At 70.0% G+C, this 56667-nt stretch carries 50 protein-coding genes, 2 tRNA genes and 1 pseudogene (1 of these 53 only partly in view); 30 read left to right on the top strand and 23 right to left on the bottom strand.

Annotation, left to right across the window (positions count from 1 at the left end):
- Positions 1-468 precede the first annotated feature (468 nt).
- From EDD29_RS35860 to EDD29_RS35845, 4 genes are all read right to left on the bottom strand, one after another.
- Positions 469-544, bottom strand: a tRNA-His gene (locus tag EDD29_RS35860).
- A gap of 58 nt (positions 545-602) precedes the next feature.
- Complete coding sequence (orn, locus tag EDD29_RS35855) at positions 603-1217, bottom strand: oligoribonuclease (RefSeq protein WP_123668661.1); 615 nt, start codon at positions 1215-1217, stop codon at positions 603-605.
- 268 nt (positions 1218-1485) lie between these two features.
- Positions 1486-2439 carry a DUF2510 domain-containing protein gene (locus EDD29_RS35850; RefSeq protein WP_123668660.1) on the bottom strand — a complete coding sequence of 318 codons (954 nt, stop codon included), beginning with the start codon at positions 2437-2439 and terminating at the stop codon, positions 1486-1488.
- A 35-nt stretch (positions 2440-2474) separates the two neighbouring features.
- Complete coding sequence (locus EDD29_RS35845; protein ID WP_211360113.1) at positions 2475-3119, bottom strand: hypothetical protein; 645 nt, start codon at positions 3117-3119, stop codon at positions 2475-2477.
- Positions 3120-3309: 190 nt separating this feature from the next.
- Here EDD29_RS35845 and EDD29_RS35840 point away from each other — a divergent pair, with 190 nt between their 5' ends.
- On the top strand, positions 3310-4335 hold the full coding sequence (locus tag EDD29_RS35840) for a phosphotransferase family protein (RefSeq protein WP_123668659.1): 1026 nt from the start codon (positions 3310-3312) through the stop codon (positions 4333-4335).
- A 10-nt stretch (positions 4336-4345) separates the two neighbouring features.
- On the opposite strand, the gene EDD29_RS35835 is transcribed toward EDD29_RS35840, so the two are convergent.
- Both EDD29_RS35835 and EDD29_RS35830 read right to left on the bottom strand, forming a co-directional pair.
- Entirely contained in the window at positions 4346-5857 is a 1512-nt protein-coding gene (locus EDD29_RS35835) for a sigma-70 family RNA polymerase sigma factor (protein WP_123668658.1), read from the bottom strand.
- 174 nt (positions 5858-6031) lie between these two features.
- On the bottom strand, positions 6032-8239 hold the full coding sequence (locus EDD29_RS35830; RefSeq protein ID WP_123668657.1) for a substrate-binding and VWA domain-containing protein: 2208 nt from the start codon (positions 8237-8239) through the stop codon (positions 6032-6034).
- Between the two features lie 292 nt (positions 8240-8531).
- Here EDD29_RS35830 and EDD29_RS35825 point away from each other — a divergent pair, with 292 nt between their 5' ends.
- Positions 8532-9497, top strand: a complete 966-nt coding sequence (locus tag EDD29_RS35825; protein ID WP_211360112.1) for an endonuclease/exonuclease/phosphatase family protein — start codon at positions 8532-8534, stop codon at positions 9495-9497.
- Positions 9498-9537: 40 nt separating this feature from the next.
- Positions 9538-10443 (top strand): TrmH family RNA methyltransferase, encoded by a 906-nt coding sequence (locus EDD29_RS35820; RefSeq protein ID WP_123668656.1) that lies wholly within the window; start codon positions 9538-9540, stop codon positions 10441-10443.
- Here the strand turns inward: EDD29_RS35820 and EDD29_RS35815 are convergent.
- Positions 10440-11174 carry a phospholipase D-like domain-containing protein gene (locus tag EDD29_RS35815; protein WP_211360111.1) on the bottom strand — a complete coding sequence of 245 codons (735 nt, stop codon included), beginning with the start codon at positions 11172-11174 and terminating at the stop codon, positions 10440-10442. The two genes, EDD29_RS35820 and EDD29_RS35815, sit on opposite strands and share 4 nt — an antisense overlap.
- Before the next feature lie 155 nt (positions 11175-11329).
- Between EDD29_RS35815 and EDD29_RS35810 the strand changes: the two genes are divergently transcribed.
- The 4 genes from EDD29_RS35810 to EDD29_RS35795 all read left to right on the top strand — a co-directional run bounded on the left by EDD29_RS35810 (position 11330) and on the right by EDD29_RS35795 (position 13308).
- Positions 11330-11758 carry an ATP-binding protein gene (locus tag EDD29_RS35810; RefSeq protein ID WP_170201707.1) on the top strand — a complete coding sequence of 143 codons (429 nt, stop codon included), beginning with the start codon at positions 11330-11332 and terminating at the stop codon, positions 11756-11758.
- Complete coding sequence (locus EDD29_RS35805; protein WP_123668654.1) at positions 11755-12168, top strand: hypothetical protein; 414 nt, start codon at positions 11755-11757, stop codon at positions 12166-12168. Before EDD29_RS35810 ends, EDD29_RS35805 begins: the two co-directional genes overlap by 4 nt.
- A gap of 76 nt (positions 12169-12244) precedes the next feature.
- Positions 12245-12709: a GntR family transcriptional regulator gene (locus EDD29_RS35800; protein ID WP_123668653.1), complete on the top strand. Its 465-nt coding sequence runs from the start codon at positions 12245-12247 to the stop codon at positions 12707-12709.
- Between the two features lie 44 nt (positions 12710-12753).
- Complete coding sequence (locus tag EDD29_RS35795; protein ID WP_123668652.1) at positions 12754-13308, top strand: HD domain-containing protein; 555 nt, start codon at positions 12754-12756, stop codon at positions 13306-13308.
- Positions 13309-13344: 36 nt separating this feature from the next.
- Here the strand turns inward: EDD29_RS35795 and EDD29_RS45055 are convergent, their stop codons facing one another.
- The 3 genes from EDD29_RS45055 to EDD29_RS35785 form a co-directional block, all read right to left on the bottom strand.
- Positions 13345-13944 (bottom strand): hypothetical protein, encoded by a 600-nt coding sequence (locus EDD29_RS45055; protein WP_148086209.1) that lies wholly within the window; start codon positions 13942-13944, stop codon positions 13345-13347.
- A 97-nt stretch (positions 13945-14041) separates the two neighbouring features.
- Complete coding sequence (locus EDD29_RS35790; RefSeq protein ID WP_123668651.1) at positions 14042-14518, bottom strand: NUDIX domain-containing protein; 477 nt, start codon at positions 14516-14518, stop codon at positions 14042-14044.
- A gap of 2 nt (positions 14519-14520) precedes the next feature.
- Positions 14521-15264, bottom strand: coding sequence for a helix-turn-helix domain-containing protein (locus tag EDD29_RS35785; RefSeq protein ID WP_123668650.1), 744 nt, complete (start codon positions 15262-15264; stop codon positions 14521-14523).
- Between the two features lie 251 nt (positions 15265-15515).
- Here EDD29_RS35785 and EDD29_RS35780 point away from each other — a divergent pair, with 251 nt between their 5' ends.
- The 7 genes from EDD29_RS35780 to EDD29_RS45045 all read left to right on the top strand — a co-directional run bounded on the left by EDD29_RS35780 (position 15516) and on the right by EDD29_RS45045 (position 22109).
- Positions 15516-15704, top strand: a complete 189-nt coding sequence (locus EDD29_RS35780; RefSeq protein WP_123668649.1) for a hypothetical protein — start codon at positions 15516-15518, stop codon at positions 15702-15704.
- Entirely contained in the window at positions 15704-15931 is a 228-nt protein-coding gene (locus tag EDD29_RS35775; RefSeq protein ID WP_123668648.1) for a hypothetical protein, read from the top strand. Before EDD29_RS35780 ends, EDD29_RS35775 begins: the two co-directional genes overlap by 1 nt.
- Before the next feature lie 4 nt (positions 15932-15935).
- Positions 15936-16130, top strand: coding sequence for a hypothetical protein (locus tag EDD29_RS35770; protein ID WP_123668647.1), 195 nt, complete (start codon positions 15936-15938; stop codon positions 16128-16130).
- A complete protein-coding gene (locus EDD29_RS35765) occupies positions 16127-16786 on the top strand; it encodes a DUF2637 domain-containing protein (protein ID WP_211360110.1) in 660 nt (219 codons plus the stop codon). The genes EDD29_RS35770 and EDD29_RS35765 overlap by 4 nt, the downstream gene beginning before the upstream one ends.
- Positions 16787-17017 carry a hypothetical protein gene (locus tag EDD29_RS35760; RefSeq protein WP_123668646.1) on the top strand — a complete coding sequence of 77 codons (231 nt, stop codon included), beginning with the start codon at positions 16787-16789 and terminating at the stop codon, positions 17015-17017.
- Entirely contained in the window at positions 17011-18933 is a 1923-nt protein-coding gene (locus EDD29_RS45050) for an FtsK/SpoIIIE domain-containing protein (protein ID WP_148086208.1), read from the top strand. Before EDD29_RS35760 ends, EDD29_RS45050 begins: the two co-directional genes overlap by 7 nt.
- A 404-nt stretch (positions 18934-19337) precedes the next feature.
- Positions 19338-22109 (top strand): NACHT domain-containing protein, encoded by a 2772-nt coding sequence (locus EDD29_RS45045; protein WP_148086207.1) that lies wholly within the window; start codon positions 19338-19340, stop codon positions 22107-22109.
- A gap of 185 nt (positions 22110-22294) precedes the next feature.
- Here the strand turns inward: EDD29_RS45045 and EDD29_RS47880 are convergent, their stop codons facing one another.
- On the bottom strand, positions 22295-23779 hold the full coding sequence (locus EDD29_RS47880) for a recombinase family protein (RefSeq protein WP_123668643.1): 1485 nt from the start codon (positions 23777-23779) through the stop codon (positions 22295-22297).
- A 38-nt stretch (positions 23780-23817) separates the two neighbouring features.
- On the opposite strand from EDD29_RS47880, the pseudogene EDD29_RS35740 reads away from it, so the two are divergent.
- A pseudogene (locus EDD29_RS35740) lies at positions 23818-24255 on the top strand (TrmH family RNA methyltransferase); the annotation flags it as partial.
- A gap of 45 nt (positions 24256-24300) precedes the next feature.
- Positions 24301-25629, top strand: coding sequence for an IS630 family transposase (locus tag EDD29_RS35735; RefSeq protein WP_246052464.1), 1329 nt, complete (start codon positions 24301-24303; stop codon positions 25627-25629).
- Positions 25630-25636: 7 nt separating this feature from the next.
- Here EDD29_RS35735 and EDD29_RS35730 read toward each other — a convergent pair whose 3' ends face one another.
- The gene (locus EDD29_RS35730; RefSeq protein ID WP_246053176.1) at positions 25637-26734 is read right to left on the bottom strand and encodes an IS630 family transposase; all 1098 of its coding nucleotides are present in this window, start codon (positions 26732-26734) and stop codon (positions 25637-25639) included.
- A gap of 425 nt (positions 26735-27159) precedes the next feature.
- A complete protein-coding gene (locus EDD29_RS35725) occupies positions 27160-27789 on the bottom strand; it encodes a TetR/AcrR family transcriptional regulator (protein ID WP_170201706.1) in 630 nt (209 codons plus the stop codon).
- A gap of 66 nt (positions 27790-27855) precedes the next feature.
- Between EDD29_RS35725 and EDD29_RS35720 the strand changes: the two genes are divergently transcribed.
- Together EDD29_RS35720 and EDD29_RS35715 are read left to right on the top strand one after the other, a co-directional pair.
- On the top strand, positions 27856-28800 hold the full coding sequence (locus EDD29_RS35720) for an oxygenase MpaB family protein (protein ID WP_211360109.1): 945 nt from the start codon (positions 27856-27858) through the stop codon (positions 28798-28800).
- Positions 28801-28908: 108 nt separating this feature from the next.
- On the top strand, positions 28909-29163 hold the full coding sequence (locus tag EDD29_RS35715; RefSeq protein WP_148086206.1) for a hypothetical protein: 255 nt from the start codon (positions 28909-28911) through the stop codon (positions 29161-29163).
- Between the two features lie 58 nt (positions 29164-29221).
- Here the strand turns inward: EDD29_RS35715 and EDD29_RS35710 are convergent, their stop codons facing one another.
- From EDD29_RS35710 to EDD29_RS35695, 4 genes are all read right to left on the bottom strand, one after another.
- Positions 29222-30205 carry a phosphatase PAP2 family protein gene (locus EDD29_RS35710; RefSeq protein WP_170201705.1) on the bottom strand — a complete coding sequence of 328 codons (984 nt, stop codon included), beginning with the start codon at positions 30203-30205 and terminating at the stop codon, positions 29222-29224.
- A 107-nt stretch (positions 30206-30312) separates the two neighbouring features.
- Positions 30313-31296, bottom strand: coding sequence for a hypothetical protein (locus EDD29_RS35705; RefSeq protein ID WP_123668638.1), 984 nt, complete (start codon positions 31294-31296; stop codon positions 30313-30315).
- A 115-nt stretch (positions 31297-31411) separates the two neighbouring features.
- Positions 31412-31780 carry a hypothetical protein gene (locus tag EDD29_RS35700; RefSeq protein ID WP_123668637.1) on the bottom strand — a complete coding sequence of 123 codons (369 nt, stop codon included), beginning with the start codon at positions 31778-31780 and terminating at the stop codon, positions 31412-31414.
- The gene (locus EDD29_RS35695; protein WP_123668636.1) at positions 31777-38766 is read right to left on the bottom strand and encodes an SseB family protein; all 6990 of its coding nucleotides are present in this window, start codon (positions 38764-38766) and stop codon (positions 31777-31779) included. Before EDD29_RS35695 ends, EDD29_RS35700 begins: the two co-directional genes overlap by 4 nt.
- Before the next feature lie 178 nt (positions 38767-38944).
- On the opposite strand from EDD29_RS35695, the gene EDD29_RS35690 reads away from it, so the two are divergent.
- Entirely contained in the window at positions 38945-39322 is a 378-nt protein-coding gene (locus EDD29_RS35690; RefSeq protein ID WP_170201704.1) for a hypothetical protein, read from the top strand.
- 55 nt (positions 39323-39377) lie between these two features.
- Here the strand turns inward: EDD29_RS35690 and EDD29_RS35685 are convergent, their stop codons facing one another.
- Both EDD29_RS35685 and EDD29_RS35680 read right to left on the bottom strand, forming a co-directional pair.
- Positions 39378-42209 carry a transglycosylase domain-containing protein gene (locus EDD29_RS35685; protein ID WP_246053175.1) on the bottom strand — a complete coding sequence of 944 codons (2832 nt, stop codon included), beginning with the start codon at positions 42207-42209 and terminating at the stop codon, positions 39378-39380.
- Positions 42210-42380: 171 nt separating this feature from the next.
- Positions 42381-43451 (bottom strand): FKBP-type peptidyl-prolyl cis-trans isomerase, encoded by a 1071-nt coding sequence (locus EDD29_RS35680; RefSeq protein WP_123668634.1) that lies wholly within the window; start codon positions 43449-43451, stop codon positions 42381-42383.
- A 259-nt stretch (positions 43452-43710) separates the two neighbouring features.
- Here EDD29_RS35680 and EDD29_RS35675 point away from each other — a divergent pair.
- From EDD29_RS35675 to EDD29_RS35660, 4 genes are all read left to right on the top strand, one after another.
- Positions 43711-43784 (top strand) — tRNA-Arg (locus tag EDD29_RS35675).
- A gap of 111 nt (positions 43785-43895) precedes the next feature.
- Entirely contained in the window at positions 43896-45356 is a 1461-nt protein-coding gene (locus tag EDD29_RS35670; RefSeq protein WP_211360108.1) for an AlkA N-terminal domain-containing protein, read from the top strand.
- On the top strand, positions 45353-45838 hold the full coding sequence (locus EDD29_RS35665; protein ID WP_123668633.1) for a methylated-DNA--[protein]-cysteine S-methyltransferase: 486 nt from the start codon (positions 45353-45355) through the stop codon (positions 45836-45838). The genes EDD29_RS35670 and EDD29_RS35665 overlap by 4 nt, the downstream gene beginning before the upstream one ends.
- 63 nt (positions 45839-45901) lie before the next feature.
- Complete coding sequence (locus tag EDD29_RS35660; RefSeq protein ID WP_123668632.1) at positions 45902-46834, top strand: NAD-dependent epimerase/dehydratase family protein; 933 nt, start codon at positions 45902-45904, stop codon at positions 46832-46834.
- Here EDD29_RS35660 and EDD29_RS35655 read toward each other — a convergent pair.
- Both EDD29_RS35655 and EDD29_RS35650 read right to left on the bottom strand, forming a co-directional pair.
- Positions 46780-47400 carry a GNAT family N-acetyltransferase gene (locus EDD29_RS35655; protein WP_123668631.1) on the bottom strand — a complete coding sequence of 207 codons (621 nt, stop codon included), beginning with the start codon at positions 47398-47400 and terminating at the stop codon, positions 46780-46782. The two genes, EDD29_RS35660 and EDD29_RS35655, sit on opposite strands and share 55 nt — an antisense overlap.
- Before the next feature lie 41 nt (positions 47401-47441).
- Positions 47442-48749, bottom strand: a complete 1308-nt coding sequence (locus EDD29_RS35650; RefSeq protein WP_123668630.1) for an FAD-binding oxidoreductase — start codon at positions 48747-48749, stop codon at positions 47442-47444.
- 33 nt (positions 48750-48782) lie between these two features.
- Between EDD29_RS35650 and EDD29_RS35645 the strand changes: the two genes are divergently transcribed.
- Genes EDD29_RS35645 through EDD29_RS35635 form a run of 3 tightly spaced genes read left to right on the top strand, consistent with a single transcriptional unit; the run spans position 48783 to position 51879 of the window.
- Entirely contained in the window at positions 48783-49772 is a 990-nt protein-coding gene (locus EDD29_RS35645; RefSeq protein WP_246053174.1) for a cobalamin biosynthesis protein, read from the top strand.
- On the top strand, positions 49769-51280 hold the full coding sequence (locus tag EDD29_RS35640; protein WP_425454997.1) for a cobyric acid synthase: 1512 nt from the start codon (positions 49769-49771) through the stop codon (positions 51278-51280). Before EDD29_RS35645 ends, EDD29_RS35640 begins: the two co-directional genes overlap by 4 nt.
- Positions 51281-51309: 29 nt before the next feature.
- Entirely contained in the window at positions 51310-51879 is a 570-nt protein-coding gene (locus EDD29_RS35635; protein ID WP_123668629.1) for a DUF1444 domain-containing protein, read from the top strand.
- Here the strand turns inward: EDD29_RS35635 and EDD29_RS35630 are convergent.
- A complete protein-coding gene (locus EDD29_RS35630) occupies positions 51842-52369 on the bottom strand; it encodes a hypothetical protein (RefSeq protein WP_123668628.1) in 528 nt (175 codons plus the stop codon). The genes EDD29_RS35635 and EDD29_RS35630 overlap by 38 nt on opposite strands.
- A 91-nt stretch (positions 52370-52460) precedes the next feature.
- Here EDD29_RS35630 and EDD29_RS35625 point away from each other — a divergent pair, with 91 nt between their 5' ends.
- The gene (locus EDD29_RS35625; protein ID WP_123668627.1) at positions 52461-53159 is read left to right on the top strand and encodes a DUF4328 domain-containing protein; all 699 of its coding nucleotides are present in this window, start codon (positions 52461-52463) and stop codon (positions 53157-53159) included.
- A 4-nt stretch (positions 53160-53163) separates the two neighbouring features.
- On the opposite strand, the gene EDD29_RS35620 is transcribed toward EDD29_RS35625, so the two are convergent.
- Positions 53164-53430, bottom strand: a complete 267-nt coding sequence (locus EDD29_RS35620) for a DUF6504 family protein (RefSeq protein ID WP_425454996.1) — start codon at positions 53428-53430, stop codon at positions 53164-53166.
- A 188-nt stretch (positions 53431-53618) separates the two neighbouring features.
- On the opposite strand from EDD29_RS35620, the gene EDD29_RS35615 reads away from it, so the two are divergent.
- The 3 genes in view from EDD29_RS35615 to EDD29_RS35605 are tightly spaced (at most 38 nt apart) and all read left to right on the top strand, a layout consistent with a single transcriptional unit that may run on beyond the window.
- The gene (locus EDD29_RS35615; protein WP_170201703.1) at positions 53619-54296 is read left to right on the top strand and encodes a TetR family transcriptional regulator; all 678 of its coding nucleotides are present in this window, start codon (positions 53619-53621) and stop codon (positions 54294-54296) included.
- Between the two features lie 19 nt (positions 54297-54315).
- The gene (locus EDD29_RS35610) at positions 54316-55278 is read left to right on the top strand and encodes a quinone oxidoreductase family protein (protein ID WP_123668624.1); all 963 of its coding nucleotides are present in this window, start codon (positions 54316-54318) and stop codon (positions 55276-55278) included.
- Positions 55279-55316: 38 nt separating this feature from the next.
- Positions 55317-56667 carry the 5' portion of a serine/threonine-protein kinase gene (locus EDD29_RS35605; RefSeq protein WP_123668623.1) on the top strand. Its footprint extends 368 nt past the window's final position, so only the first 1351 of its 1719 coding nucleotides appear in the window; it begins with the start codon at positions 55317-55319; the stop codon falls past the right edge of the window.

Genomic DNA, 56667 nt, shown 5'->3' with positions numbered 1-56667 from the left:
GCGGACCCGGACCTGAGGTTCGCCCAGGCCGGGGCACGCGGCGGCGGCGGCGCCCGACGACGACCTGCCCGTGGCGTCCTGGCTGGCGGTCCTGACCGGGCTGACGCCGCACGGGTTGAGGCACGGGCACGAGACCTGGCTGGCGACCGCGGGGACGCCGTACATCCTCGTCTCGGAGCGGATGGGCCACGAGGCCGGCGGGATGCGCGGGGCCTGCGGCCACATCCCCGAGTCGATGAGGGACGACTTGAAGGAGGTCCTCCAAGGGCTCTGGAAAGACCTCGTTGGCCGAGCGGAGGAAGATCTCCCCGACGTCGGCCCTGGGCGTGTTGGACGCCCTTCTGAAGATCGTCTAGGGGCTCCCCGCCCCCAATCCGCCCTCAGATTCCGACATACCGGGCACTGGGCGCTCTAGGCGGGCAACAGAAAAGGCCCGGTCATCGTCGCGATGACCAGGCCTTTTTCAGTTGGGGTGAGTGACCGGGCTTGAACCGGCGACACCCAGGATCACAACCTGGTGCTCTGCCAACTGAGCTACACCCACCATGTCGCTTCGGATTGAAGCGGCGAGGAAAAGTATAGCGGGTTTCCGGACGTGGTCGTCACCGGATATCGGGGGCCTCGGCGACGATCTTGGCGGAGAGGGCGCGGGAGGTCTCGGTGTCGGGGCCGGGCTGGGCGACGAAGACGGCGGCGCGGTAGTAGCGCAGTTCGCGGATCGACTCGGCGATGTCGGCGAGGGCGCGGTGGCCGCCCTTCTTCTCCGGGCTGGCGAAGTAGACGCGCGGGTACCAGCGGCGGGACAGCTCCTTGATGGAACTCACGTCGATCATCCGGTAGTGCAGGTGGGTGTCGAGCGCGGGCATGTCGCGGGCGAGGAAGGAGCGGTCGGTGGCGATCGAGTTGCCGCACAGCGGCGCCTTCTTGGCGTCCGGGATGTGGCGTTTGATGTAGTCCAGGACGAGGGTTTCGGCCTCGGCGAGGGTGATGCCGCCGGGGAGTTCCTTGAGCAGGCCCGAGGTGGTGTGCATGTCGCGCACGACCTTGTTCATCTGCGCGACCGATTCCTCCGGGGGCTTGATGACCAGGTCGACGCCCTCGTCGAGGATGTTCAGCTCGGAGTCCGTCACCAGGACGGCTATCTCGATGAGCGCGTCGCGGGTGAGGTCCAGCCCGGTCATCTCGCAGTCGATCCAGACCAGTTTGTCCGTGCTCATATGCCCTCTCACCTGCGGCGGCGTCAGGCGGTCCGACCTGGCACGCGCCTTGCCCACACCACCGCTTCGCTCCAACAACGACGGCCGCCGGCGCACGCCTGACGGCCACCGCACCGGAGACGCGGCTCACGGGCGGCATCCCCACACTACGCCCAGGCCGGAGGCCCCAGAGACGGTCATGGCCTTTCCCCGGGCCGTCGGGCGGGTCGGGGTCGGGGCCGATGAGGGCCGCCCCGCGTGCCGGGACGCGGGGCGGGACGCGCCGGACTCAGGATGCGGACTTGAGGCCGCTGATGATGGTGTCGACGTCGCTCTGGTTGGCGAAGCTGTCGGGGAGCGAGAGGTAGACGCCGGCCGGGCGGGAGCCGGGCCGGTCGACGAGGACGATGATCACCCGTTCCGTGGTGAAGTTCCACTTCTTGTCCGCCGCCTGGGGGAACTTGAGGACCGCCTCGTAGTACCAGGCCTTCTTGCCGCTGACGCTGCTCACCCGCGAGGCCGTCTCGGTGGTCTCGTGCTCGGGGTAGAAGTCGGGCTCGATCATCTCGAACCAGGCCTTGGCGGGAGCCTCGAGGTCGGCTCCCGCGCCGCCCGCGTACGTGACGGACTCGGGAAGGACGCCCCCGTAGACGGACGCGTAGTAGTCGCCGACGCCGTCGTAGGCCTTCTGGGCGATGGCGGTCTGCCCCGTGTGCAGGCCGTGGGAGTCGTCGCCTTCGGGGTCGGCGGGCTCGGTCCAGTCCCCGCCGAGCTTGGGCCAGGACAGGCCCGAGTCGCTGTCGTCGATGGTCCCGGTGACGGGGGACTTCGAGCCCTGGGAGGTGGGGGTGGGCAGGACGACGGGGGGCTCGGGGTCGTCGTCGGAGAGCACCGAGATGAGGACGGCGACCAGCGCGATGACGACGACGAGCACGCCCGCGCCGCCGAGGATCATGAGGAGGCCGCGGTTGTTCTGCCGCGGCGGTCCGGGCACGGGTTGTCCTGCGCCCCAGGGCGCGGGGGTTCCGGGGCCGCCTGAGGGCGGTTGCCAAGGCTGCGGGGTGCCTCCGGCCTGAGGCTGCCAAGGCGGTGGGGTGCCTCCGGCCTGAGGCTGCCAGGACGAGGGGGCGGAGGGTCCGGTCGGCTGGGTGGCCTGGGTCCACTGGGTGCCGTCGAACCAGCGTTGCAGGCCGGGGTTCCCGTAGGGGTCGGGGTACCAGCCTGGCGGAGTCTGGCCGTTCATGGCCGTGACCCTATGCCATAACAATCACAATCGTGTCAAACCCCACCAGCAGCCTCAAGATGCCGCGCACCGCGCCGCGCGGTCAGCATGCCGAGCTGCTCGGCGCTCAGCCGTGGGCGCGGCAGCTCGGCGGGGAAGGTGTCCGGACCGGTGAGCTTGCGGACGTCGATGCCGCCGGGCCAGGGCTGCTCGGCGCCGGGCACCTGGGAGTGGCCGAAGTGGCCGCCCCCGGCCCAGCTGCGGCGGCTGTTGGCGGGCTCGTATGAGGCGGGGACGCCGAGCGGCGGTCCCGCGGGCCAGCGTCTGCGCACGCCCCAGGAGTCGAGCCAGGCGAGCAGCAGGTCGAGGCCGACCATCGGGCCCTGGGTGAACGGCGACCGCGCCCTGCCGACGACGGAGATCTGGAGGCAGACCCGGCCCTGCCTGCCGAGGTCCGGGCCGAGGAGGAGGCCCGCGCGGGTGGCGGGGACGAGCTGGACGAGTTCGCCGCGCAGCGGGTTCCACACGACGTGGGCCTGGGTGCCCGCGGTGACGAGGCCCTGCGCGGCGGACTTGGCCGAGACGGCGGCCGGGTCGTGCTCGCTGGTGCTCCAGACGGCGCGGGGAGCACCGCCGTTCATCGGACCTCCGTCGGTGCCCAGGTGCAGTCGTCCGGCGCCGGTGATCCAGGCTTCGACCACGTGTCCCCCTATCGGCGGCGCCTGCCCATGGCACCGCATATGAAGTTGCGATAAATCCAGATGCCCATGACTTACGGCAATAGTCCAGTCAGGCAGTACCCGAGAAGAAAGTCCCCCACACGGGGAGAAAGTGCTCACTGTCCGGGGGCGGTGGCCGACGCTGGACCGAGCCGCGTTCTAATAGGGGCCCATGAGCCTCGAACCCGTACCCGGCCTGGATTTCCCCCGCCTCACGCGCTGGCTCGCCGACGCGCTCCCCGACGCGGGCGCGCTCACCGGCGCGAAGCTGATCGCCGGAGGCAGGTCCAACCTCACCTATCGCCTGGACTTCGCCGACAAGTCGGTCGCGCTGCGCCGTCAGCCCCTCGGCCACGTGCTCCCGACCGCGCACGACATGGTCCGCGAGCACAAGGTGCTGTCCGCGCTCACGGCGGCGGGCGGCGTGCCCGTCCCGGCCCCGCTCGGCCTGTGCACCGACAAGGAGGTCCTCGGCGCGGACTTCTATGTCATGGAGTGGGTGGACGGGCTGATCCTGCGCGTTCCGGAGGACGCCAGGGACGTCGCCCCCGAGCAACGCGCCGCGGTGTCCGACCGGCTCGCCGAGGCGCTCGCCGCCATCCACACCCTTGACGTGGACAAGGCGGGTCTCGGGGACTTCGGCCGCCCCGAGGGCTACATGGCGCGCCAGCTCAAGCGCTGGGGCCAGCAGTGGGAGCGCTCGAAGACAAGGGAGCTGCCCTCCTACGACCGGCTCGTGGAGCGCCTGGCGGCCGGGCTGCCCGACAACCCGCGCAGCGGTCTCGTGCACGGCGACTTCCGGCTCGACAACGCGCTGGTGCGGTTGACGCCCGAGCCCGCCGTGGCCGCGGTCGTCGACTGGGAGATGTCGACGCTCGGCGACCCGCTGGCCGACCTCGGCCTGACCCTCGTCTACTGGGCGGAGGCCGACGAGGCGCAGCTCCCGGTCGGCTCGACCATCACCGCGGAGCCCGGCTTCCCCACCCGCGCGCAGTTCACCGAGAAGTACGCGTCGCTGACGGGCTTCGACGTGAGCGACCTGGACTACTACGTGGCTTTCGGCTGCTTCAAGCTCGCCGTCATCCTCGAGGGCATCCACGCGAGGTTCGTCAAGGGCCAGACCGTCGGGGAGGGGTTCGACCAGATCGGCGCGGGCGTGCCGGTCCTGCTCGACCGCGCCCACGAGGTGCTGGGCTAGCCGCGCGCCGTCACGGGGCGGGGTCGGCGTCGTCGTCCCCGTCCCCCGGGTCGGGCGCGGCCGGGCACAGCCAGGCGACGGTCGCGACCCCCGCGGGGGAGAAGTCGATGTCGACCTCGCCTTCGACGCACTCCTCCGCACGCGTCACGGTGAAGGTGACGAGCCGCGTGGCGCCCGACTTCAGGACGCCCGAGCCGCCCCCGGTGATGGGACCGTAGCCCTCCGCGGACCACTCGACGGGCCCGCCCGCCGCCTTGATGGTGACGGAGCACTGGGTGGCCTCCGCGGCGATCGTGCACCCCGGCCCGACGACGAGCTCACCGGGTTCGACCTCGGTCTGCGTCGGCTTCGGAGAGCTCGAGGTCGGCTTCGGCGACGAAGGAGCGGGGGCGGCGCCGGTGGGCGAGGGGTCGGGCTCCTCGGTCTCTTCCGACGGCGTGGAAGTCGGCTTCTTGGACTTCGTCGGACGCTCAGAAGGATCCTCGTCGAGAACCTCGGCGGTCTCCGACGAACTGGGGACGACCGCGGTGTCGCCGACCTGAGGGGTGCTTGAGGCACTGAGATCGATGGTGAACAGCCCGAAGATCAGCGCGCCGACGGCCGCCGCGCCGACGGTAGGCCACACGAAGGCCGGGATGCGGTCGGTCTTCGCGGCCTTGCCGGGCCGGGCGGCGCGCAGCCCGTGGTCCACGACCGTGCGGTCGGTGCGCGGTGCGCGGTCCACCATGGTGCGGTCGGGGTCGGCCGGGGCGCGGTGCCCCTGGCGTCCGGTGGCCTCGACGGGCCAGCCGCGCGAGTCGAACGGCATCGCGCGCCGGGCGATGGCCGCGCGTTCGTCGTTCATCCCGGGGTCGAGCGCGCTCGCCAGGATGCGCGACTCGAGGTTCGGCGGCGCGACCGCGACCGGCAGGACCGCGAGGAGCCTGCCGAGCTGGACCCGGTCGTGCCCGACGAGCGCGGCGACGGCCTCGGCGAGATCGTCGCGCGAGCCCTCGGCCAGCGCGGCGGCCTCGGTCGGCGGAATCGCGAGGGCGCCCGCGAGCTCGGTGTCGGTGAGCCCGTGCCGGACGGTCAGGTCGACCGCCTCGCGCTGGCGTCCGGAGAGCGCGCTGAGGGCCTTGTGGGCGAGGGCGCGCGCGTCGTTGTGGCGCTGCCGCTCCTCGGCCGTGGCGAAGTCGTCGGGCGCCTCGGGCGCGGGCCTGCGGCGGGTGGGCCGGTCCGGGCCGCGCAGGATGCGCTGGCACTCCCGCCGCGCGAGCGCGTACAGCCATCCGCGCAGCCGCGCGTCGGCGGGCAGCTGCGCGATGTGCGCCTCCGCCGCCAGCAGCGTGTCGTGGACGACCCGGGCCGCGTAGGCCTCGTCCCGCAGGATCGCGTGACAGTAATCGAACAGCTGAGGTCCGTACCGGTCGTAGACGAGCGTGAGCGCGTCGGTCGAGCGGTTGCGCAGTGCCCGGATGAGCGGCTGGTCCTCGTACGGGGTGTCGGGCACGTGCTCGTGCTGACCCTGCCATGCGGCCAACTCAGGACCTCCAGCGAGGAGTCGGGTAGGGATCCGACAGAAAGGACGGCTCGCACTGTGTCACGGTTGACACGGGTACGTCCATTTATCTGACGGTGATTGCCTGATCTTGTGCCAAAAGGGGGCTCGACCCTTCCGGTCAAGCCCCCTTTTGGGGTGAAACGGGTGATTCTGTCAGCAGGTGGTCTCTGCTCCGGCGCACATCCGCTTGGACAGTGCCTGGAGGAAGATCTGCTGGATCTCCGCGGCGTTCTTCGGGATGTAGGCGTCGCCGCCCGTGATCTTCGTGATCTGCTTCATGATGGCCAGCTGCGCCTTGCCGGAGCCGATGCTGATCATGATGACCTGGACCGGCTTGCGGTCGTCGACCTCGGTCTTCAGCGTCTTCAGGAGCTGCTTGAGGTTGATTCCGCCATTCGGGTCGTCATTGCCCAGACCATCGGTGAACAGGACGATCGAGTTGATCCGGCCCGGCTGGTGGGTCTTCTTCATGTAGCGGTAGGCGCCCAGGACGGTGTCGTAGAGACCCGTGTTGTTCGCGGGCATCGCCTTGACCGACAGCAGGCCCTGCTTGATCCGGTCGAGCTGGGTCACCGAGCCGAATCGCTTGTTCAGCGGCGCGACCGGCACGACCTCCTTCCAGTCCTGCTTGCCCTGGAGAAGGTCGGCGAACATCCAGGTGCCGATCTGGCTGTCCTGCGGGAACTGGGTGAGGCCCTGCGAGGCGATCTGGAGGATCGTCTGCATCCGGGTCGCGCCGTTGCCGCCGGGGATCGGGTCGTTCATCGTGCCCGAGACGTCGATGACGGACAGCATGCGGATCGCCAGGGACAGCTTCGACCAGTCCTGGGTGATCTTGTAGATCTGCTCGGGGGTCGCCAGCGGAAGCTTCTGGATGCGGCCCGCCGACAGCCCGATCTTCGCGTTGAACGCCGCGGGCGCCTTGCGGTCCGGGGTGCGGAAGCCCAGCGCCTCGTAGTTCTTCAGCGCCTCGGGCGTCGCCAGCTGCTTGGCGAGCTCCTGTCCGGCCTCGGCCTTCTTGGAGTCCGTCGTGGTGATGGCGACCGGGTAGTCCAGGCTGACCATGCCCTCGTACGGGTAGACCGTGACGGCCGGTTCCTTCGGCTTCGAGGTGTTGTACTTGTACACCGAGTACTCGGGCGCGATCAGCAGCGGGAAGCGGCCCCGCGCGTCACGCTTGAAGTTCTTGAACAGCGCCTCGTTGCTCGCCACCGTGTGGTTGCGGATGGTCTGCGCGATACCGGTGAAGATGGTGTCGGCGGCCTTGTCGCTCTCCAGCAGCGTGCGCAGCATCGAGATGGCCGACATGCCGGTGCCGGTGCTCACCGGGTCGGGCACCCGCATGTCCAGCAGCTCCGGCGGGATCAGCTGGTTCTTGGTGACGCCGCCGCCCTTCACGCCGCCCGCGGCGGACAGCAGGTTGTCCCAGGACGGGTTCTCCATGATGCCCTCCTTCGACAGCTGCTTGGCGAGCGTCGCGGGGACGGCCACGACCACGGGGGACGTGGCGATGGAGACGGTGGTCGGCGTGACCAGCTTGCTGTCGGCGGCCTGGACGAGGCCCGTCCACAGGGACGAGTCCGGGATCCACACGTCAGGGCGCTCGACGGTGCCGGACGAGACGCCCTCACCGGTGAGGGTGGTGCGCACGGCGTTCGGGTCGGTGGCGACGATCTCGGCGGTGTAGCAGACGCCGCCGAACTCGGTGCCGGCGTCGTTGAACGCCTGCGCCGACTTCTCCACGCCGGGAGCGATCTCCTTGGCTACGGCGACCGTCAGCGTCGTCTTGGTGCCCGAGCAGCCTCCGGACTTCTGGTCGAACGCCCAGACGGCCACACCGAGGAGCATCGCAAGGCCGACCGCTCCGGCGAGCGGGCCTATGAGCGCGCTCTTCTTGCGCTTGCGCTTTCCGTGCTCTCCGGAGCCCGCGTACCCGAAGTCGGTACCGCTGCCGCCGCCCCCGCCGTAGCTGGAAGACGGCGAGCTGGAGGCGGGCGTCGAAGACGACTCACCGGGGCCGGTCGGGAACGGGCGGTCGAAGGAACTCCCCTGTACGGGCGCGCCGTAGTAGGAGTTGTCCGACGCGGAGCCCTGTCCCTGCCCGTAGCCGCGGCCGTTGGGGTCGGACGCGCCAGAGAAGCCGCCGGCGCCGTAAGCGGAGCCGGAAGCGCTGGAGCCGTACCTGTCCTGCGACCAAGACGAGTCGGTGGGCTGCGCGGGCCCGGGGCTCGCGGAGAGTCCGTTCGCGGACGACGAGCCACCCGTCCGAGGGCTGAACCAGTCGGTGCTCTCAGCGGACGGGTACTCCGAGGAGGAGCCGTATCCACCCTCGCCCGGGAGGTCTCCGGGGGGACGAGTCATGGTGCTCTCCGGGTTCTGTCATCGGGGCCCTGCCTGGTCAGCAACGCGCCAGGCGTCAGTCGGAGGCACTGTAGCGTTATCACTCATCCGGCACAAAGGGCTGAAAACAGGCGATCTATCGGTACAAGGTTGCATGTCCTGATTTATTTGGATTACTCGTCAGTAGCTTCAGGGTGCCGAATCCACGTGTCGTGACCGTTTCCCTACGCTGCGCCGAGTGAGCGATCTCTTCCCTCGGGGTGACGACTTCGTTCCGCCCCCGTTCGTTGAGGTTGTCGTGGACACTGAATCCGTGACCGAAACGTTGCCGAGGCGCAGGACCGGATACCGGATCGCTTGGGCGGCGGCCGCGCTCTGGGGAGCCTGGGCCATCGCCAGAGTGAGCGGCGCCGACCGCCTCCCGATCGTCGGGGGTTTCGGTCTTCCGTTGACGGCCCTCACGCCCTATGCGGCGGCCACTTCGATCGTTCCCCTCGGGCTCGCCCTCGCCGCGCGCAACCGGTGGGCCGCCGTCGTCGCGGCCGGCACCGCCGCGGCCTTCGCGCTGGTCCTGCTGCCCAGGGCCGTCGCCGTCACCCCGCCCGCCGCCGCCGGGCCGCAGGTGCGCGTCCTCACCGCCAACCTCATGTTCGGCCGCGCCGACCCCGCGGAGGTCGTCAAGCTCGTGGCCGAGCACGACGTCGACGTGCTGAGTGTGCAGGAATTCACACCCGACGCGCAGGCCGCGTTCCGCGAGAACGGCTTGGACAGGTACCTCCCCTACGAGGTGCTCGCCCCCCAATGGGGCGCCGAGGGCTCCGGCCTGTACTCCCGCCACCCGCTGACCGAACTCCCGCCCATCTCCGGCACCACGCTCCACCAACCGCGCGCCTCCCTCACCCTCGACGGCCGCACCGTCCACGTCACCGCGGTGCACCCCCTGCCGCCCATCGACCCCGCCGGCGTCGCCGACTGGCACCGGACCTACGAGAGCCTGCCCTCCGCGGACGCCGAGGGCGCCGTCCAGATCCTCGCCGGCGACTTCAACAGCACCCTCGACCACGCGGCCTTCCGCGGCCTCCTCGACCGCGGCTACGCCGACGCGGCGGACTCCCGCGGCTCGGGCTTCACCCCCACCTGGGGCGTCACCATGATGGGCCCGCCCCTCACCCTCGACCACGTGGTCGTCCCGACGTCCGTCGCGGTCCGCGACTACTCCGTGCACACCCTCGACGGCTCCGACCACCGGGCCGTCCTCGCCGTCCTGCGGCTGCCCTGACCGGCCCGTCCACCCCTCGCGGCCTGGGAGAATGCCCCCTATGGCGGAACTGGTGCACATCTCCGACGCGGCCGATCCCCGGCTCGCCGACTACGTCGGCCTCACCGACGGCCAACTGCGCAAAAGCCTCGAAAGCGAGCAGGGCCTCTTCATCGCCGAAGGGGCCAAGGTCATCCGCCGCGCCGTGGAGACCGGCCACCCGGCCCGCTCCCTCATGATGACGGAGAAGTGGCTCCCCTCCCTGGCCGACCTCCTCGCCACCCTCGACTGCCCCGTCTACCTCGTCTCCGACGCCGTCGCCGAATCCCTCACCGGCTTCGCCGTCCACCGAGGCGCCCTCGCCTCCATGTCCCGCCTCCCCCTCCCCACCCTCCCCACCTCCCTCACCCCCACCACCACCCCCGCCCCCCACCGCATCCTCATCCTGGAAGACCTGACCAACCACACGAACGTCGACGTCCCCGAACAACCCACTTCCGAGCCCAAGCGCATTTTGATCTTGGAAGATCTGACGAACCATACGAACGTCGGGGCAATTTTTAGGTGCGCCGCTGCTCTGGGCGTCGATCTGATCGTGTTGAGCCCGCGTTGTGCGGACCCTCTATATAGAAGGTCTGTGAAGGTGTCGATGGGGGCTGTGTTCGCTGTTCCGTACGTCCGGATGACGGACTGGCACAACGACCTCAGCGTGATCCGTGGGGCGGGCTTCCGTCTGTTGGCGTTGACGCCGGATCAGGATGCCGTGCCGTTCGACAAGGCGGAGATGGGGGAGAAGGTGGCCCTGATGCTCGGTTCCGAGGGCGACGGATTGTCGTCCCACTGGATCAAGGAGGCCGACGAGGCCGTCACGATCCCGATGAGCGCGTCGGCGATGGCCCTGGGCGTCGACTCGCTCAACGTGGTGGCCGCTACGGCGATCGCGTGCCACAGCCTGGTGACCCGCTAGAGCAGGGTCCTTTGCGCGCTCTCCCAGGTGCGTTCGAAGCTCTCCAGGTAGGTGGGCATCATGTCGCCGGCCGACGTCTGCCGCAGGTGCAGGACGGGTGCGCGGGCGGCGGCGATGCCGAAGATGTGCGGGTTGACGAGCATCTCGGCGTCACCGCGGTAGATGGAGCTGTAGAGCACGGTCCTGTGGAGGCGGACTTCAATGCCGTCCGCGCCTCTGAGGGGCCGGTAGCACGCGAGGGCGTTGCGGATCTTCGCCGACACGGCGTCCCCTACGCCTTCGGCCTCCCCCCGTTCGGTGACTTCAGGGCTGTCGGGATCGCCCAGAAGGATTCTGACGGACGCGCCTGCCGCCGCCCGTTCCCTGAGCGCCCGCACGATGCCCGCGTCCTCGGCCAGGAAGAGCCCTGAGTAGACGAGGACACCTATATCTCTCTGTGCAGACGCGAACAGGCGGTACCAGACGTCACGCGGGACAGCCCAGCGATGCGGGTAGGTCGCCAGGATCTCGGCGTCCCCGCCAGGAGGCGACGCCTGACCGTTGGCGAGTTCCGGCCACAGCTCGCGTTCGTCGACGCCCAGGATCTCGGCCAGCCCCACACGGTGACGCGGGTAGGGGAGTCGCCCGTCCAGCCATCGCCGCACCGTCTTCGGATCGACGTCCAGTTCTACGGCGATGTCGCGTTCGGTCAGCCGTGACTGTGCGATCGCCTGCCTGAGAGAGTCGCTCACCGGTGCCTCCGCACGATGGGGATGCGACGACGGTAACAGAAGACGTCCCCAGACGTCCCTAGGTGTCGATGGAGACATCCTCGCGAAAACGACAGGCTTCAACGCATCCGAAGGTGTGCGCACGCCTACCCATCGTTAGCGAACCGAGGTCAACCATGCTCGCCGTACCTCAGGCGACCCCCTACGGGGAGTTCCGTCTCGGCCTCCTGGCCGAAGAACCGGCCCTGGCCATCATGCGCAGGCTGACCAAGTGGGCCGTCCAGTCCTGGAACCTGACGCCCCTCCTGGACGACGCCGTGGTCGTCATCAACGAGCTCGCCACCAACGCCGTCCAGGCCGCCCCCGGCCACTGGATCGAGATGCGCCTCCGCCGCCAGCCCGAAGGCGTCCTCCTGGAGTGCTGGGACCCCGCCCCCGCGCTCCCGCCCGCCCCGAAGCTCTCCGACGAGGAGGACGAGGCCGGCCGCGGCCTGTTCATCGTCTCCTGCATGGCCACCCGCTACGGCGTCGAACAGCACTCCGAGCGCCACGGCAAAACGGTCTGGGCCCTCCTCAGCCCGCAGGCGGAGGAAGCAGCGGCGTGACGTCCCCGTCCGAGGCGGTCCGGCTCATCACCGCCCGCCTCACAGCCTTCGAAAGCACCCTTCTCAACCGGATCGGCACCGTTGAGCGAAAGCTGGAAACGCGCCTCGCGGCCATAGAGACCGTTCTGAGGGAGCACGCACCCGAACGGGACTTGGGATGCGGCCAGGGCCCCGACGGAGAACACGTCCTGACGAGCACCTGCCCACTCACCTGCCTGCAACCCCCGGTGCTCCCCGCCAGGCCGTACAACGCCCTCGTCTCCGGCTGCTGCTTCTCCGTCATCGGCGACGTCATCACGGCGTCGCAAGCCGGAGAACTGACCGAGCTGCGCAACATGGGCCCGATCAGCGCTGAACGCGTGGAATCCGTCCTCCGCACGGCTGGCCTTCTCCCAAGAGTCGAATCCTGATCCCGGGGCGTCCGCCGCCAACACCGCCGGACGCCCCACCCACTGAGACGATCGACACCGACCGAAGGAAGGCGACATGAGCCCAACCGCGTGGGGTGCATACTCCCAGATCGCAGACACCCTCAGAACCCGAATCACTGAGGGCACCTACGCCCCAGGCGCGAAGCTCCCCTCAGAATCCGCCCTCTGCACCGAGTTCACCGTCACCCGCAACACCATCCGCCGCGCCCTGACCGTCCTGGAGAACGAGGGCCTCCTCATCACCACCCCCGGCACCGGCCGCACAGTCCGCCACCTGAACACCCCCACCACACTCCCCATCCCCGCCTACCGCCGCATAGCCGACGCCCTACGCCGCCAGATCGCCGAAGGCGTCTTCCCCGAAGGCACCCTCCTCCCCAGCGAATCCGCCCTCATGACCACCCACCGCGTCTCCCGAGGCACCGCCCGCCAAGCCCTCTCCGACCTCCAGGGCGCCGGCCTCATCGAGTCCCACCACGGCAAGGGCCGCTACGTGCGCAGACGTCCCCAGACGCCCTGACCAAGTCCGTGGACGTCCGCCATCCCCGAACTACCGTCGAACCCATGAAGAACACAGCCGCCTGGGCCCGCGAAATAGCCCGTGACCTCCTGGAAGAGCCCCTCCCGCGCCGCTGGGCCCACACCCAGGGCGTAGCCGCCAAGGCCCGTACCCTGACCCCCATCCTCGGCAACAACGCCGACCTCCTAGAAGCCGCCGCCTGGCTCCACGACATCGGCTACAGCCCGAAAATCCAAGGAACCGGCTTCCACCCCCTAGACGGTGCTCGCCACCTTCGCGACGTCGATCACGCCTCTCACACCCTGTGCTGTCTCGTCGCCAATCACTCCTGCGCCCTGATTGAAGCGGCGGAGCGGGGAATGGCCCATGTGCTGTCCGAAGAGTTCCCCAGCACCGATCAGCCCCTTGCAGACGCCCTGATCTACTGCGACATGACGACTGCACCGGATGGAGTGGCGGTTGCATTTTCGGACCGATTGGCGGAGATCCGACAGCGATACGGGCCGCACGATTTGGTCACGCGATTCATCGATAAGGCGGAGCGCAGTCTGGATGAAGCTGTGCGCGCTGTTGAGCGTAAAGTATTCCTGCTGGTTTAGCCTTTTGAACCCGCAGGAGTGTCCAGGTGTAAGTTTCTAGCTGACCTCAACATCGCGTGTGAGGAAGCTCCATGGCCCGGCCTTTCGATCGGGCGCAGTTACCAGGACTCTGGGCACGACGGGATCGTCAAGATCGATGACGATGTAGCTGTTGTATCGGGGTAGTTTAACGTTGACTATCTGGTCGATGCTGAACTCTTTCACGGTGCGGGATCCCTCGGTGATGAGTGCAAAACCGATACCGTCCATGGGAACGGCTCGGCCTTGGTGGTAGATCTCGACATCGTCGAAGCTTCTTAGTGAGGCTGCAGAATATGAATTTGTTCCATGTTCCTTGGCTGCGCGGTCTGCTTGGACGCGGACGTTCCACGCGTTCGCCAGTCCAATTACCTTTCGGGATTCCTTGAGTCGCGAGTATTGAACTAGGAGGAGGGTAAAGAGTAGGGCTCCGGAAACTATCTTCCATGTTTGATCTGGGCTGGGGTCGGGATTGATTAGTGGGTAGAAGATAGCTAGGAAAACTAGTGCGAGGCCGGTTATGGCTCCAAGTTCGCCGCCAACGTCATATTCTTGAGCATCGACAAGCTGGTCGTCCCCTGGTCCGCTTGGAATCTTACTTCTTCGGTTTCTTTTCAAGTTTTTACTTTCTGCAATTCCGGATCTTTCATTCGGCTAGAATAAGGATTCTATATTTCTAGACGAGAACGCGCAGGATTCGATTTGAATGCGACAATTAGGTGATCATGGGGTTGCTTATTCCTGAAATAAACCTCTGGATACGGATCTTCATAGATCGATCCATCTGCAGAGTCCCCAAGCTTTCGGGGTCGCACCACGCGACTTCCCACGACTCATCGCTTGGTGTCGGTTCGCCTGAGGAGAGGCTGGCGGTGAGGACGATGGAGAACTCTTGGCGGACCTCGTCGTTGCTGGTGTAGTGGATGACGTGGCGGGGGTCGGAGTAGATGCCGACGAGGCCGGTGATCTCGCAGGTGATGCCGGTTTCTTCGAGGGTTTCGCGGATGGCGGCTTGGGCCACGGATTCGCCCAGATCGATGGCGCCGCCGGGGACGGCCCAGTTGCCGTTGTCGGTGCGGCGGATCATGAGGATGCGGCCGGCGTCGTCGGTGACGATGACGTTGACGGAGGGGACGAGGCTGTTGGCCTTGGGCGCGTTCGGGTCGTCGTAGTAGTCGATCCTGCGCGCCATGGTCAGCCTTCCGGTAGCGGGGTCGCGCCTTCCCAGACGCGTTCGAAGCTCTCAGCGTAGGTGTTGTAGAGGTCGCCGCCGGGGAGCTTGCGAAGGTGCCAGACGGGGGCCTGGGCGGCGGCGACGCCGTAGACGTGGGTGTTGACGAGCATCTGGTCGTCGGCCACGTAGAGGGAGTTGTAGAGCGTCGTGCTGTGGAGGCGGAACTCGATCCCGTCCAGGCGGCGCAGAGGCTTGTACATGACGATGGCGTTCCGGATCTTCATGCCCATGGCCTCGTCGATGCCCTCGTCTCCGCCGCGTTCGGCGACCTGGGGGCTGTCGGGGTCACCGAGCAGGATGCGGACGCGTGCGCTGGCTTCGGCCTTCTCGCGGAGGAGCCGATGAAGGCCGGTGTCCTCGGCGAGGAAGAGACCCGAGTAGACGAGGACGCCTATCTCACGTTCGGCGGTTCCGAAGAGGCGTCCCCAGGCGTCCCGAGGAACAGACCATCGGTGCGGGTAGATGGTGACGACTTCGCTGCCCGACGCCGACGTCACCTGGTCCTGGGAGAGCGCATCGGGCCAGAGGTAGGTCTCGTCGCTCCCGAGCTGCGAGGCCGCCGCGAAGCGGTGGCGACGGTAGGGAACGCGATCCTGCGTGATCCAGCGTTCGACCGTCTTCTCATCGACCCCGATCGACTCGGCGAGCGCTGCGACGGACAAGCCCTTCTGCAACAGGGCCGCTCGCAGCCTCTCGTTCGCCATGCGCTCCGACCGGTTCTGGAGGACGTCTCGGGACGCCCCCACCCTACGGAGGACGTCATGAACACGTCCAGTCATGTAGTGATCAAGTCCCCACCCTCAGGCGCATCCTCACTGGTGTAAGGCGAACCGGAATCGCCTGAACCCCCCCGAAACACACAGACCCGCGAGGACGCCTCAGGACGTTCTCCAGGTCTTGCACATGCTGAACATGTTCGTGTTCCTCGGGTGGTTCGGGCAGAGAGGAGCTTCAAGTGCACCTTCACAGCCTGGACGGATGGAACATGCGCTGCCCGTGCGGGGCGCGCAACGAACGGATCTACGGCCTTTGCCGCAAGTGCGCGGCCCGCGCCGTCTGGCGGCGGCGCAAGGCCCGGCGGAGCTGGCGCAGCCGCCTGGCCTCCCGCGTCGAGCGCACCTTCGAGCTCACCGGAGGCGCCTGATGCTCGTCGTCATAGGAACCTGCCTGCTGGCGCTCGCCGGCCTCGTCGCCTACGTGCTCGCCCTCCTCGGCGCGCGCAGCGAGAACAAGCCGACCGACCTTCCCGGCACCGCACCGAACTGGCGCGCCGCCTACGCACGCCGCGTCATGGGCGTCTACGTGCGCCGCCCCAAGCCTGCGCCCGAGCACACCGACCGACGCGACCTCACCACGACGGGACGGAGGTGATCCGATGGTCGTCTCCGTTCCCGCCGTCGTCCTCTTCGCCGTCCTCGTCTGGGTGCTGTGGCGCTACGCCGGACTCACCCTGTGGCGCATCGTTCTCGTCGCGCTCTTCGGTTTCCTCGTCGCCTCTACGGACATCGCCCCCGACATCACCGAAGTCCTCAATGCCGTCAATGGCTACATCTCCGGGATAGACCCGTGACCGGCACGGCCCTCGTGAAGCCACAGCATGAGGACGTGTCCGGCCGGGTCCAGGACGGGCCGGTACGAGACCGGTGGGTGACGGCCGGGATGCTCGTCTCCGCAGCGTCCGCGGCTGTCGCCAGCTTCTCCGGCCTCTACGGCCTGGCCGTCTTCGCCGGCTGGCCTCTCCGCCTCGCCTGGCTCCTGCCTCTGACCGTCGACGCCTACGCGATGACGTCCGCCCGCGTCTGGCTCGCTAGGACGACCGAGTCCGACGCCGCCCGAGGCTTCGCCCGCATCAATGCCCTCCTCGCCATCACGGCCAGCATCACCGGCAACTCCGTCTACCACGCCATCAGCACCGGGCTCCTGCCGATGTCCTGGCCGGTCGTCGTTCTCGTCGGCGCCGTCCCCGCGGCCGTCCTCGGATTGACCGCGCATCTTCACGCGCTGCGCGGCCATCCTGAGCCGTCCCCTCCGGTGCCTACGGCGCCGCACCAGGACGAGGAGACATCCCTCCTGGCAGCCGCAAGGGCGGCGGACGCCGCCTACCGAACCGAACACGGCCGACCCATCACCCGGGACGCCCTCCGCTCACGCCTCCGCATCAGCACGAGGAAAGCAACTGAACTCCGAAGACGACTATCCGCCGAGAACGAAGGAGGCGATGCCTGAGTGACCGACCTGCCCCGGAAGCTCCACGCACAGGAGGACCAGAACGACACCGACACCAACCGCGAGTTCGCCCGCCTTAACACGGAACTCCGCAGCCTGCGACTCTCCCGTGCCAACCTTGCAGCCGCCGCCCGCGCCGCCATCGCAGCCCTCCAAGACCACGAACCGGACCCGCTCTTCTACCTGCGCGACGAACTCACCGCCCAGGGCTTCGGAGACCCGACATGGTGAGGGCCAAGCAGATGCGCCGCCGCACCCGCCGAATGCGCCGCCAGGGCCTCCAACCCATCGTCCTCATCGAAGGTGGCGAAGCCCTCCCCGCAGCCACCGCGGCCGTTCTCGCACGCTGGCTCTGGCGCTACCGCTCCGAGCTGGCGCCCGTTGTCTTGGCCGCGCTCCTCGCAGCCTTGGCCGGCTACCTCCACGCCGCCCATCCCCATTCGTGGACGTGGCAATTGCCCATCGCCTGCATTCTCACGGCTATGACGCTCGGCTTCGGCGACAAGGCGGGCCTGAGCGTCCGTCTGGAGCGCGTCTACGCCGCCTTCGTGCTCTTCACATCCGGTCTCTGGCTCGCCGCCGCAACGACGTTCGGCATCACACACAGCCCGCTCCCGCAACTCCTGCTAGCAGGTGGCCCGCTCCTCTCCATCCCCTGGTGGACCCACCGCCGACTCCGCGCGAAGGTCCGCGTAGACCGCAAGCTGGCGGCCTGGCCCGAGGTCGCCCCTACCGTCGGGCTGAGCGGTTCCCGAGTCATGTCCGCGATAGTCGACCACTGGGGCTGGCGCGCCCGCTTCGCCTTGGCCCGCGGCCAGACCATCCAGGACGTCACCGCAAAGATCCCCGCCCTCGAATCCGCCCTCGGCACCCACCGCGGCGCCGTCCGCATCTACCCCACCCGAGACGACCGAGCCAACCGCTTCGAACTCCGCGTCCTCGACCGCGACCCCCACGCCGACGCCATCCCCTGGCCGGGCCCCTCCACCTCGACCATCACCGACCCGATCGACCTGGGCCCCTTCGAAGACGCCACCACCACAAGCGTCCTCTTCCTCCGCCGCCACGCCCTCCTAGGCGGCATCGCAGGATCAGGCAAGAGCGGCGCCCTCAACGTCATCATGGGCAACCTCACCGCCTGCCACGACGTCGTCATCTGGGCCATCGACCTCAAACGCGGCATGGAACTCCAGCCCTGGTCCTCCTGCATCGCCCGCCTGGCCACCACCCCCGACCAGGCCAAGTCCCTCCTCAAAGACGCCGTAGCCGTCCTAGAGGCCCGAGCCACCCACCTAGCCGCAACCGGCCTCAGAGTCTGGCACCCAACCCCCACGAAGCCAGCCCTCGTCATCGTCATTGACGAATACGCCGAGCTGGCCGAAGACGCCCCCGAATCCATCCCCAACGCCGACTCCATCGCCCGACGAGGCCGAGCCGTAGCCGTCACCCTCATTGCCGCCACCCAACGCCCCACCCAGAAGGCCATGGGCAAAGGCGCCGTCCGCTCCCAAATGGACATCCGCCTCAGCTTCCGAGTCCGCGAACGCCGAGACACAGACCTCATCCTCGGCCAAGGCATGCTCGCCGCCGGCTGGCACCCCCACACCCTCAACGCCCCCGGCAAGTTCCTCATCTCCGCCCCCGACCACACCACCCCCCGCCCCTCCCGCGCCTACCTCCTCACCGACCAAACCGTCACCCAAACCGCCCACCACCACACCCCCCTCCCCCCCCCACCTAGACGCCATCTCCCACCAAGCCATCGAAGCCTCCCAAGCCGGCCTCCCCCCAACTCCACCTCCAGCCCCCAACGTGCCGGTTCCCGAGGCCCAAGAAGCCACCGCCGAAGCAACCCTCTGGACCCTCCTCACAACAGCCCCAGAAGAGGGAACCCCCATCACCCTCCTGATCACCGCCACCGGCAAAAGCCGCCGCTGGGTCTACTACCGCCTCAACGACCACGCCCAAGCTGGCCGAGCCACTCAAGTAACCCGAGGCCGCTGGCGCGCGCACCCTCACCCCAAGTAATCGTGCATCCCCTCGTGCATGCACAACCTCAACGCGCGCCTGCACGTAAAGCACCATCCCCAGCCGCATGCACGTCAGTCCGACACCCTTTACAACCACGCAAGGTGACAAGGAGGTGATCACCAAACGTCGGACCGAGCCCCTGACACTCGCCGCTCCACCCCCACCGAAGAACTCTGCTGGAACGAGTTCTGGCAGGTAGCCGCGTATGTCATGGCCAACATCGAACGCCGACGCCAAGCCGCGAACGAATCAGACAAACGAGCAGGGTGAGAACATTCGTCACTACCTAGGCCAGACTACTTTGCGGCCAAGGCCAGCAGCGTGGGACAGGCATTGTGGTCTCTCCGATCAGTCCGGTCCCACGCGGCTGGCAATACGTGGATTTACCCCTCAAGAGTAGCTTGCATCGAATAGAGTTGCTCGGGGGAAGTACCACGCGCGTTGGATCGAACCTGAACCTTGGGCTCATGAAGACGCGCTTTTCAAGTCCATCTACGTTCGCTCTGGGGCAGTATCTGCGATGCAAGATTATCCTCTTGAAGAGTTGGGGCCGCGTGCGTTTGAGCAGCTGACTGTGGCATTGGCTCTCAAAGTGCTCGGGCCGGGAGTTGAGGCTTTCGGATCAGGCCCGGATGGCGGCCGAGAAGCAACTTATGACGGTCCAGTTTCTTGGTCGGCTACCACTGGACTCGGCACAGACTCCTGGAATGGCTATGTAGTCATTCAAGCCAAGCAGCGAGAGAATCCCGAAGGCCCGAAAAGCAATGCCCTCTGGCTTAAAAAGCAGATTATTGATGAGCTCGATCGTTGGATGAATGAAGAAAGCAAGAGATTGAGGTTCCCTAGATATATCATATTTATGACAAATGTAAGACTCTCTAGTGTTGCAGCCACCGGTGGCATCGACCAGCTCGAAGCAGATATCTGGAAAAAGATTCGTGGTAACGCTCAAGGTGTAGACACACCATACTCACGTGGTTTGCGAGGCTGGAAGATTTGGCATCGAGACCAGATCAATGGAATGCTAACTACCTACAATGGTGTGCGCCAAGCCTTCCCCGGAATGCTCACTGCCGGAGACGTTCTCAGCAGAATACGCCAGCTTCCGGGGGCTCTAAACCTAGAGGATCTTCATCCAGTACTCACTACGCATGCGCGCACTACGCTGACGAACGAGCGATGGGTTAATTTCAGTGAGGCCGGGGGTAGCGCACGGCAGTCCGTAGAAAATGTAATAATCGATCTCAATATTGAAGGCGATAGAGGCTACAGGAACACCATTCTCAAAGAGGTGTTCGCGCTAGGCGATACAATTCAGAAGTCGTCTATGTCAAACGGTGCGCCTCGCCATATCGTGATTACGGGACAGCCGGGGAACGGGAAAAGCACCATCAGTAGATTCATCGTTCAGGTGTACCGTTCTGTATTCATGTCCGAAGAAGGGCTCGGTAGGATAAGTGCTGCCGATGTCAGGCAAGGAACGTTCAACGCTCTGGAGCGAGTCGGGATCGATCCACCCAAGAATCGCCGATGGCCATTCCGCGTAAACTTGGCAGATTTTGCTGATGACCTGGGTCCGAGTAGTGACAAGTCACTTATGCGCTGGCTCAGTGAGAAGGTTTCCCTCCGCGCCGAGATTGACCTGAAGCCCATCGCACTTAAAAAGTGGCTTCGAAATTGGCCATGGCTCTTGATACTGGATGGACTTGACGAAGTAACCTCTCCTGAGGTTCGGCGTCGAATTTTGGATGAGATCCAGAATTTTATGGACGATGCGGATGTGGAAGACGCAGATCTTCTTATGGTAATCACGACTAGGCCTACAGGATATACTGAAAGGTTTGCTCCGGATCATTTTTCCCAACTAGATCTTCAATACCTTGATTTCGACTCAGCCGTCGAATACGGCCGCCTGGTGACCACGCTACGTTTGTCGGATGACCTGGACCGGCGCGATCAAATTCTCTCAAAGTTTGAGAAGCACGCAGCGGACTCAACCATGGTTCGTCTAATGAAGACACCTTTGCAAGTACTGATCATGACTTTTATTCTTGAGCGGCTCGGGAATCTACCAGGTGACCGCTATCAGCTCTTTTGGCGATACTATGAAACTGTATATGACCGTGAGTCTGCAAAGAATACTCAACTAGCCTCACTATTTGCTCAATATCGATCTGCGATTACAGAGCTCCACGAGACTGTCGGCCTAACTCTGCAGACTTATGCCGAAACGTCTACGGATGCTAGGGCGCTGTTGCCACTCGAAGAACTTCGTGAACTAGCTAAATCAAGACTTCTTGAAATCGGCCACGACGAAAATATCGGCGCTAGCCGGCTCGCGGATAAAATAGTAACCGCTGCGACTCGCAGACTGGTCTTGCTTAGCCCGTCCGAAGATGACACCGTCTCCTTCGAAATCCGAAGCCTGCAGGAATTGATGGCGGCGCGTGCGCTTAGCAATGGGACCGATGACGCAATTCGTCAACGCCTACGTCTTACGGCGCCGAGCCCTCACTGGCGCAACACCTGGGTCTTTACTGCAGGGCGCCTGTTCGCAGAAGGTCCTGACCACCGCCGCGATCTGGTAACTGAAATTGTTGAGAATGTCGACCGGGACACAAGCTGGCCAGGTTGGCTATGCCCGGTCGGCCCCGAACTAGCGGCAGACCTTATCGACGATGGGCTCGCTACAAGTACGCCAAAATGGCAGAGGCGAATAGTCGATGTCGCACTTAGGGTTCTTGATGGCTACGTGCCGCGTGACATTGCGGGGATGGCACGCGCACTATCTATAGCTGCACAATCAACAACTAATAATCTGATACATATAAGAGGGTCCCTTAAAAAAGCCGTTGCGGGCACTCCAATATCTGCGTTCGTGGCGCGCGCGATAATCGATCGCGGGGATTTCGGAGCTCCCATTTTTATCAAGTATGAGAACGCGAATCCGAAGGAGAACGTAGCTCAGGTCGATATCATCCCACTCCTCCAAGTGCTTCTAGGTGAAATCCAGGGAGACCCTCATGATATCGCCCTAGTCCAATCCGCACTCGATGAGTTGGCGGAAATAAGGGATTTGCGTGAATTTGATCCGAATCGGAAGGTTTATACCTTTCCAAGCCTGCTGCCTCTTACAGTCGAAGCCGTACATTCTGCAAATGCATCGCTGATGCTTTCGCTAATATTCAACGACCTTGACGTGAGTCTATGGAGAGCCCGAGATTTGCTTGCCGCTGCTATCTGGCCTCAGTTGTCGAGAGTTGAGGTGGGTCGGGTGCTACGAAATCTATAAATACTCTCTGAGGACCTCCGAATGGTGAACTAAAGCGGGATGTTTTTCGCGCGCTCGGCTCGTCATGAATTGGATGGTAATTTGATGTTCGGGGAATTCGGTGGCGGGGGAAGCTGCTCGCGACAAGCTAATGAAGAAACTGCGCGAGCTGTGCTCGGGACGAAGGTGAAGAGGTCTTGGAGCTTCTAGGCGTCGGACCAGCGGGGGATGATGGTGGCCTTGGTGGGGTTGGACCAGGGGCCGGGGGAGACTTCGATGCGGGTGATGACCTTGGAGAGGAGTTCTCGGCGTTCGGGTGGGGTGGCGTTGTCCCAGAGGTTGGCGAGGGTGGTGAAGATGGGGCGGTAGGCGGTGGCGGAGGTGCGGGCGGTGGACTTGGCCAGGGCGGCGGCGGATTCGGCGGTGGTTAGGGCCTCGTCTATGGCGGACTTTTCGTCTTGGTAGTCAGATTTGTCTACTAGGCCGTCGGTGTAGAGGCTTAGGAGGCGCTTGCGCTTGGTCTTGAGGCGGTGGATCTCGGCTTCGGCGGACTTGAGGTTGGTGATGGCCTGTTGGGAGGCCAGGGCGCGTTTGGTGTCGGCTTCGATGGTGTCGCCGCCCTTGGCTTGGGTGAGGACCCAGGAGCGGACTAGGGACTCTAGGCGGCGGTTGCTGGCTACGGCGCCGGGGCAGGTTCTGTTGGTCTGGGCGGCTAGGCAGCGCCAGACGTGGTAGTTCCGTTCGCCGTTGCGGGCGCTGATCATCGTTTTCTGGCACTGGCGGCAGACGACCAGGCCGGAGAGGGTGTGGGCGGGGACGCGGAGCCTCGGGGCTTTGAGGGCTGTCTCTTGGCGTTTGGCTCGGTAGGACTCCCAGAGGTCCAAGGGGATGAGGGGGTCATGGGAGCCGGGGCGCCAGATGTCGAAGGCGGCCATGGTGTTCTTGTTGTTGGCGGCTGCGGGGGGTTCGGAGCGTTCGCGGATGAGGCCGGCGGCGAAGCCGTTGTCCATGACTCGGGCTATCGAGGTGGGGGAGAAGAGGTTGCCTCGGGTGGAGCGGTGGCCGTTGGCGTTGAGGTCCAGGGCCAGGCGGCGCATGCCTTCGCCGGCCATGTAGCGCTCGTAGCAGGAGCGGAGGACGGGGGCCGTCACGGGGTCGGGGGTGTAGCCGTCTGCCTTGGAGTAGAGGTAGCCGAAGCGGGGGGCTGTGGTGTGGGGGAGGCCCAGGCGGCGTCGGCGGGCGTGGGCTTCCTTCCAGCTGTCGGAGATCTGGTTGGACTGGAGTTCGGCGATCATCAGCATCTGGTCTCGGCTGAACTTGCCGGCGCTGGTGGTGGTGTCGAAGTCCTCTGTGACGGCGATGACTCGGCCGCCTGCGGCTTCTACTTCGGCGAGGTAGAGGCGGGACTGGAGGAGGTTGCGGCCCCAGCGGGACCACTTCCAGAGGAGGACGGTGTTCCAGCGGCCGTCTCGGATGCCGGCGACGATGTGGTCTACGGAGCGGCGGGCGAACTCTCGGCCGGAGAGGTCCAGGTCTTCGACGCGTTCGACGATGGGGATGCCGTGGCGGGCGGCGTAGGTGTCCTGCTCGTGGGCCTGGAGTTCGGGGCTGAGCATGTCTTCGCGCTTGGTGGAGACGCGGGTGTAGGCGACTGCGATGGTGGGTTCGTCTGTGCGCTTGGGGGAGGGCATGACGTGGGCACCTGCCTCGGGGGGATGCAGTGTGTTGTTTGGTGCAGTCTACGAACGTCGGAGCAATCTTTAGGTGCGCCGCTGCTCTGGGCGTCGATCTGATCGTCCTGAGCCCTCGTTGCGCTGACCCTCTATATAGAAGGTCGGTGAAGGTGTCGATGGGGGCCGTGTTCGCGGTTCCGTACGTGCGCATGACCGACTGGCACAACGACCTCAGCGTGATCCGTGAGGCGGGCTTCCGCCTCCTGGCGCTGACGCCGGATCAGGACGCTGTGCCGTTCGACAAGGCGGAGATGGGGGAGAAGGTGGCCCTCATGCTCGGCTCCGAGGGTGACGGCCTGTCTTCGCACTGGATCAAGGAAGCGGACGAGGCCGTCACGATCCCGATGAGTGCGTCAGCGATGGCGTTGGGGGTGGACTCGCTGAACGTCGTCGCGGCTACGGCCATCGCGTGCCACAGCCTGGTGACGCGCTAGTGTCCTGCGCCTGAAATTCGTTGGTTAAGTATGTATCGTGTTGTTATGGCGAATCGGGGTCCTGCTGCGGTCGAGATCGAGCTGGGTGAGGTCGAGCGGGCGCGGTTGGTGGGTGTGTCAGTGGAGTCGTCGGCGTTGGCTCTTCGGGTGGGGATCGTGCTGGCGTGTGCTGAGCCCGGGGCGAGTAACGCGCGGGTGGCGCGTGATCTAGGGGTGTCGGTGACGACGGTGCGCAAGTGGCGGGCGGCGTTCGCGCGCGGTGGGGTGGAGGGGTTGCTGGATGCGCCTCGGGAGGGCCGGCCCAAGGCCGTGCTGAGGGTGGGTGATGATGAGCGGGTGGTGCTGGTGCGGTGGGCTCGGCGGGCGAAGTCCGCGCAGGTCCTGGCGATGCGAGCGAAGATCATATTGGCGTGTGCGGACGGGATGAGCAGCAAGGACGTCGCCGCCCGGTTGGGGGTGGACGCCTCCACCGTCTCCAAGTGGCGTGGCCGGTTCGTCCGGCTGGGGTTGGATGGGTTGATGGACGAGGAGCGGCCGGGCCGGCCTCCGTCGATCACTCTGGATCAGGTGGAGGAAGTGGTGGTGGCGACGTTGGAGGAGACGCCGAAGAACGCCACACACTGGTCGCGGGCGTCGATGGCCGAGCGCAGCGGCCTGTCGAAGTCGACGATCGGCCGGATCTGGCGTGATTTCGGGCTCAAGCCGCACCGGGCTGAGACGTTCAAGCTGTCGACCGACCCGCTGCTGGTCGAGAAGGTCGTCGACATCGTCGGCCTCTACCACGACCCGCCCGAGAAGGCGGTGGTCCTGTGCACGGACGAGAAGTCGCAGATCCAGGCGCTGGACCGGTCGCAACCTGTTCTGCCGATGATGCCGGGCATGCCCGAGCGCCGCACCCATGACTATGCCCGGCACGGCACCACCACCCTGTTCGCAGCCTTCGACATCGCCGACGGCACCGTCATCGGCCAGATGCACCGCCAGCACCGGGCCGCGGAGTTCAAGAAGTTCTTGATCACCATCGACAAGACCGTGCCCGCCGACCTGGACGTCCACCTCATCGTGGACAACTACGGCACCCACAAGACCCCGGCGATCAAAGCGTGGCTCGCCAAGCACCCACGTTTCCACATGCACTTCACCCCGACGGGGTCCTCCTGGATCAACCAGGTGGAACGCTGGTTCGGCTTCCTGGCCGACCAGAAGATCCGCCGTGGCGCCCACAAAAGCGTCCAGGCCCTGGAAGCCGACATCCGCGACTGGATCAACGACTGGAACAGCAACCCCCGGCCCTTCATCTGGACCAAGACCGCCGAAGAGATCCTCGAATCCCTCGCACGATTTTGCCGACGAATTTCAGGCGCAGGACACTAGTGGCGCGTCACGCAACCTTGCTGGGGTAACTGGTCCAGGAGCGGATCGGGGAGCTGGCGGCGAAGCTGGTCTTGGGGCGTGCGTGCTGGTTGTGCCAGCGGATGTAGGCGGCGATCGCGGTGTTCTGCTCTTCGTGGCTGCGGTGGTCGGTGCCGTTGAGGGCGAAGTAGCGCAGGGCGGCGAATTCGGATTCGATCCAGTTCAGCCAGGAGCCGTAGGTCGGCAGGAACACCAGGTCGACGTCGTTGGCGGTCGCCCATGTCCTGACCTCGGGGTGTTTGTGGGGCGAGTAGTTGTCGCAGATCACGTGCAGTCGCTCGCCGGGCCATCGTGCGCGCAGGGACTTGAGGAAGGACAGGAACTCGCGCCAGCGTTTCCGGTTGCGGATCCGGTAGTAGATCCTGCCGGTGGCCAGGTCGAGGGCGCCGAGCATGTGCCGGACCCCGTCGTTGCGGTTGAACGTCGCGCGCAGCCTGGCCGGATGCCCGGCCGGCCGCCAGGTCTTGCCCTTGCGGGGCATCAGGTTGAGCGGCCCGAACTCGTCCACGCAGATCACCCGCCCGCCCTCGGGCGGGGTGTCGTAGAGGGTCAGGACGGCGTGCATCTTGGTGATGAAATCCGGATCGTTGCTGCTCTTCCAGGTCGTGGTGGTCTGCCACGACACCCCGCCGGTCTTCAGGATCCGCCGCAGGTGCTCAACGCTGAGCGACGTGACCAGCCCGATGTTCTCCAGGTGGGCGGCGAGCTTGGCCAGGCTCCACGTGGAGAAGGCGGTGATGCCCCATTCGGCGGGGGTCGTCCGGGCGATCAGGCAGATGCGCTCACGCACCCACTCACCGATCCTCCTCGGACGGCCCCCGCTCCATTTTGGGTCCAGCGCATCGAACCCCCGCTCATTGAACGCGTGCACCACCGACCGGACATAGTCGTCGCTCACCTGCATCAACGACCTGATCGCCGATGCCGACTGGCCCTGAGCGGACATCAAGACAACGATCGCCCGCCGCAGCTTCACCGGGTCCTTCGCCGACCGGGTGATCCGCTGAAGCTTGCGGCCCTCCTCCATCGACAACGCACGCACGAACACCTCGGGCTTACGCGCCACGACCACCTCCCAGAACAGGCCTGGGACAAGGCTCCCGCGCCCACCCTCGGAGATCAAATAGCCCAGGAACGTTCAGGGACGAGCCACTAGGGCTGGGTCTTCTCGGCGCTCTCCCAGGTGCGTTCGAAGCTCTCCAGGTAGGTGCGCATCATGTCGCCGGTCGGTGTCCGGCGTAGGAGGGATGAAGCTGTAGGGGACGGTCCTGTGGAGGCGGATCTCCACGCCGTCCACGCCTGTGAGGAGCCGGTAGTGCGCGAGGGCGTTGCGGATCTTCGCCGCCACCGCGTCTCCGAGCCCTGAGCCTCCCCGGGTTCGGCTGCCTCAGGGCTTTCGGGATCGCCCGGAAGGATTCTGACGGACGTGCTGACGCACGGTCCTTGAGTGCCTGCTCTGAGTCGGAGTCCGGCGAACTGGCCGGTGCGACCTCACGGCGCGGGGACGGAACCGGTACCACCCTCGTGAAGACGTAGTGTGAGGGTTTTGATGAGGGTGGTGAGTTCGTTGAGGAAGGTGTCGCGGGGGATGGCGGGGCGGTCCAGGACGTAGCGGATGGTGATGTGCTGGAGGGCCTGGAGGGCCATCCAGAGGGTGGCCGGGTCGTGGGGGGTCGCGGGGGCGGCGAGGTGGCCGAAGGCCAGGTCGGTGGCCCGGCGTTCCAGCGTCTTGATCTCGTCGGAGCCGCCCAGGCGGGGCATCTGCTCGACGAGGACGCGGACCAGTTCGCGGTTCTGCTCGGTCGCGTCCAGGACGGCGGCCACGATGGGGCGGACGGTGTCTGTGCCGGGGTCGGCGCTCAAGGTCTCGAAGGTCTCGATCAGGTGGGCGCCGATCTGTTCGATCATGCGCTCCACGGTGGCCGCGATGACCGCGTCCTTGTGCGCGAAGTACTGGTAGAGGCTGCCGGGGCTGATCCCCGCCTCGGCCGCGATCCGGTGGGTGGAGGCGCCGTCGTAGCCGGATGTGGCGAGAATGCGAGCCGTGGCGTCCAGGATGTTCTCGACCATCCGCCGGGACCGCTCCTGACGTGGGATCTTGCGGGGGAACTGCCGTGCCACATCGAGCTCCGAGCCTGGAGAAACGCGAATGGTATGCGACTGGATGGTCGCATTATCGTCCTGGTCATGGCGAACATGGCGAAGGGCGACCGTCCGGGACTGTCCGATCGGCTGATGGACCGGGTGTTCCAGCCCGTCCGCGAGGAGTTCTTCAAGAACGTGCGGTTCGCCGAACCGGCCGGGGACGCCGGCTGGTTCGGGCCCGGCAGCGCCGTCTGGCACGTCCACTCGCATCTGCCGGCGGTCCAGATCGGGCTGGCCGCGGCGGCGATGATGGAGACGCTGCATCCGACGATGGCCTGGATGGGCTACGAGCACACCCGTGCGATCGAACGCGTCGACGGGGTGCCGACCGGAAGGTTCGACGAGAAGGGGATGGCCTCGCGGACCGGGCGGTCGGTCGCGTTCTTCCTCGGCGTGACGATGGGTCCCGCGGAGGTGGCCGAACAGGTCTGCCGGACCGTGCGGGCCATGCACGACGGGATCGCGGGGGTCCGGCCCGACGGCCATGCCTACCGGGCCTCCGATCCGGAGCTGCTGACCTGGAACTACGCGACCCAGGCGTGGGGGCTGGCCGCCGCGCACACCGCCTTCCATCCGAGGCCGTTGCGGGGGGAGGGGCTGGAGCGGTTCTTCGAGGAGTACGCGCGTGTGGGCGAGGCGCTCGGCGCGGTCGACCCGCCGCGGACCCGGGCCGGGGTGATGCGGCTGCTGGAGGACTCGGTGCCGCACCTCGGCGTGACCCTGCCGGCGGTGCGCCACTTGAATCCGCTGGCGCCGTGGCGGTACCCGGTGCACCAGCGGCCGGTCTACGCGCTGGTGCAGTGGGCCGTGCAGGATCTGCACCCGGAGTGGGCGCAGGAGCTGATGAACACGCCGCGTCATACCCCTTTGGGGCGTCTGGCCCGGCGCAAGGCGATGAAGGCGCTGGTGAACGCCCTGGGCGGGGCCAGGATCCGCGAGGTGCGGCAGTCCTGGGAGAGGGCCGCGTCCGTCCCGGCCGACGCGTAGGTCGGAGCCGTCCCGGCCGTGAGCGCCCGGAGGCGGAGTGCGGAGGGCGCTCGAAGAAAAGTTACGTAGGGTGACATATCGGGTGCGGAGGGTGGGTATCAGTGGGGCATGGCGAAAAACACTCCGATGGACAGGGACCCTTCTTCTGAGCGGTCGCGGGGGGCCGAAGGCAAGATGCGGGGGCAGAACCAGCGCCCGCAGGCGCCTTCGGGTCAGCAGCAGCAGCGCGGCCGGGACCAGCAGAAGGGTCGGGACCCGCAGCAGCGGGGGCGCGACCAGCGTTCCCCGGAAAGCCAGGACCCGCACGGCGAGGCCGAGGAGCACCGCGACCGCGACCGCGACCGTGACAGCGACCTGATGTAGCAGGGCAGTAGTCAGGTGGGGCCCCGCCGCGGCCGTCGCGGCGGGGCCCCTTCCGTGCTCAGTCGTGGGGCTTGCGTTGTTTCGGGTCTGCGGGAGGCATGTGCAGGACCGCAGGGACGTCGTCGACTACGTGAGGCTTCGGAGAGGCCGCCTTGCCGTCGGGGAGGGCGGAGGGCTCCAGGCCGTCCGGAGGCGGGAGGAGGGACGTCCAGCGGGAGGCGATCGCCGTGCCTGCGGTGGCGGCGACGGCGGTGAAGACGATCGCGCACAGGACGTCGAAGACGTAGTGCTCACCCAGGTACACCACGCCCACCCACATGGAGACGGGGTAGAAGGCGGCCCACCAGACCCGGCGCAGGCCGAAGCTGCGGATGAGGAACACGAAGATGAGCAGCGGGAAGGCCGAGTGCAGGGACGGCACCGCGGCGACCAGGTTGGGCGAGAGCTTGCTGTAGAGGGTGTCCGGGCTGTCGATGCCGACGGCCGTCCAGATGTCGTGGGAGACCCGGTGGATGGGCTCGATGTAGCCGTACGAGGACGACATCCAGGGCGGCGCCGCCGGGAACAGCACGTAGGTGAGGAACGCGGCGAGCGACAGTAGGGCGAGGCTCGTGAGGTAGCTCCAGTACAGGTGCCCGCGGCGCTTCCACAGGAACAGCGCCAGGACGACCGGCGCCACGAAGTGCGCGGTGTACAGGACGTAGAAGTAGTAGTCGTACCAGCGCACATGGCCGTTCCAGAGAAGGTCCTGGAGAAGGCTGGTAGGCAAGTGCCCGCCTCCGAGCCACTTGTCGAAGTGGGCCATGGGCAGGTAGTGCACGTGCGGGTTGATGTCGTCGGCGAGGCTGCTGGCCACCGAGTAGAGCGCGAACAGTACGACGAACGGCACGATGTGCCGGGTGAACGCGCGGAACTGGCCGAGCCCGGCGCACACCAGCAGCGTCAGCATGAGCATGGTGTCCGGCGGCCACACCGTGTAGTGCGACACCGCCAACAGCAGCACGGTGAGAATCAGGACGTACCGGACCACCGGCCCGCTCATTCCGGCAATCCTGCTACGTGTCCGCATTGGGAAATGCTATGGCCGTAGGCGTTATGTTCGTGTTCAGGGGGAGGACATCAAGAATATTCCCCTGTGCAAGCCATCGGTCAGCGCGCGAACCGGCCCTTGCTCGGACGCCGGTGCGTGCCGCGCGCGATCGCCGGAGTGCGGCGGACGCGGGTGAACAGCAGGCCGACGAGGACGAACAGGACGCTGAGCCACACCGCCTGGGCGCGCACCAGCGAGGTGAGCACCGGGTCGGAGGACGGGTCGGGCTTGATGGCCGAGACCGTCATCGCGTACGGCTGCGTCTGTGTCTGCGCCGCGACCTCGGGCAGGGCGTCGGGCACGGCGCCGCCGGCCGGGTCGGTGGTGGTCCCGGGGACCGTCACGGTGCCCGGTGTCACGGACGGGACCGTCGTCGTGGTGCTCGTCGCGGGGAGCGGGGCGACGGGGGGCGGCGTCGTCTGGGTGGGCGTCGTGGTGGCGGTCGGCGTGGCCGTGGCCGTCGTCGTCTGGGAGGGCGACGGAGAGGGCGACGCGGCGGCCTCGGCGACCTTCAACAGGTGGACGACCGTCCTGTCCGCCGCGCCGGTCGCGCTGGCGGTCGTGGTGAGGCGGATCGTGCCGTCGGCCGCGTCCTCGGGCACCGACAGCCGCACCGGGATGAAGTCCCCGGCGGCGTCGACCTCGCCGAGGCTGCACACGCCCGCGGCGAGCGTGCAGGTGGGGGACAGGTCGACGCCCCCGGTGACGCTGAGCGCGAGTTTGGCGGCCGGAGCGGCGGCCTGGGTGGCGTACACGTGGACGGTCGCGGTGACGTCGTCACCGGGCTCCAGGGTCGCCTGGGGGAGTGTCAGCGCGATGTACAGGACGGGCGCGGGCGCCGTGTCCTCGGTCGGCGTCTCCTCCGGCTCCTTGGTCGTCGCCGTGGCGGTCGGTGTCGCCGTCTCCGTCGGAGTGGCGGTCGCCGACTCGGTCGGCGCCGGCGCGGGCGACGGGTCGACCGTCTCGTCGGCGAGGACCGGCGACGCGGTCAGGACGAATGCGGCGGCCGCGAGGGCCGTACCGATGCGAGCTTTCGGGTGCACTACCCCGCGACCTCCCATGTCCAGAGTTCTCCGCCCAATGCCGTCACATCACAACATGGACGGGCCCTCTGAATCTATCGGATGCCCGGGTTATCTAGTTCTCGGCGAATGATCCCTAGATGAACTCCTCGTGGAGTTCCTCCACTTCGGCCCGTGGCGCCCACGTCTGCCACACACCGTGGTCGATCCGATCGAGGCCGAGGCGTTCCGCGACCGTCGCGCGGCCGCCGGTGTACTCCACCCGAAGCCAGGTCTCGTGCTCGCCGACGACGATGAAGCGCTCGCCTCGCCACCGGCAGGCGGTGCGCACGTAGCGGAGCTGCTCCAGCTCGCCTACGGGGACGCTCCTGCGGTGGCGTCCCGGCCGGGTCTCCATGAAGCCGTCGGCGGGCTGCGTCGTGTAGAGCCGCACCTCGCCGTTCAGTGAAGGGCTCGCCTCGTACTCCGAGCCTTTCCACACCGCCACGTAGCCGTCCCGGATCACTGGCCGGCCTCCTCGTTCTGCGGACGCGTCCAAGCGAGCACGTCGGCGTCGTACACGGCGATCAGCTTCGCCGACTTGTCCGCGCCCAGCAGGTACAGCTCCGTACCCGACGGGAGCCTTGCGCTGTCGGTCTTGTACTCGCGGATGGTCCCGGCGGAACCCGCCGCGAAGCCGTCGCCGGTGAACGGGGCCTGCTCGACGACCCAGCCCGCGTCCCCCCACGCCTGGAGGTCGGCCTCCGTGCGTCCGCCCAGGGGGACGCGGTAGAGGTCCTCGCAGTAGGCGGGCCAGCGGAGGACGTGGACGGACTCGTCGGAGAGCTGGAAAGGCGAGTCGGCGTACAGCAGGCCCAGGGCCTCGTACAACTGGGCGGGCGTGAGGAGCTCCACCGAGTCGGCGAGCGAATGAATGAACCCGCCGACCCTGTCGTAACCCTGCTCCAGGTACCAGCCGACCTGCGCGTGCGGCAGCACCTTCTGCATGACCGCCGTGTGCGGGGCGCTCGGCCGGTCCAGCCTGCGCGGCGCGGCCGAGGGCCCGGGCTCCACGGGTTCCGTGGCCGCTGCGGGGGCCGCGGGGGCCTCCGCGACGGCTCCGGGGTCCCCGGGCCGCAGGCCCACCGAGACCGCCCAGTCGTGCAGTTCGCGGACCTGCGGGCCGGTGAGCGACGCGCCGATCCGGCTGCCCGGGTTGAGGTGCAGCGTCCAGTCCGGACGCCGCCAGTGCGCGATGAGGTCGGTGAACGCGACCGAGACGCACCGGACGTCGCCGACGGTCTCCTGGAGCCGCAGCAGCGAGGTGAAGACCCGCACGGACGCCCCGGGGACCGGCGGCGACGACGACAGCGCCGCCGACCAGTCGAAGTCCGGATGCTCCGGCATGAGGTCGCCCGCCGACTCGGGCACGGGCACGAGCACCTCCGCGGAGAGCGCCACCCGCAGGTAGTCGTCGGTGTCCCCGCCCAGGACCGCCTCGTCCAGGTCCTGGTCGACGCGGTTGCCGGGCTCGAACGACGCGGGCATCGGCCGCGGGGTCTCGACGGGCGCGGCCGAGGCGCGCAGCGCGTCACCGGGGACGGTCAGCGCGATCGGCGTGCCCGGGTCGAGGACGAGCGACCAGCCCTGCTCCGGCCAGTTCGCCGCGAGGTCCCGGAAATCGGGCATGACGAACCGGGACTGACCGACGGATTCGTGCATCCACCTCGGCGAGGTGAACGCCAGAATGGCCGGTTCGCCCTTGACCGGTATGGGACGCCAGGGGAAGTCGGGATCGCCGGGACGTGCCCCCCACGGGGTGTCCGGATCCGACGGGATCATCACCTGCGCGGACGCCAGGAGCGCGAGCAGCGCCTCGGTGTCGCCGTGCGCGGCGGCGTCCCGCATGCGCTCTTCGAGCTCGTTCTGCGGTGTGAAGCCCTCGGCGCGGCGGCTGTTCGACTCGTCGACCACCGCCGACACCAGCGGGAGCTGGGCGCCCGCCATCGTCGCCGCGACCGGAGTGTCCGGATTGATGGCGAGTGTCCACGCGGGGTCGGGCCAGTGCCGCGCGACGAGCGCGAACGGCACCCGCACGAACTCGACCCGGCCGATGACGTCCTGGAGCCGTTCCGGCGAGGTGAAGGCGGGCACCGCGGGCGTCCCCGCGATGTCGCCCGGCGTCCAGGGGAAGCCCGGACGGCTCGGCCGCGCGGAGGGGTCGGTGCCGGGCGGGACCGGGAGCAGCAGCTCGGCGGTCGCCAGCGCCAGCACGAGTGACTCCTCGTCGGCGGCCCGCACCAGCTCGGTCTCCACCGGGTTGGCGGGCAGGAACCTGGTGCGGGGCGGCGGCGCCGACGGGTCGATCGGCGCCATGTCGACGAGGGTCTCCTCGACCCGGGCCGGCCGTGGCGGCAGGCCGTCGAGGAGGGTGTGGTTCGGGTCGCCGGAAAGGTCGGAGGCGAGTTCCGCCTGGGCGGCGCGCAGTTCGTCGAGGCTCGGCATGCCCGTCACCACGACGTCCTCGGGACGGTCGGCGCCCGCCACGGGCACGTCGGCGCCCCGGCCCGTGCCGTCGGAGACGGGCTGGGCGTAACGCGGCGTGTGGGTGCTTTGTCCGCGCCCCTCCAAAGGCGACCACTCGTCTGCGGCCTCGTCCGCGGCGTCGGCCTCCCGGCTGTGAGGGAGTGCGGTGCCCTGCGCGGGCGGTTCGCCGACGGGAGCGGGCTGCCCGTGCCGGGAGTCGCCGCCCTGCGCAGGGTCCGCGGCGGGCGGGTGAACCTCGGGTTCGCCCCGGCCGTGCCGGGGGTCCCCGCCGGCCCGGTCGGTCTCCGCGGCACCGTGCCGCCCGGCCGCATCGCCTGGGCCGGACGTGGCGGCCCCGTGCGAGCCGGGTCCTCCCCGCTGCTCGGCTTCTCCGGAAGGGCCGGTCTGCGCCGGCGCTGCTCCGCCGGACCCTTGCGCGCTCGACCCTTGCGCGCTCGCCTGCGCGGCGATCCCTGAAGTTCCCTGCGTGTCTGCGGGAGAAGGCGAAGCGAAGGGCGCGCCATGCGCTTGCGCGTCGGCACCGCTTTGCGGGCCGCGCCGGTCGTCGGGGGTGACGCCTTGGGCGGCGTCGCCGGCAGGGCCGTGGAGGCCCCGGGTCGCGTCGGCGGGACCGCGCACACCGGAATCGTCCCGCTGGCCGGTTCTGTCGGCGAGATCGGGCTGTGCCGACGTGCCTGCACCGGCCCCGGGCCGACCCGCCTGGACGCCGGGGACGCCCGGGGCGAACGGCGATGCGCCTTGCGGACCGCCCGCGCCTGCGGGGGAGGCCGTGCCCTGCGCCCGCGCGTCGGTGCCGCCCTGCGGGCCGTGCGGCCCGGTGGGGACGCCTCGCGCGGCGTTGGCGGGGTCGTGGAGGGCGTTCGTGTCCGGGGCGGAGGGCGCGCCCTGCGCCGGGGCGCCGGTGCCGCGTTGCGGGTCGTGCGACGCGCCTGGGGCGGTGCCTTGTGCGGTGTCGGCGTCGGGGTCGTGCAGGGGGTTCGCACCTGGGGCGGAGGGTGCGCCCTGCGTTGGGCCGGCTGTGCTGTGTTGCGGGTTTTGCGGTGCGCCCGGGACGGTGCCCGGTGCGGCGTCGGCGGCCGGGCCGTAGAGGGCGTTCGCCCCCGTGGCGGAGGCCGCGCCTTGCGTCCGGGCGTCGCCTTGCGGTGCGTTCGGGGCGGTTTCCTGCGCGGCGCCGGCGGCGTGGAGGGTGTTCGGGTCCGTGGTGGGGGCTGTGTCCGGGGTCGGGGTGCTGGTGTTGCTCTGCGGCTGCCCGGTGGGGACGCCTTGTGCGGCGTCGGGGGTGGGGGCGTAGAGGGCGTTGGGGCCTGGGGCGGGTGCGCCTTGTGCCTGAGGGGCGGGGCTGCCTTGCGCGGTGTCGGCTGGGCCGTGGAGGGCGTTCGCGCCCGGGGCGGGGTGACCGAAGGAGGCGGGGGCGCCTTCCGCGGGGGAGGGGGCGGCTCCGCCGTAGACGGTGGGGCGTTCCGGACGGGTGGGGTCGTCGTAGGGGGCGGGGCCCTGGTCGGCGGGGGAACCGGGTGCCGGAGGAGCGTAGCCGGGGGGTGCGCCGTGGGCGGGGGACGGGTACGTGCCGGGCAGGCCGGGGCCCGTGGCGGTGGTTCCGGCGGCGTCGGGGCGTCCGTCGGCAGGGTGCGCGTGCGGTGCCCGGGAGTCGGGGGCGGGGACGCCGCCCGCCTGCGGTGCGAACCCGGGGAGGCGGTGCCCGCCGGAGACGCCGGGAGGAACCTCGCCGGGGAGGCCGCCTTGCGACGGCGTGACATCGCCGTCCGACGCCGTCGGGAAGGGGCCGCTCGGAGCGCCCGAAGGGTGCCCGCCGGTGGTCGCCGGGTCGTTCGGCGCGGTGGACGCGCCCGGCCGCTGGGCCAGCGCCTCCTGCACGTGGGGCGGGATCCCGCTCGGCACGGTCCCCGCACCGGGGAGGCCGGAACCCGCGGCCGCGCCACCCGGCGGAACGCCGGGAACCCCCGGGTTCACCCCGGTAGCGGCACTGCCGGGCGCACCGGCAGGCTCTCCGGGAAGGCCCGCGCTGCCGGGGACACCCGTGGGGTCCCCGTGGAGGGAGGGAGCGCCGGGCTGGGGCACCCCGGACCGCGGAAGGACGTCGCCCGCGTGGCCGGGGACGGGGATTCCCGGCTGCGGGGTCGTGATGCCCGGAGGGGCGACGGGCACGTCTCGGTCGGAGGCGGCGGTCTGACCTGAGGCGTCTTGACCGCTGGGGGCGGCCGCGCCGGGGAAGGCCGTAGGAGCGCCGTGCAGGGTGGGTGCGCCGGGCTGCGGCGAGGGGGTCTCCGGCGGGGAACCCGGAAGGGCCGCCGAAGGGTGAGCGGACGGCGGGGTCACGCGGTGCGGAGCCTCTGTTCCGGACGCTCCCGCGCTTTCGCCGGGCAGGGAGGCGGCACCCGGGAGGGCACCGGTCCGGCCCGGTCCATCCTGCGGACCGTGAAGGGCGCCGGGCTGCGACGTACCGGGAAGGCCGCCGACCGGAGCCGCGCCGGGGTGCGGCGCACCGGCAGGGTCCCGGCGCCCGTCCGCCCGTGCGTCGCCGACGGGCGCGGCACCCGGCGAGACGGAAGGAAGGACGGGGCCGTCTCCGCCGTGGCCGGGCACGGCCGACGCGCCGGTCCGGGCCGGTTCGCCTCGCCCGTCGGGAGCGGCCGCGCCGGGAACGGGCGGCATACCCTGCGCCGGAGCGGAACCGGGAAGTCCGGCGGACGTGTCTCCTTCGTGGCCGGGCGGGTGAGCGGCGGGCAGGCCGGGGGTGCCCGGCGCGCCGGGCACGACCTTCGGCTCACCGTGCGCGGCCGGGGCACCCGGCTGCGGCGCGGCGGGGGAGGCGGGGAGGCTGCTGGACGGTCCGGTGGCCTCGTGCGGGGCGCCGGTCCGCTCGGCGTCGTCGGGACTTCCAGGAATCGCACCGTACGGGCTGGGCATGTCCGGCTGCGGCATGGACGGAGCGGAGGCGGGGAAGGCGATGGTCGCGTCGCCGATCGGGCCGTCCGTCTGGGTGCCGCCGGTCCGGGTCGGTGCGTCACCGAGCGGAGACGGGGTGCTCTGCCGCGGTACGGCGGGCTCGGTCGGGGAGCCGAGGAGGCCGGCGGTCGCGTCTTCGGTGCGGCCCTGCGCGGCGGGGTCGCCACCGGACCGGGCGGGCGCGTCCGGCGCGCCCGGCGACGCGCCGCGAACGGGTGCCATGCCCGACTGCGGGGCGGCCCCCGGAACGCCGACGGTGAACTCGCCGGTGCCGCCGGACCGCGCCGAGGCGTCCTGCGCGTCGGGCGCCGCGGCACCGGGGCCTCCCGCGACGGCACCGTGCGGCGGCAGGCCGCCGGGCCGCGGGTCGGCGGCACCCGGCACGCCGAGGCGCGCGTCGCCGGTGGGGCCGTGCGCGGGCGGCGCGGCGGGGATTCCGCCGGACGGGGAGAGCGCGTCCGGCGCGCTCGACACGGGGGTCCGGGGAGCGCCCGGCGAGGGCGCGCCAGGCTGCGTCGCGGAGTCTCCCGGGACTTCACTGCGCGAGGCCGGGGCACTCGGCGCGCCGAGGGGCGCGGCTGCGGGGGCGGGCACGTCCTGCGGGCTCTGGGAGGCTCCCAGGACGTCACTGCGCGGTGACGAGGCACCCGGCTGGGAGGCGGGAGCACCCGGAGCGGCGAAGGGGGCGTCGGCGGGACCGCCGGTGGATCGGGCGAGTGCGTTCTGTGCGCCGGGGGCGGTCGGGTGAGGGGTTCCCGAGACGTCGCCGTGGGGCCGCGGGGCGGAACCGAGGGGCGAGACCGGGGCGGTGTGGTCCTGCGCCTGCGGGGCGGCGTCGGCCTGAGCCGCCGCGCCGGGGGCGGGGGTTTCCGGAGTCGCGCCGCCCGGCCGGGTGAAAGGCGCGGCGGGGGTGGCGGGGATGCCGCCGGACTCGGCGGGGGCGTCGCCGTGCGGCGGCTGCGGGGCCGAAGAACCCGAGGCGTGGAAAGGCGCGGCTCCGGGGTGGCCGGCTGCGGGCGGCGCGTCCTGCGCGCCGGGGCCGGAGGTCACCGGAGCGTCGCTGTCCGGGGAGGGGACACCCGGCTGCGGGACGGAAGACGAGGGGGGAAGGGCGGGGGCGCCGGGAGAAGGGGCGCGGTGGCGGGGGGCGGGGGTGGTCGGGTCGATGGGGAAGAGGTCGGTGGAGGTCTCGTCGGGGAGGGGGCCGGGGCCGAAGAGACGGACGCGGCCGGGGCGGGCGTCGCCTGCCGCGTCCTCCGGGGGGAGCCCGGAGAGGTCGGCCTGGGTGGCGGTGCCGTCGTCGGCGGTGCCGGGGCGGGACGGGTCGAAGCGGCCGTCGGAGGCGGCGGAGCCGTTCACGGTGCGCGGCGGGGTGGGCGCGGGGCCGAGGCCGTAGCGGATCTCGGCGTCGGGGAAGCGCTCGGCGGACGCGTGGCGGCCGGTCCCTTGGGGTCGGACCTCCGCGGACCGCGCGCCGACGCCGTCCGCGAAGGATCCGGCGGCGGCGCTGCCGGACGGAAGGGTGCGGGTCGGGTCGGGCGCCTCGATGCCGCGCGGCTCGCGCGCGGACGGCAGCGCGGGGGTGCCCGCGCCGAGCACGAACGGCCGCGGGTCGCCCTCGGCGAGCTGGCGCAGCAGCCACGACGGCAGCAGCGCCTGGATGGAGAGGCCCGCGTCGACCGCGAGCCACCAGCGCGGCTCGGGCCAGGCGGCGGCGACATCGGTGAGCTTCAACCGCAGGTGGTGGCGGAAGGCCGGGCCGAGCCTGGCGCGCATCGCCTCGGGCGAGGTGTAGACGAGCACATGGGTGCGGTCGTCGAGCTCCTGGGTGGGCCAGGTCGGCTGGACGGCTTCGGCGAGCACGTGCCCGGCCGTCTCCGGGGCGAGCGGGACGACCACCTCGGCGTCGGCGAGCAACCGGAAGTACCGCTCCGGATCGCCGAGCGCACCGGCCAGGCGCATCTCCAGCTCGGTGGCGGGCTGCCATTCGTCGGCCACGTTATGCAACTCCTCAGACGTCCTGCGGACCCCCTTACGCTACCGGAGTGCGCGCCGCTCCTCCCCGCTGTCCGGGGCCGTGCGGGACCGGCGCGCGGACCTCGGCGGGAGCCTCGCGGCAGAGATCCGTTTAGGGAATCATGTGGGCGTTCCTAAACATTTCGCGCAAGGGGGTCGCATGCTTCGCGGGGTCTTGGCCGCTGTGCTGGTCACGGTGGCGGCGGTGCCGGGGTGCTCGGTCGTCGACGGGGTGCTCGGCAACCGGTCCGAGGTGTGTGAGGAGACGCAGACGGCGATCGACGGGTTCGAGGCGCAGTTGAAGACGCTGCCGCCGAACGACAACGCGGCCTGGGCGAAGGCCGCGACGGACTTCGCCGGGACGCTCGACGGACTCGCGAAGAAGTCCGACGACGAGGAACTCAGCGGGGTGCTCGGCGCGCTCGCCACGTCCTGGCGCGAGGCGGGTCCCGCGGTGGCCGAGAAGGGCGACGTCGCCCAGGTGAGCGCCCTCGTGCGCGATCAGCCGGAGAAGCTCGGCGCCGCCTGCGGCGGTTGACGCCGGTCCGCTGAGGCGGGCGGCCGCGGCGTGCGTCGCCGCGGCCGCCCGCGCGTCATCGGCCGCCGCCCGCGTCCGGCTCCGCGCCGGGCTCCACTCCTGGTTCCGCCCCGTCGCCGCCATCGTCCACGGCCCCGTCGTCTCCGCCGTCGCCCTCGCCCGGGTCCTCACCGGTGCCGGGGTCGGTCTGGTCGGGGTCCTCCGGGGTCTCGCCGGTGGGCTCGCCGCTGTTCTCGCCGTCGGTCGGGGTGCTGGTGTCGGGGCCGTTGCCCGGACTCGTCGTGTTGTCGTCGTCCGGGTTGTACTGGTACTGCGGCGTGTAGTCGTAGGTGACGGGGTCGGGGAACTCCTTGACCTCCATGCCCGCGGTGGCCGTCTCCATGTACTGCCGCCACACCATCGCGGGCAGGACGCCGCCGTACGCCGAGTACGGGGACAGGTCGAGGGACTTCGACAGGTTCTTGCTCTGGAAGATGCCGACGGACGTCGACAGCTGCGGGACATAGCCGTTGAACCAGACCGCGGCGCCGCCGTCGGTGGTGCCGGTCTTGCCCGCGGCGTCGCGGTCGTACAGGTTCGCGGCGGTGCCGGTGCCGCTGTTGACGACCTGCTCCATCGCGTAGGTGGCGTCTGCCGCGGTGTCCTTGCTCATCACCCGGACGCCCTCGTTCTTGACCTTCCGCTCGACCTTCTTGCGCCCGGTGATCGACTTGATGACGTGCGGCTTGTACCAGACGCCCTCGTTGGCGAAGGCCGCGTAGGCGCCGGCCTGCTGCGCCGGGCTCACGTCGGCGACACCGAGGGGGTAGACGGCCGTGGTGTCGGCGCCGTTCGCGGTGAGCTGGGACTCGGGGATCCCGAGGCTCTCGGCCATCGCCGTCACCTTGTCGTTGCCGATCTCCTGGCCGAGCCGCACATACGCGGTGTTGGCCGAGTCCCGGGTCATCTGCACGAGGTTGAGGTAGCCGTAGCTGTGGCCCGAGGAGTTCTCGATGGCGTGGTTCCCGACCATGAGCGGAGCCGCGCCGCTGTAGGTGTCCGACAGCCGGACGCCCGACTCCAGCGCGGCGGCGAGCACGAACGGCTTGAAGCCGGATCCGGCCTGCGCCTTGAGCCCGAACGAGCTGCTCATCGCCTCCTTGAGGTAGTCGCGCCCGCCGTACATGGCGACGACCTCGCCGTTGGACGGGTCGACGGAGGTGAGGCCGATCCGCTGCTCCTTGGGCATGTCCGCGGGGACGTTGTCGGTGACGGCCTTGACCGCGGCGTCCATGAGCGGCTTGCGGAAGGTGGTGACGATGCGCAGGCCGCCGAGGGCGAGGTCCTCGTCGTCGATGCCGCGCTGCTCGCGCAGTTCCTTCTTCGCGATGTTGACCATGTAGCCGACCTGGCCGCGGTAGATGTTCTTCTGCTTCTCCTTGACCGGCACCGGGAACTTCAGCGCGTCGGCCTCGGCCTGGGTCAGGTCCTTGGCCTCGACCATGCCCTTCACCACGTACCGCCAGCGCTCCTCGACGGCGGCGCGGTTGTCCTTGGTGACCTTGCTGAACGGGGTCGGCTGCTGGATCGCGGCGGCGAGGAAGGCGCTCTGCGCGGGGTCGAGATCCTTGGCGTCGACCTTGAAGTAGGACTGGGCGGCGGCCTGGATGCCGTAGCTCTGCCTGCCGAAGTAGATGGTGTTGAGGTACTGCTCCATGATCCAGTCCTTGTCCCTGGACTGGCTCACCTTCAGCGAGACCATCACCTCCTTCAGCTTCCGGAAGATCGAGCGTTCCTGGCTGAGGCCGCTGTAGTAGTTGCGGACCATCTGCTGGGTGATGGTCGAGCCGCCCTGGACCTGCTTGCCGGTGGCGGTCGACCAGAACGCCCGGAAGGTGCCGGAGAAGGAGACGCCGGGGTCGGTCCGGAAACTGCGGTTCTCGGCGGAGATGACCGCCTCCTGGACGGGCAGGGAGATCTCCACGAGGTCGACCGGGCGCCGGTTGGTGCCCTCCTCGACGAGCACGGTCTTGCCGTCGGAGTAGTAGAAGACGTTGAGCTGCTCGCGGGCGCTGAGCTGCTGGGTCTCGGGCACCGGGGTGAGCTTGTAGGCGATGGCGAACGCGATCACGCCGAGGCCCAGCAGGACCAGGACGCTCCAGCTCAGCCGCCGCACCCACCTCCCGCGCTTGCGGGGGAGACCGGGCTGGGGCGAGGCCGCCGACGAGGAGGGCGGGCCGGGGTCGGAGGGCCCGCCGCCGTCCGCTCCGTCCGCTCCGTCGGAGGCGGCGACGGCGGCGAAGGCCGCCGTCGTGGGGAGGACCGTGTCCATGCGGGTGACCTCGGCCGGGTCGATCCGGGTGACCTCGGCGGGGTCCTCATCCGGGAAGTCGTCACGGAAGGGCGCGTAGAGATCGTCGGACTCGTCGGGGAGCGGGGCGAAGGCGCGGGTCGGATCGTCCGACTCCTGCGGTTCATCCTGGTCGACGGGCCGGGGGGCTTCGTGCGGCCCGTCCTCGTCCGGGTCGTCGAGGAAGGGGGTGTAGGCACTGGTGGGCTCGTCCAGGGAAGAGGGGGTGTCTTCGACCTTGTCGAGGGGGTCTTCCCCGGCATCGTCCGGCGCGGGCACGGACTCCTGCCGGGAGGCCGTCGGCTCCGCCGCAGGCGTTTCGCCCGTTTCGGCCGACGCGGGAGGCGTCTCGTCCTGCGCGTCGCCCGCGGGCTCGGCGTCCTCGCCGGCGTTCTCCGCGGGCTCCGGGGCCGGTTCGGGCTCGTCGTCTCCGGCACCGTCCGGACGCGCTGCGGCGGACCGCTCGGCCGGATCGGCCGTCGCGGCGTTCTCGGCAGCCCCGGGGGGCGCGGTGTCCCCCTGCGCCTCGATGCGCGCGTCGTCGCCATTCTCGCTCAAGATGCCCCCGTTACCCTTTCGTTACGCATGAAGATACCGGAACGACGGCCCGCGCGGACGCAGCGCTTCCGCACCCTGTGGACAACGCCGGAGGGGCGGCACGGCGCGAGCCGTCCGCGGGAATGCCGAGGGCGGTCGGCCCCTGCCCGGGGGGCCGACCGCCCTTGATGATCAAGCCGCGCCGAGCACGTCCACGACGAACACCAGGGTGTCGCCCTTCTCGATGCCCGCGCTCTCGTTGCCGTCGGCGTAGCCGTCCTCGGAGGGGATCACCAGCAGCAGCCGGCTGCCGACGGTGACGCCGACCAGCGCCTTGTCCCAGCCGGGGATCACGCCGCCGGTGCCGATCGGGAAGCTCGCGGTCGAACCGTTGGTCCAGCTGGAGTCGAACTCCTTGCCGTTGCGCCAGATCTTGCCCGCGTAGTTGGTGACGAGGGTCTGGCCCTTGGCGGTCACCGGGCCCGTGCCCTTGATCAGCGTCTTGACGACGAGTTCCTTGGGCGGGTCGGTCTTGGGGATCTCGACGGTCGGCGCGTCCCCGATCTTCTCGGCGGCGGTGACCTTGGGCAGGGAGTCGTCGTCCACCGCGGTCTGCTCGCCGGTGAGCTCGTACTGCTTGCTGACGACGTCGAGCACGAACACGACGTTGTCGTCCTTCGCCAGCTCGGTCTGCTCCGCGGTCTCGCCCAGCTCCGAGACGGGGATCGTCAGCAGGTAGCGGTCGCCGATCTTGGCGGTCTTGACCGCGTCGTCAAGACGCTTGAAGCCGCTGCCCTCGCCGCCGACGGGCAGGGTCGTCGCGCTGCCGTCGGTGTAGCTGCTGGACTTCTCCTCGTGCTCCTTGGCCCCGGTCCACTGGTAGGTCTCGAAGTGCACGAAGGCGGTGTCGCCGTCCTTCAGCGCGTCGCCGGAACCGGAGATCAGCTTCTCGGTCTTGCCCTTGGCGTACGGCTCGACCTCGGGCCAGGAGATCTTGGGGTCCTTGCCGAACGCGCCGGTGACGGTGAAGTCCTCTTCCGGCCGGGTGAGCGCCCAGGCCCCGCCGCCCACGCCCGCGACGACGGCGAGCACGAGGACGCCGATGCCGGTCTGCTTGATCCGCCGCTTGCGCAGTTCGGCCTTGTTGGCCGGACGCTTCAGCGACCCCTTGCCGCGGTTGATCCCGTGCGGGGTGAAGCTGGTCCGGCTGATGTCCCGGGCGTCCGGCAGCTTCACGCTGGGGGTCTTGTCACTGTCCGACATGGTCCTCAGATCTTCCGGTCGACGACGTCAGGCGAGGGGGCGGCCCACACTCTGTCAGGTCCGTCCTAAGGACGGAGTGAAATCACCTCAAAATACCGGCAGGAGTGCCTTGCCCCCGCCGGTCCGGTCCCACCCTCCCACGGGTGGCCTCGACCGTCTCCCCCCTGTGGGCGCGCACCGGGACCGTGTCAGGGATGAATCGGGCGGAAACCTGCTGTTGGTTGCGCCGCGCATACCCTAAACTCGCTTCCCAAAACAAGCGCCCATAGCTCAGCTGGATAGAGCAACGGACTTCTAATCCGTCGGCCGGGGGTTCGAATCCCTCTGGGCGCGCTGTTCTGGGGCCCGTCGTCGCTGTTGATCTGGCACGGCGGGCCTTTGCATGGGCAGCGTCATGTCCGAAAACCGCCGGTCAAGGGTCCGCCGATCACGCAGACTGGAGGGGTGACGCAGACGGATGAGGCCCGCTACCAGGCGGTTTGCGGGCGAGACGGCAGATTCGACGGCGAGTTCTTCCTCGGCGTGCGGACCACCGGCGTCTACTGCCGTCCGAGTTGTCCGGCCACGACGCCGAAGCGCGAGAACGTCGGCTTCTATCCGACGGCGGCGGCCGCGCAGGCCGCGGGCTTCCGGGCGTGCAAGCGGTGCCGGCCGGACGCGGTGCCGGGATCGGCGGCCTGGCAGGCGCGCGCGGACGTGGTGGCGCGTGCGATGCGGCTGATCGGGGACGGCACGGTCGACAGGGAGGGCGTCGTGGGGCTCGCGGCCCGGCTCGGGTACAGCCCGCGGCAGCTCCAGCGGCAGCTCGTCGCCGAGGTCGGGGCGGGGCCGCTGGCCCTGGCCCGCGCCCAGCGCGCGCACTCGGCCCGCGTCCTCCTCCAGACGACCACGCTGCGTGTGACGGACGTCGCCTTCGCGGCGGGCTTCGCCAGCGTGCGGCAGTTCAACGACACGATCCGCGCCGTCTACGCCCTGACGCCGACCGCTTTGCGGGACACGGGGCGCCGCGCCCTCACCGCCGCGGCCTCCGGCATCCCTCTGCGACTCGCCTATCGGGGGAGATACGCGGCGGGCCCTGTCCTCTCCTTCCTGGCGGCGCGTGCGATCCCCGGGGTGGAAGAGGTGACGGGCGAAGAGGGCAGACGCACCTATCGCCGGACCCTTGCGCTGCCCGGAGGTCCCGCGCTCGTCACGGTCCTGGAACCCCGCAAGGAGACGGGTTGGCTCGACTGCACCGTCTCGCTTACGGATCTCCGTGACCTGTCTTCGGCGACCCAGCGGGTGCGCAGGCTGTTCGACCTGGACGCCGACCCGTACGCCGTCGCCGAGAGCTTCGCCGACGACCCGCTCCTGGGGCCGCGGCTCTCGGAGGTCCCCGGGCTGCGCTCTCCCGGCGCGGCGGATCCCGACGAGCTGGCCTTCCGTGCCGTGCTCGGCCAGCAGGTCAGTGTGACGGCGGCCCGGACGCTGGGGGCAAGGCTCGTCGCCGCCTATGGGACGCCCCTGGCGGTCCCCTCCGGCACGCTCACCCATCTCTTCCCCGCTCCCTCGGCCCTTGCCGGGGCGTCCATGGACGCCGTGGGCATGCCCGCCTCCCGTCGTGAGGCAGTGCGCGCGCTTGCAGCGGCCCTCGAGTCGGGGGAAGTGGCCCTCGACCCCGGCGCCGACCGCACCGAGGCGGAGAAGTCCCTGCTCGCGGTCCGCGGCGTCGGGGCCTGGACGGCGGCCTACATCCGCATGCGCGCGCTCGGCGACCCCGATGTGCTCCCGCCCGGCGACGTCGTCCTGCGGCGCGCGCTGGCCGCCGCGGGGGCGGCCGACCCGGCCCGCTGGGCGCCGTGGCGCAGTTACGCGACCCATCTGCTGTGGCGCTCGGCCGCGGCCAACCGAAGGAAGGCATCATGACGGTCCACACGACGGTCGCCGGCCCGATCGGCGATCTGCTGCTCGTCGGCACGGCCACCGAGGACGGGCTGGCGCTCGCCTCGCTGACGCTGCCGGAGCACCGCTGGACCCCGGCGGATCCCGGCGTCCGCGACGACGGCCCGTTCCGCGCGCTCCGGGACCAGCTCGACGCCTATTTCGCCGGGGAGCTCAAGGACTTCTCCTATACCCCCGCCCTTTGCGGCACGCCCTTCCAGCGGCAGGTGTGGGCCGCCCTGGACGCCCTGCCTTACGGCGCGACGACCACCTACGGGCGCCTGAACTCCGCGCTGGGCGGCTCGCCCGCCAGGGCCAGGGCCGTGGGGGTGGCGATCGGCGCGAACCCGGTGTCGATCCTGCGCCCCTGCCACCGGGTCGTCGGGGCCGACGGATCCCTGACGGGCTACGCCGGAGGGCTCGCGGCCAAGCACGCGCTCCTGACCCTGGAGGGCGTGCTTCTGTGACCTCCGCTCTCGCCGTCCCGCGATGGGGTATCACTCTCCGTAGTCAAGGGAGAGGGGGCGGCGATGCGGGTGCTCGTCGCGGGGGCGACAGGGGTCATCGGCAGGCGGCTGGTGCCGCTGCTGGCGGGGACGGGCCACGAGGTGTTCGCGCTGTCGCGGACGCCCGTGCCCGCCCAGGGGCCTTCGGTGTGGCCGCTCGCGGTCGACGCGCTGGAGGCCGACGAGCTGCGCAAGGCGGTCCGTGAGGCGCGGCCGGACGCGGTGGTGAACCTCCTCACCGCGATCCCCGCCGCGCTCGACCCGCGCCGGATGGAACGCGCGTTCGCCCAGACGAACCGGCTGCGCACCGAGGCGACCAGGACGCTCCTGGACGCCGCCCGCGAGGCGGGGACGCCCCGGATCATCGGCGAAGGCGTCGCGTTCGCCTACGACCCCGACGGCACGGGCCCGGCCGACGAGGACGCGCCGCTCTGGCACGACCCGCCGAAGCAGTTCGCCACAACCCTGCGGGCCCTGGTGGAGATGGAGGCGCTCACCCACGCCGCCGACGGCCTCGTCCTGCGGTTCGGCCACCTGTACGGGCCCGGCACTGGGTTCGGCCCCGAGGGGTGGGTCACCGCGCAGGTCCGGGAGCGGCGGATCCCGGTGGTGGGGGAGGGGACGGCCCGGTTCTCCTTCGTGCACGCCGACGACGCGGCCAGGGCCGTCGCCGCCGCCCTCACCACCTCGGTGACGGGCTCGCTGAACATCGTGGACGACGACCCGTCTCCGGTCTCGGAGTGGCTGCCCGCCCTCGCGGGCCTCCTGCGCGCCGATCCTCCGCACCACGTGCCGACGCCCGTGGCGCGGCTCGTCACGGGCGCGTGGGGCGTCGCGTTCTTCACCAGGCTCAGGGCCGCCGCCAACGGACGGGCCAAGGACGAACTGCCGTGGCGGCCGTACTACGCCTCGTGGAGGGACGGCTTCGAGGCCGACCTGGGGGCGGGCCGCTCCTGAGCCCGCCACTCTTCGGCGAGCAGCGCGTAGCCGTAGGAGTCGAGGATCTCTCCGGAGGAGTGCACGGAGTCCTTGAGCGTGTGCTGCTCCCGGCGCATCCCGAGCTTCTCCATGAGCCGCCAGGACGGGGTGTTGCCGGTGAAGCAGAACGCGGTGACGCGGTGCAGGGACAGGTCCTCGAAGGAGATCCGCAGAAGCTCGCGGGCCGCTTCGGAGGCGTAGCCGTGCCCCTGGGCGTCGGGGGCGAGGCACCAGCCGATCTCCGCCTGGCGGAGCGGGTCCTCCGGCGCGGGGAACTGCGCCCACACGTCGCCGAGGCGCAGCATGAGGTCGCCGATGATCTCCCCGTCGCGCTCGATGACGAGCAGGCCGCCGAGGCGCGTGGGATCGCTGTACTTCTCCGCGAAGGCGGCGAAGTCGTGGTCGCCGCCCGAGAGCCACCATCGGACGGACTCCAGGTGCCGGTAGCGGTCCCAGATGGGGGCGGTGTCGGCGGGGCCGGCGCGGCGGATGAGGAGTCGCGGGGTGGTCACGGGCCAGGTGAGGTCGTCAAGGGAGGGCGGCATAAACATCATGTTTACCTCCGTTCGTCAGCATTCGCTGCAGGTCAGGGGAAGATCACGCCGGGGTTGAGCAACCCGGCGGGGTCCAGCGCGGCCTTGACGGCGCGCAGCGCGGCGATCTCGGCGGTGCTCCGGGTGAGGGTCAGGTAGGCGGCCTTGGCGCGGCCCACGCCGTGCTCGGCGCTGATCGTGCCGCCCAGCCCGGCGACCCGGGCGAGGATCGCGGTGGACGGGTCGGTGGTGCCGCCCAGGAGGTTGACGTGCACGTTCGCCTCGGCGAGGTGCCCGAACAGGACGGGGACGGCGTCCCCGGCGAGGCGGGGGACGTCGGCGAGGAAGGCGGGCAGGGCGGGCAGCGGTACGCCGACGTCGAGCTTCCGGGCCGCCCCTTCGGCCCGGATGGCCTCGGCGTGCGCCTCCCGGTAGGTCCACAGGCGGTGCCGGTCGGAGGGGTCGGCCGCGACGACGGTCTCCGGGGCGTCCACGTCGGCCAGCGCCTCGTGCAGCTCCTCGGACGGGTCCTCCGCCGCGGCGCACTCGACCAGGACGTAGAAGGCGTGCTCCTGGCGGGTCGGCGCAGGCAGCCCGGTGTGGCGGCGCACCAAGGCGAGGCCCTCGGGGAGGAAGAACTCGGCGGACTCCAGGGAGCCGACCGCGCGCAGCCGTTCCAGGGCGGCCAGGGCGGCTTCGGGGCTGGGGAGTCCCAGAAGGGCGGTGGCCCTGCGCGTCAGATAAGGCACCAGGCGCAGGCGGGCCGCCGTGATGATGCCCAGGGTTCCCTCGCTGGCGGCGAACGGGAGGTCGAATCCGGTGTTGTCCTTGGGCAGCCCGTCCAGGCGGGAGATGACGGACCCGTCGGCGAGGACGGCCTCCACGCCGACCACGTTGGCCTTGGTGGTGCCGTGGCGGAGCACCCGCTCGCCGCCCGCGTTGGTGGCGATCATGCCGCCGATCGTCGCGGAGTCGCGCGGGGTGAGGTCCACGCCGAAGTCCAGGCCCGCGGCCCGCGCGTGCCGCTGGAGATCGGAAAGGACGGTCCCCGCCCCGGCCGTCACCTGCCGGGCCGCCTTGTCCACGGGGCCTAGCGCGCTGAGGCGCCGCAGTGAGACGACGACCTCGCCGTCCATCGGGACGCCGCCGCCGACGAGGCCGGTGTTGCCGCCCTGCGGGACCACCGGGACGCCCTCCGCGGCGCAGATCCGCAGCACCTCGGCGACCTCGGCCGCCGAGCCCGGCCGGACGACGAGCCGGGCACGGCCCCGCCACCGCCCCGTGAAGTCCGTCTCGTACCCGGCCATGACGGACGGGTCGACGACTACCTGGGTCACCTTGGAGAGGAGGTCCGCGAGCATGCCTCCGATTGTCGTGCATTACGGTCGTGGCTTGTGGTGAGGACGGGGACGACGGCGCGGGCCGCGGGACTGCTGCTCGGCGCCGGGCTCGACGCGCTGCTCGGCGATCCGCGGCGCGGGCATCCCGTCGCCGGGTTCGGCAGGGCGGCGGCGGCGCTGGAGAAGGCCATCTATCGGGACGACCGGGCGCGCGGCGCGCTCTTCACCGGGATCTGCGCGGGCACCGTGCTCGGCGCCGCGGTGCTGGCCGAGCGGGCCGGACGGGACCGTCCGGTGCTCCGCTGCCTGACGACCGCGGCGGCCACCTGGGCCGTTCTGGGCGGCACGTCCCTGGCCCGCGAGGGCGAGATCATGGCCAGGCACCTCGAGGGCGGGCACCTCGGCGCGGCCCGGCTGCGGCTGTCGCACCTGTGCGCCCGCGACCCCTCCGGCCTCGACGGGCCGGCCCTGGCCCGCGCGACGGTCGAGTCCCTCGCCGAGAACACCGGTGACGCCGTGGTCTCCCCGCTCTTCTGGGGAGCCGTCGCGGGCGTCCCCGGGCTCGCCGCCTACCGCGCGCTGAACACGCTCGACGCCATGGTCGGCTACCGCAGCGCCAGGTACGCGAACTTCGGCTGGGCCTCGGCCAGGCTCGACGACGCCGCCAACTGGCTCCCCGCCCGGCTCACGGGCGCGCTGACGGTCCTCGCCGCCCCCGCCGTCACCCCGGTCTCCGGCGGGCGGCTGCGCGCGTCGGCCGAAGCGTGGCGGGTGCTGCGCCGCGATGGCGCCCGGCACCCCAGCCCGAACGCCGGGCGCTGCGAGGCGGCCGCGGCGGGCGCGCTCGGGGTGCGGCTCGGCGGCGCGAACACCTACGCGGGCGAGGTCGAGACCCGGCCCGCGCTCGGCGACGGCAGGGATCCCGACGTCCCCGACATCCGCCGCGCGGTCCGGCTGACCCGGGCCGTCTCGGCGGCCGCGGTCGCGGCGTCCGCCGGGCTCGCCTTCGCGCTGGGCCGCGCCCGCCACGGACGGGCCAGGTGAGCGCCCTGCCGCGCGGCTCGGTGCTGATCGCGGGCACGACGTCGGACGCGGGCAAGAGCGTGGTCGTCGCCGGGATCTGCCGGTGGCTGGCCCGGCGCGGGGTGCGGGTCGCCCCGTTCAAGGCGCAGAACATGTCGCTGAACTCGATGGTCACCGCCGACGGCGCGGAGATCGGCCGGGCGCAGGTGATGCAGGCGCAGGCCGCGGGCGTCGAGCCGACCGCGCACTTCAACCCGATCCTGCTCAAGCCCGGGAGCGACCGGCGTAGCCAGGTCGTCGTACGGGGCCGTCCGATCGCCGACGTGGACGCGCTGGAGTACTACGCGTTCAAGGACCGCCTCAAAGAGGTCGCCCTGGAGAGCTACCGGGCTCTGCGCGAGGAGTACGACGTCGTCGTCTGCGAGGGGGCGGGCAGCCCCGCGGAGATCAACCTCCGCCGGGGCGACATCGCGAACATGGGGCTGGCCCGTGCCGCCGACCTGCCCGTCCTCGTCGTGGGGGACATCGACCGGGGCGGCGTGTTCGCGGCGCTGTACGGGACGGTCGGGCTGCTGGAGCCCGCGGACCAGGCGCTCGTCTCGGGGTTCGTCATCAACAAGTTCCGCGGCGCGCGCGAGCTCCTCCAGCCCGGCATCGACCAGATCACGGCGCTCACCGGACGGCCCACCCTCGGCGTCCTGCCCTGGCTGGACGGCCTGTGGCTCGACGTGGAGGACTCCCTGGGACTCGACGCCGCCCGGCCCGCCACGGGCACCCCCCACGGCGAGGAGCCTTTGCGGGTCGCCGTGCTGCGCTTCCCGCGCATCTCCAACTTCACCGACCTCGACGCCCTGTCCTGCGAGCCCGGCGTCTCCGTCCGCTTCGTGACCGGCCCCGGCGAGCTCGCCGACGCCGACCTCATCGTGCTCCCCGGCAGCCGCGCCACGGTCGCGGACCTGGCCTGGCTGCGCGACCGCGGGTTCGCCGCCGCGCTCGCCGCGACGGACAAGCCGGTCCTCGGCGTCTGCGGGGGCTACCAGATGCTCGCCCGCACCATCGCGGACGACGTGGAGTCGGGGAAGGGCATGGTCGAAGGGCTGGGCCTGCTGCCGACCACCGTGCGGTTCGAGAAGGACAAGGTCCTCGCCCGTCCCGAGGGCGAGCACTACGGCTATCCGGTGCGCGCCTACGAGATCCACCACGGCCGTGTCACCGTCCACGGAGGCACCCCCTTCCTGGACGGGTGCAGGCAAGGACGTGTCTTCGGCACCACCTGGCACGGCGCTCTGGAGAACGACGCCTTCCGCCGCGCGTTCCTCGCCGAGACCGCCGAGCTGGCGGGCCGCAGGTTCGTCCCCGCCCCCGGCACCTCCTTCGCCGCCCTGCGCGAGGCCCAGCTCGACGCGCTCGCCGACCTCGTGGCCGACCACTTGGACGGGCCGGCCCTGGACGCCCTCATCACGTCCGGAGCCCCTGCCGGGCTGCCCCTGCTTCCGCCGGGCGGCGTCCCCCACCAGCCGCTATCGTGAGCGCGAACTCCAGCCGCAAAGGAACGCCGATGACCGATCCGTATGACCTGATCGTCCCGATCCCGGGGGCACGGGTTCCGGTCGACATCCGGCTGGACTTTCCGCCGCTCCCGGAGGACACCCCTATCCGGGAGCCCTTCGCGGCCGGCCTCTACCTGTCCTATGGCGTCGACCTGCCCCCGGGCGACGACGGCAGGCCCCGGGTGGAGCCGGTCACCCCGCGCCGCCTCGCCGAGCGCGGCATGCGCGCCGAATCGCTGCGCGAGCGGGCCGCGGGCAACCTGCGGGCGCGCCGCCCCGACCTCGCGCTGAACTGGTTCCCGGACGTGCGCGCGGTGACCGTCACGGTCGGCGGCGACCTGGAGGCGGGGCTGCTGCTGGACGAGGCGTTCCTCGACAAGCTCGCCGGGGAGGTCGACGGCGACCTCGTCGTCGGGGTCCCGGCCCGCGACGTCTTCACCGCGACCGGCTCCCGCGACACCCAGGGCCTCGCCAAGCTCCGCTGGGTCGCCGACCGGGTCTGGGCCCGCGGCGACCACCTGCTGTCGCCGAGCCTCCTGCTCAGGACCGCCGAGGGCTGGGTCCCGCTGCCGGGGTGAGGGCCAGCGCCCGCAGGCCCGCGTGGAAAAGACGGATGTCTCCGTCGCCGAACACCGCGCGCTGGACCACGAACCCGTGGATGAGCGCCACGAGCATCCGCACCACGGCCGTCGGGCGCACCTCGCGGGTGATCATCCCGGCCCGCTGGTACAGCTCGACGTACCAGAGCAGCGCGCGGGCGAACCCGGCGTAGGACCCGTCGAACCTCTCCTCGCGCACCGAGGCCCGCACGACCGCGCCCCACACGCGCAGCGCGAGCACCGGGAAACCGTCCTCCACGTGCCGGAACACCGCGACGGGGCTGGGCAGCGGGCCGAACGCCGCGGCGAAGGCGGCGGCCACCTCGCGCTCGGTCTCGGCGGCGACCCTCTCGATCAGCTCGTCGATCCGCCCGTCCCGCTCCCCGGGCCGGCCCCGCGCCTCGGGGCACGGGTCCCGCGACGGAGCGGGCGGGGGACACGTGGTGTCGCGGCGGCTCTCGCGGGACATGCAGGTAGGTTTCCATACCGGTGGGTAGCCCGCACTAAAGTGCAGGTCGACAACACGTAGACTGCCGGAAAAGCGGAGCGGAGGAGATCCCGTGCCGTGTGGCCTGTGCGGGGACATCATCCCGCTCGAGGTGGTCCGCTGCCCTGCGTGCGGCGCCTGGTCGCGCCGCCGCGACTTCCGGGCGCTGGGCATCGGCCTGTTCATGCTGCTGGGATTCAACGCCTTCCTCGCCATGGGCTCCTCGGTGAGCCTGCTGCGCCTGGCGTCCGAACTCGACGGCACGAGCTCGCTGTCCTACGACCCGGGGTCGGTCTCCACCACCCTCGCCGGCTACCGGGACGTCTTCGTGGTGTCCCTGTGCCTCGCCGTCGTCACCGGGGTGCTGTTCCTCGCCTGGCTGTGGCAGGCGCACGGGCAGACGCTCGACAAGGTGCGCGGCCACCGGCTGTGGACGGTCGGCGCCTGGTTCGTCCCGCTGGCCAACCTGTGGCTGCCGCCCCGCCTCGTGCTCGAGGTGTGGCTCGCCAGCGGCAGGTATCCGCTGCCGCGCAGGCACGGCGTGAGCGTCGTGGTGATGGCCTGGTGGTCGAACCTGCTCGCCGCCGTCGGCCTGGCCCAGCTCTTCCCCTCGATGCACGCCGCGACCCTCGCCGACGCGAGGTTCGCGGTCCAGATCGGCACCGCGGGCGCGGCCACGCTGGGCCTCGCGGCGACCCTGGCGATGGCCGTGGTCTTCCATGTGACGCTGCTCCAGCTGCGGGTGCCGCCCGCCCGCCCGGCCCAGGGCTGAGCGCTCACCGCCAGACGCGCGACAGGGTCCACTCGTCGGTCTCCGGCGTGTGCCGCAGCTCGTAGACGCCGCTCTCGCGGTCCGGCGACGCCTCGACGCGCCAGAACCGCCGCTCGACGGGCTCGGCCGACTCCGGGTGCTGCTCGCGCCACCAGTCCCGGCTGACGATCCAGTGCTCGAGGACGCGGCGGACGACGAAGAGCCTGTCGCGCCACACGAAGCGGCGGGGCAGGCCGTCCGGCCCGGTCCACACGGTGACCGGCTCGCTCAACGGGCTCATCGTTCGAAAACACTATCGAACGCGGACCGGGATCGCCAAGCCGGTCGGTCCGGTCCGTCGCAGGTCCGGCCCCGGTCGGGACGGCATCCGGCCATGCCCGTGCCGACCCTTGCGGCGCCGAGTGGTCTTCCGCACCCTTACCATGACGGCGGCTGGGACAGCGCGTGGAGGGAGAAGCCGTGGCGGCGGTGACGGTGGCAGGCGGCCTTCGGGAGCTCAAGAAGCACCGGACGAGACTCGCCCTCGTGGACGCCGCGCTCGACCTGTTCCTGAGCCGGGGCTACGAGAAGACGACGATCGACGAGATCGTCGCGGCGGTCCCGGTGTCCCAGCGGACGTTCTTCCGGTACTTCGCCGCCAAGGAGGACGTCATCCTCGGCGTCGTCGCCGACTTCGACGCGCGGACGGTGGAGGCGGTCCGCGCCCGTCCGGTTCACGAGGGCCCGGTGACCGCGCTGCTCGCCGCGCTGCGCGCGGTGCTGCACACGGTGGAGCCCGCCCCGGCCGCGGAACTCGAGCGGATGCGGCGGCTGCGCCAGGTGCTGGAGACCAACCCCGCCCTCATCGCCGCGCAGCACGCCCGCCACCAGGTCAGCGCGCGGGTGCTGACCGCGGAGCTCGCCGCCCGGATGGGCCTGGACGCGGGGCTGTGCGGTCCGGCCGGCCTGCGGCCCCGGTTGCTGGCGGCGATGTTCTACGCGGCGGTCCGGGTCGGGTTCGAGGACGCCGCGTGCCGCGAGGTCTTCGATCCGGCCGAGGTCGTCGCGCGTGTGGAGGAGGCGGTGGGAGAGGCGCTCAGCGGTCTCCGGGAAGATTGGGTGGGCGGTCCGGGTTGCCCCGGGCACGGCAGTACCTGACTTCTCTCCAGGAGGAACGATGCGCGCGATCGTCGTCGCCGAGCACGGCGGACCCGAGGCCCTCGCCGAGCGGGAGGAGCCGGTGCCGGTGCCGGGACCGCGCGACGTGCTGATCCGGGTGGCCGCGGCGGGCGTGAACTACATCGACACCTACTACCGCTCCGGCCACTACCACCGGGACCTGCCTTTCACGTTGGGCGAGGAGGCCGCGGGGACCGTCGAGGCGATCGGCGCGGAGGTCGCCGACTTCGAGATCGGCGACGTGGTCGTCACCTCCACCGCGCGCGGCGGCTACGCCGAGTTCGCGCTCGCCGACACCGACCGCGTGGTGCCCGTGCCCGCGGAGGTCACGCCGGAGCAGGCCGCCGCGGCGCTGCTCCAGGGCATGACGGCGCACTACCTCACGCACGACACCTTTCCCGTCGGGGAGGGCGACACGGTGCTGCTGCACGCCGCGTCGGGCGGGGTGGGGCTGCTGGTCACCCAGCTCGTCAAGCTGCGCGGCGGCCGTCTCATCGGCACGGTGTCCACGCCGGAGAAGGAGAAGCTCGCCCGTGACGCGGGCGCCGATGAGGTCATCGGCTACGCGGACTTCCCGGCGCGCGTACGCGAGCTGACCGACGGCCGCGGTGTGGACGTCGTCTACGACGGGGTCGGCAAGGACACCTTCGACGGCAGCCTCGCCTCGCTGCGCCCGCGCGGCCTCCTCGCCCTGTTCGGCGCGGCCAGCGGCGCGGTCACCGGCCTGGACACCGGACGGCTGGCGAGCGCGGGCTCGGTCTTCCTCACCCGGCCGACGCTCGTGCACTACACCCTGACGGTCGCGGAACTGCGGGAGCGGGCAGCCGCGGTGTTCGGCCACGTCGCCTCGGGCGCCCTCGACGTCCACATCGGCCGGACATATCCGCTGTCTGATGCCCGAATCGCCCACGAAGATCTCGAAGGTCGGCGTACTACCGGTAAGTTGCTCCTCGTCCCCTGAGCCGACCCCCGGCCCGCTCGCCCTCCCGAGGAGCGCCCATGTCCCAGGACCCGCAGCTGATCGGCCCCTACCGACTGCTCGACCGGATCGGGCGCGGTGGCATGGGGACGGTCTACCTCGCCGAGGACGCCGAAGGCGCGCGCGTCGCCGTCAAGGTGATCAACGCCGAGCTGGCCGACGAGGCGGCCTTCCGGGAGCGGTTCCGCCGCGAGGTGACGGCCGCGCGCAGCGTCCGCAGGTTCTGCACCGCGAGCGTGCTCGACGCGAACCTGGAGAACGACCCGCTCTACGTCGTGACCGAGTTCGTCGACGGCCCGAACCTGGACGACCACATCCGCCTCTCCGGGCCGATGCGCGGCTCGTCGCTGGAGCACCTCGCCGTAGGCGTGGCGACCGCGCTGTCGGCCATCCACGGCGCGGGCATCGTGCACCGCGACCTCAAGCCGGGCAACGTGCTGCTGTCGCAGCTCGGCCCGCGCGTCATCGACTTCGGCATCGCCCGCGCGCTCGACACGACGTCCAACGCCACCCGGACCGGCACGTTCGTCGGCACCCCCGCCTACATGGCGCCCGAGGTGATCCGCGGCGAGGAGGCCACACCCGCGGCCGACATCTGGGCGTGGGGCTGCGTCGTGGCGTTCGCCGGGACGGGCGTCGCGCCCTTCGCCGCCTCGAACATCCCGGCGATCCTCTACCAGGTCACCCAGGGCGAGCCGAACCTCGAAGGGCTGGACGCCTCGGTCCGCGAACTCGTCGAGCTGGCGCTGAGCCGCGACCCCGCGCGACGGCCGAGCGCCCAGAGGCTGCTGGAACTGCTCACCGGCCAGCCCGACGTCGACCTCGCCAGGGTAGCGCCGACCGTCGAGGCCGCCGCGTGGCCGAGCGGGCCGACCGTGCGGGACACCGTGCCGCCTCCCGTGCTCGCCGCGCCCACGGCGGCGCCCGGCGCCCTCGCGGCCGCGCCCGCGCAGGACGCCTGGTCGATGCTGCCGCCGCCCTCCCCGCCGCCCGCGCACGACCCCGCGCCCGGGGCCTCGGCCGCCAAACGGCCCAATCGCAGCCACCGGCGCTACCTGCTGGTCGGCGCGGCCGCCGCGCTGGTCGCGGTGGCCGCCGGCGTGCTCCTGGTGCGCACCGGCAACGGCGTGCCGGACTCGGTGGAGAGCTGGAGCGACGACTTCGGCAGCGTCGGAGGCTGGCCGGACGACTACAACAAGCTGCGGGCCTATTCGGGCGGCGGTTACCAGATGAAGACGGCCAAGCTCGACCTGGTGGTCCAGTCGCTCGCGCCGGTGAAGGAGGAGCCGCCCGCGCGGACCCTGCTGTCGGTCGACCTCAAGACGTCGGGCACGGCCAGCGCGAAGACCGGACTCGTGTGCGCAGGCCCGA

Origin of the sequence: Actinocorallia herbida, from assembly GCF_003751225.1 — a bacterium.
Classification (GTDB): Bacteria; Actinomycetota; Actinomycetes; order Streptosporangiales; family Streptosporangiaceae; genus Actinocorallia; species Actinocorallia herbida.
The sequence above is the reverse complement of the archived record's forward strand: the minus strand, read 5'-3'. Positions and strand labels throughout refer to the sequence as shown.

Excerpts from the sequence above, each read along its gene's own strand:
- EDD29_RS35610 (WP_123668624.1), top strand. The coding sequence starts at position 54,316 with ATGCGCGCGATCGTCGTCGCCGAGCACGGCGGACCCGAGGCCCTCGCC.
- EDD29_RS47880 (WP_123668643.1), bottom strand. The coding sequence starts at position 23,779 with ATGCCCTCCCCCAAGCGCACAGACGAACCCACCATCGCAGTCGCCTAC.
- EDD29_RS35635 (WP_123668629.1), top strand. The coding sequence starts at position 51,310 with ATGACCGATCCGTATGACCTGATCGTCCCGATCCCGGGGGCACGGGTT.
- EDD29_RS35655 (WP_123668631.1), bottom strand. The coding sequence starts at position 47,400 with ATGCCGCCCTCCCTTGACGACCTCACCTGGCCCGTGACCACCCCGCGA.
- EDD29_RS35800 (WP_123668653.1), top strand. The coding sequence starts at position 12,245 with ATGAGCCCAACCGCGTGGGGTGCATACTCCCAGATCGCAGACACCCTC.
- EDD29_RS35650 (WP_123668630.1), bottom strand. The coding sequence starts at position 48,749 with ATGCTCGCGGACCTCCTCTCCAAGGTGACCCAGGTAGTCGTCGACCCG.
- EDD29_RS45045 (WP_148086207.1), top strand. The coding sequence starts at position 19,338 with ATGCAAGATTATCCTCTTGAAGAGTTGGGGCCGCGTGCGTTTGAGCAG.
- EDD29_RS35660 (WP_123668632.1), top strand. The coding sequence starts at position 45,902 with ATGCGGGTGCTCGTCGCGGGGGCGACAGGGGTCATCGGCAGGCGGCTG.
- EDD29_RS35715 (WP_148086206.1), top strand. The coding sequence starts at position 28,909 with ATGGCGAAAAACACTCCGATGGACAGGGACCCTTCTTCTGAGCGGTCG.
- EDD29_RS35820 (WP_123668656.1), top strand. The coding sequence starts at position 9,538 with ATGGCGGAACTGGTGCACATCTCCGACGCGGCCGATCCCCGGCTCGCC.
- EDD29_RS35710 (WP_170201705.1), bottom strand. The coding sequence starts at position 30,205 with ATGAGCGGGCCGGTGGTCCGGTACGTCCTGATTCTCACCGTGCTGCTG.
- EDD29_RS35850 (WP_123668660.1), bottom strand. The coding sequence starts at position 2,439 with ATGAACGGCCAGACTCCGCCAGGCTGGTACCCCGACCCCTACGGGAAC.
- EDD29_RS35830 (WP_123668657.1), bottom strand. The coding sequence starts at position 8,239 with ATGACTCGTCCCCCCGGAGACCTCCCGGGCGAGGGTGGATACGGCTCC.
- EDD29_RS35720 (WP_211360109.1), top strand. The coding sequence starts at position 27,856 with ATGGCGAACATGGCGAAGGGCGACCGTCCGGGACTGTCCGATCGGCTG.
- EDD29_RS35790 (WP_123668651.1), bottom strand. The coding sequence starts at position 14,518 with ATGGCGCGCAGGATCGACTACTACGACGACCCGAACGCGCCCAAGGCC.
- EDD29_RS35665 (WP_123668633.1), top strand. The coding sequence starts at position 45,353 with ATGACGGTCCACACGACGGTCGCCGGCCCGATCGGCGATCTGCTGCTC.
- orn (WP_123668661.1), bottom strand. The coding sequence starts at position 1,217 with ATGAGCACGGACAAACTGGTCTGGATCGACTGCGAGATGACCGGGCTG.
- EDD29_RS35680 (WP_123668634.1), bottom strand. The coding sequence starts at position 43,451 with ATGTCGGACAGTGACAAGACCCCCAGCGTGAAGCTGCCGGACGCCCGG.
- EDD29_RS35690 (WP_170201704.1), top strand. The coding sequence starts at position 38,945 with ATGCTTCGCGGGGTCTTGGCCGCTGTGCTGGTCACGGTGGCGGCGGTG.
- EDD29_RS35785 (WP_123668650.1), bottom strand. The coding sequence starts at position 15,264 with ATGGCGAACGAGAGGCTGCGAGCGGCCCTGTTGCAGAAGGGCTTGTCC.
- EDD29_RS35770 (WP_123668647.1), top strand. The coding sequence starts at position 15,936 with ATGGTCGTCTCCGTTCCCGCCGTCGTCCTCTTCGCCGTCCTCGTCTGG.
- EDD29_RS35735 (WP_246052464.1), top strand. The coding sequence starts at position 24,301 with ATGGCGAATCGGGGTCCTGCTGCGGTCGAGATCGAGCTGGGTGAGGTC.
- EDD29_RS35775 (WP_123668648.1), top strand. The coding sequence starts at position 15,704 with ATGCTCGTCGTCATAGGAACCTGCCTGCTGGCGCTCGCCGGCCTCGTC.
- EDD29_RS35840 (WP_123668659.1), top strand. The coding sequence starts at position 3,310 with ATGAGCCTCGAACCCGTACCCGGCCTGGATTTCCCCCGCCTCACGCGC.
- EDD29_RS35810 (WP_170201707.1), top strand. The coding sequence starts at position 11,330 with ATGCTCGCCGTACCTCAGGCGACCCCCTACGGGGAGTTCCGTCTCGGC.
- EDD29_RS35630 (WP_123668628.1), bottom strand. The coding sequence starts at position 52,369 with ATGTCCCGCGAGAGCCGCCGCGACACCACGTGTCCCCCGCCCGCTCCG.
- EDD29_RS45050 (WP_148086208.1), top strand. The coding sequence starts at position 17,011 with ATGGTGAGGGCCAAGCAGATGCGCCGCCGCACCCGCCGAATGCGCCGC.
- EDD29_RS35795 (WP_123668652.1), top strand. The coding sequence starts at position 12,754 with ATGAAGAACACAGCCGCCTGGGCCCGCGAAATAGCCCGTGACCTCCTG.